Below are 57,261 nucleotides of genomic sequence, written 5' to 3'. Positions count from 1 at the left end.
CGGCGAGGACGGCACCGGTCCGACGGCTTTCGCCGATCCCGAACGGGCTCGCTCGGTGCTGACGGACGCCGGATTCCGCGAGGTCACGGCCACTCGCGTCGAGGCCGATCAGGTCTGGGGGAGCGACGTGGCCGACGCCGCCGGGTTCATCGCCGACTGGGGACCGGTCAAGTATCACCTCGGTCTGGCCGGCGAAGAAGCGGCGAACGGCGCGCGAGAAGCGCTTTCGGCGGCGCTCCAGCCTTTTGACGGGCCTGGCGGTGTTCGGCTGCGTGGCGCCGCGTGGCTGGTCAGGGCGAAATCCTGATGGCACCGAGGAAAGCCGCGGCACTCCGCGACACCGAAGACGGCCGGAGTCTGCGCGAGCATCTGATCGGCACGGCCGCGGACCTGATTTCCGCCAACGGCACCGCGGAACTCACGGTCCGGGCCATCGCGCGGGCGGCCGGGGTCGCCGACGGCGTGCTGTACAACCACTTCACCGACAAGGAGGAGTTGCTGGCCGACGCGCTGGCGGAACACGTGCGGCGGGTCGAAGCCGGGCTCGGCGAGCTGCCCGCGCCCGGTTCGGCCACGGTCGAGGGCAACCTCCGCACCCACTTGGCGTACGGGTTGGCTCTGCACAAGGAGATCCTGCCCGCGTTCGCCGGGCTGCTCGCCCGCCCCGCCGTGCTCGCGCGGTTCGGCGAACTGACCGGGGACGGTGAGACCTGGCGGGATCGCCTCGCCCGATACCTGCGCGAGGAAAAGGAACTCGGCAGGCTGGACGGCGATGTCGACGCGGCCGCGGCGATGCTGGTCGGCGTCTGCCACGAATCGGTGCTCACCGCGCTGCTCCCGCACGGCCCGCGAGTGACGACCTCACCGGCCGTGAAAGCCGTGGTCAAGACGGTGCTGGAGGGTATCGCGGTGCGCTGATTCCCGTGACGGGTTGATCGGCGGGCGTTCTGGGTAACCCGGTTGTGCGACTTCAGCAGGGAGGTCGCGCGCGAGGGGAAGGGTGGCTCCATGATCAACATCGCGGAGCATCCGGTGCCGGGTACCTGGGTGCTCGACCTGCGGGCCACGACGCCACGGGCGTTGCCGGACATGCGCGCCTGGGTGGTCAGATGCCTTCCCGATCTCGGCGAGGGGCATCGCGACGACGTCCTGCTGGCGGCGACGGAGCTCGTCGCCAATGCTTATGTGCACGGGGGTGGCGCACGCCATATCCAGCTGTGGCGCGGCGTGTCGCCGTGCGCCGTGCGCATCGAAGTCGCCGATGTCAGCGTCGAGCAGCCGCGGGCGCGCTGTTCGCAGATCGAGGATCCCCGCGGGCGCGGCCTTCTCGTCGTCGACGGGGTGGCCGTGCAATGGGGTGTCCGGCGCGAGCCGGTGCGCGGCGGGAAGCTCGTCTGGGCGCACATCCGGTGCGACGGCGGTTGTCCGGAAGCACTTCCGCGTATGAAGCGCTCCCGGAACTGACCTGCCTCAGACGGCGCGGCGTGCGGTGAGCAGGCCGAGCGCGGAGATGGCGGCGAATCCGAACAACAGCCACCTCGCCGACATGACCACCGAAGCGCCGCCGAGGTTGACCAACAGGCCGGCGACCGCCGCGCCGAACGCGGTCGACATCGTCAGTACCGTCGCGATCGCGGCCGCCGCCTGGCCGCCCTCGCCGTCCGGCGCGGAGGTCATCGCCGCGACGGACAGATGAGGCATCGCGAGGCCGATTCCCGTGCCGCCGAAGAAGAGCACCGGCAGCCAGGCGAGCACGACAGGCAGCGGCGGTTGTTCGGTCTGCAGGAGTCCCAGCACGGCGAACCCGATGGCGAGACAGGCCGGTCCGGCGAACACCAGCCGTCGTGTCTTACCGGCCGATGCGCTGACGAGCTGGCTCACCGACCAGCCCAAGGAGAGCGCGGCGGCGAAGAATCCCGCCGCCGCGGGCGGGAGCCCGCCCAGCCGCTGCCCGAACAGCGGCAGGAACGTCTCCACCGCGACGCCGGACGCCAGCACCATGATCGTCAGGTAGATCCACCGCGACCGCGAACCACGACGGTAGACCGAGGCGGGCAGCACACTCGCCGCCGAACGGTTCTCCGTCACCAGGAACGCGCTCACGAGTACGAGACCCGCCGCTATGAGGGCGGCCATCGCGAGGGTGTCGGACAGGATCCCCGCCACGCTCACCGCTCCGGCGGCGCCGACGATCAGCGCCAGCGAAACGACCGGGACCGGCGGTGCCTGCGCCGGGCGTTCGCCGCCGCGGAGCGCCCGGGGCACGAAGACCGCCAGCGCGGCCGCCACCACGGCGAGGACCGCGAAGGCGGAGCGCCACGAACCGAACTGCGCCGAGAACCCGCCCAGCGCCGGGCCCACGAAGTTGCCGACTCCGAACATTGCGGAGATCAGCGCACTGCCCCGGCTCCACAACCGAGGCGGCAGCGACGAATGGATCAGGGCGAAGCCCAGTCCGGTCAGCAGACCGGCACCGAGGCCCTGCGTCCCGCGGCCGAGCAGGAGGACCGGCATCGACGGGCTCGCGGCGCACACCACCGAGCCCGCGGCGAAAACGCCGAAACCGACCAGATAGGAACCCTTGCCGCCGAAGCGCGAAAGCGCCTGGCCCACCATCATGGTCGCGACGATCTGGGCGACCAGGAACGCCGTCATGGTCCAGGCGTACAACGACCGTCCGCCGATTTCCTCGATCGCCGTGGGCAGCAGGCTCGCCGCCACGTAGATGGTGATCGCGCCGACGAGCACGCCGCCCGCCAGTACCGACGCGGTGCTCGAATGGCGGCCCAGTTCCCGCCACGACCCGACGTCTTGACCGATGTTCACGCGGTTCTCCTCGCTGTCGAAAGGATTGCGCTTCGCATCCTGTCGGCGCGGGGAGCCCCGGTAATCGGACAAATCAGACGTGAATCACATCACATTTTCGTGCGACCTTCGATGGCGGCGCGGGCGGCCTCGACCGACTTCCGGACGACGACTTCCGTGGAATAGCCCTGTTTCGTGAACACTCCGTCGAGGTAGAACGTGCCGTAGCCATGGGCCTGGGTGAACAGCTGCTCCATCAGCTCCAGCCCGTCCTCCGGCCGGTCGGCGATGGTGAGGCAGAGCATGACGAACTGGTCGGTCAGGCGGCGGGTCTGCTCGTGCAGCGCGGCGTGCTCCGGGCCCTGCAGGCCGTCCGAGTAGATGATGTTCATCCCGGCCCGGCGTTCGATCAGGTACTTCGTGTAGGCGCCCGCGGCCGCGGCGAGCGCGGCGACCGGTTCGCTCTCGGCCTCGATGGCATCGTGCACCCTGTCCGCCAGCTGGCAGGCGACCTTGGCGGCGATCGCGGCCAGCAGGCTTTCCTTGTCCGGGAAGTGCCGATAGGGCGCGCCGGGGCTGACTTTCGCGCGCCTGGCGACCTCGGCGACGGAGAACGCGCCGAGCCCTTGTTCGGCGATCAGGTCGAGGGAGACCCGGACGAGTTCGGCGCGAAGGTCGCCGTGATGGTACTTGCCGCCCATGTCGTGGATCACACCGTCCCGGTCGCGGAATATGTAAGAGCCCTCTTACGCTGGTCGTAAGTGACCTCTTACATGGTCTCACTGTTTCTCGGAGGGTTTCATGACGACGACCACGCACGCCATCGCCGCGCCGTCCCCGGGCGCCGCCCTGTCGCCGACGACGATCGAGCGTCGCGACCTGCGTCCGGACGACGTGCTGATCGACATCGCGTACGCGGGGATCTGCCACAGCGACATCCACCAGGTGAAAGAGGACTGGGGCAGCGCGATCTTCCCGATGGTGCCCGGTCACGAGATCGCCGGCGTCGTCGCCGCGGTCGGCTCCGACGTGACGAAGTACCAGGTCGGTGACCGGGTCGGGGTCGGCTGCATGGTCGATTCCTGTGGCGAGTGCGAGTACTGCCTCGCGGGCACCGAGCAATTCTGCGTGAAGGGCAACATCCAGACCTACAACGGAGTCGGTTTCGACGGCGAGAACACCTACGGCGGTTACAGCCGGCAGATCGTCGTGAAGGACGCTTTCGTCTGCCGTATCCCGGAAGGCATCGGTCTCGACGTCGCCGCCCCGCTGCTGTGCGCGGGCATCACCACCTACTCCCCGCTGAACCGCTGGGGCGCCGGGCCGGGCAAGAAGGTCGCCGTCGTCGGCCTCGGCGGGCTCGGGCACATGGCGGTCAAGATCGCGGTCGCCATGGGTGCCGAGGTCACCGTGCTCAGCCAGAGCCTGAAGAAGCAGGAGGACGGCTTGAAGCTGGGCGCGAAGGATTACTTCGCGACCGGTGACGCGTCGACGTTCAAGGCGCTGCGCGGCCGTTTCGACCTGATCCTGAACACCGTTTCGGCGACGCTGCCCGTCGACTCCTACCTCGGCATGCTGCGCGTCGGCGGCGCGATGGTGAACGTCGGCGCGCCTGGCGAACCGCTGTCCTACAACGCCTTCTCGCTGCTCGGTGGGAACAGGGTGCTCGCCGGCTCGATGATCGGCGGGATCGCCGAGACCCAGGAGATGCTCGACTTCTGCGCCGAGCACGGGATCGGCGCGGAGATCGAGACGATCTCGGCCGACCAGGTGAACGTGGCCTACGACCGGGTCGAGAACAGCGACGTCCGCTACCGGTTCGTCATCGACGCGGCGACCATCGGCGCCTGACGCCAAGCGGGTCGTGAGTGGCGATTCGGGTTCTAACCCGAATCGCCACTCACGACCTGCCGGCGCGTCACATCAGCAGCAGTGGCAGCGTGTTCATCGCGGTGTGCGCGGCGATCGGCGCCCACAGATTGCGGTAGCGCGACCACAGGTAGCCGGTGAACAGGCCGAAGAACCCTTGGAAGGCCACGATCGCGCCGAGGGTGAGCGGTAGAGATCCCTGTCCGTGCGTCGGCAGGTGCAGCCACGCGAACAGCAGCGCCGACAGCAGGATTCCCGGCCACCGCCCGAAAAGAGCCTCCAGGCGGGTCTGCAGCATGCCGCGGAAGAAGACCTCTTCGAGGACGTTCGCGGTGAAGAAGGTCAGTGTCGCGCCGACCGCCAGGTACACCGGGTCCGGGTAGTCCTCCGCGGTGGGAAGCGGCGGCGCGAGCGGGCCGAGGACGTAGAGCCAGCCGAACACGAGCACCGCCGGGATCGGCGCGAGCCATTGCCAGGTCTCCCGGGGCCGCCACGTGAGCCGGAAGGAATCCCGCGCGGGCAGCGCTCGAAGCAGAATCAACGGCAGCGCCAGGAACACCAGCGGTTTGGCGAGTGCCCAGACGTCGCGGACCAGCGCCTGCTGTCCCGCCGCCGAAAGCAGGTACAACGCCAGCGGCCACAGGAAGGCGATGAGCGCCAGTGCCGTCGCCTGTCTGCCCAGTCCGCGCCGGTCGGTGACCTCGGGGAGCAGTTTCGGCGCGTGGAGCGGGATCCCGTGGATCAGCAGGAGCCCGGCCAGCGCGGGGACCAGGGCGCCCGCGAGGGAAAGCTCCTTGGCCGAATCCGCGGACGGTCTGATCGCGTCGTGCCCGGTGGCCAGCAGCAGTGCGGGGGCGGCCACGAACACCGCGAGCCCGCCGAAGAGGATTCCCCGGGCGGCACCCGGGCGGGTGCCGGTCTTTTCTGTCACCGGGCCAGGATCTTCGAAGCGGCGCGAGTCCGCGTCATCACTTCGGAGGACTTCAGCCGACCGCGATGATCTTTTCCAGGCTGCGCAGGCACAAGGTGAGCGCCTCGTGCTTCGGCGTCTTCTCCCGCGTCAGCTCCCAGGCGGTGTAGAGCAGGCTCCAGAGCAGTTGCAGCAGCCATTCCTTCGTCATCGCCGGATCGATCGAGCCCTCGGCGTGCCCGCGTTCGACGAGGCGCAGCAGGCGGCGGTCGTCGTCGCTCTCCTCCGTCCATTCGGGCCGGGTCACCAGGTCCGGCATGGTGAACAGCAGCTGGAAGATGTCGCCGTGTTCGAAGTACTCCTGGCACAGCCTCGCCAGCGCTTCGGGGGCCGGTCCGTCGTCGAGCCGGGCCCGTTCGGTGCTGTGGGAGATCTTGTCGAGGGCGTCGTGGCTGATGGCGTCGATCAGGTCCGATCGCTCCGCGAAGTACCGGTGCACCGTGGTGCGCCCGACGTTCGCCGCCGCCGCGATATCCGCCAGCGTGGCGCTCGGTTGCTTGGTCAACGTCTCGATGGCCGCGTCCAGGATCGCGCGCCGGGTCCTCGCCCGGACACCCGTCTCGGTGACCACACCCTCACTCATGGCCGTACCGTACCTCGCTCCCGATATGGAACTCGGTTGACGATTTTAGAACACGCGTGTTCCATTAAGAACCATGAAGACTCCACGATTGAAGGTGCTGTGGTCGTTCGCGCGGCCGCACAAGGGGGCACTCGCGATCGGCCTGGTACTCGCCCTGCTCGGTTCGGCGACCGGTCTCGCCACGCCCATGGTCACGAAATGGGTGCTGGACTCACTGGGTTCGTCGGCGTCGCTGGCAGGCCCCGTGCTGGCGTTGCTCGGCCTGATGGTGGTCGGCGCGGTGATCTGGCTGGTGCAGTGGATCCTGCTCGGCACGGTCGGCGAGCGGGTGGTGCTGAAGGCCCGGGAATCCATGGTGCGGCGGTTCTTCCGCGCGACGATCCCGGCGATCACGAAGCGGCCGACGGGAGAACTGGTCACCCGCGTCACCTCGGACACGGTGCTGTTGCGCGAGGCGGCGTCGTCCAGCGTGATCGGCCTGATCAACGGCGTGGTGATGCTCGTCGGCACCCTGGTGTTGATGAGCGTGCTCGACCTGGTGCTGCTGGCGACGACGGTGGCGGCCGTGCTCGTGGTGATCGCGTTGTTCACCTGGCTCATGCCCGCCATCGCGAAGGAACAGGAGAAGGCACAGGATCGGGTCGGCAGGCTCGGCGGCGTCCTCGAGGGCGCGTTGCGGGCGATCCGCACGGTGAAGGCCAGCCGGGCCGAAACCCGGCAGGCCGACCGGATCCTGGTCGACGCGGAAGCAGCCACGGCGCACGGCGTCCGCGCGGTGCGGCGGGAAGCCGTCGCCTGGGTGGTGGCCTGGACGGGTATCCAGGCCGCGACCTTGGTGATCCTGGGTCTCGGCGCCTGGCGCGTCGGCGCGGGCCTGCTCGAGGTGTCGAGCCTCATCGCGTTCCTGCTGTACGCGTTCGCGTTGATGGAGCCGATCACCGAACTGAGCCAGAACATGACCGCGCTGCAGGCGGGGATCGCCGCGGCCGGGCGGATCCGGGAGATGGACGCGCTGGAGGTCGAAGAGGACCAGGCGCCCGCCAAGGCGGAGTCCTCGGGTGACCACGACGGCCCGGTGCTGGAACTGCGCGGCGTGACCGCGGGTTACGGCGGCGATCCGGCGCTGCGCGACGTTTCCCTGGCGATCCCGAGACGCGGGCACACCGCGATCGTCGGGCCGTCCGGCGCGGGCAAGACCACGATGCTATCGCTGATCATGCGGTTCGTGCGGCCGCAGTCGGGTGCGCTGCTGCTGGACGGACGCGAGTACGCGGACGTGCGGTCCCGGCTGGCCTACGTCGAGCAGGAGACGCCGATCGTGCCGGGGACGATCCGGGAGAACCTGCTCTTCACCCATCCGGACGCGACCGAGGAGGAGGTGCGGCGGGCGCTCGCCGAAGTCCGGCTGAGCGACAAGATCGCCGCGCTCGAAGACGGCCTGGAAACGCCGCTTTCGTCGACGTCGGTGTCCGGCGGGGAACGCCAGCGGATCGCGCTGGCCAGGGCGATCCTGCGCACGCCGGACGTGGTGCTGCTGGACGAGGCGACCGCGCAGGTCGACGGCCGGACCGAAAGCGCGATCCACGACTGCATCCGGCGGCTGGCCCGCGAGGGTGCCGTGGTCACCGTGGCGCACCGGCTGTCCACCGTGATCGACGCGGACACGATCGTGGTGATGGAGGAGGGCCGCGTCCGGGCGAGCGGAAGCCACGAGCACCTGCTCGCCACCGACACGCTGTACCGGGAACTGGTGGAGGCGCTGAGGATCGCGGGGGAGGCCGCCCCGGTACCCGGCTGATCTCAGGCGGGGACGGCGCGGACGCCCGGCGGCATCTCGCGGTTGACCTCGTCGAGCCGGGTGGCGACGGTCCGGCAGGGTTCGCACCCGGCCAGATGCGCGGCGATCAGATCCGCGCGGCGGCCCGGCACGCCGCCGCGCAGCCACGCGCCCATCCGGCGCCGCGCTTCCCGGCAGCACGGCGTTCCCGTCTCGGGGACCTGCGCCTGCAGGAAGGCCTGGCGCAGTCCTTCGCGGGCCCGCAAGGCGAGGACGGAGGCGCCGTTGGGCGACACGCCCAGCAGCGGCGCCACCACCTTCGGGGAATCGCCCTCGGCTTCGGTCCGCCACAGCACGGTCCGCCAGCGACCGGGCAGCGCGCAGTACGCGGTCCAGGCCAGCCGGGCGTTCGACCGGAGGATGACGAGTTCTTCCGTACCCACGACCCCGGCGGCCTCTTCGACCGCCGGGGTCGTGCCGTACAGCTCGACCCGTTTGTGGTGACGGTTCCACTTGGCGGCGAGATTCCGGATGGTGACCGCGAGATAGGGACGGAGGTTTTCGCGCGGCCCGCCGCCGTCGCGGATGACGCTCAGGACCCGCACGAAGGCTTCGGCCACGAGGTCGTCCCGCTCGGCGGGCTCGGCGACCCAGCCCGCGGCGATCCGGCGGAGCGGCTCGGCGTGCCGCCGGAAAAGAGTCTCGCCGGCGGCGATGTCACCGGCGCGGAAGGCGTCGAGCAGCGTGGCGTCCGCTGTGGTGTCGTCGACGTCATTCCTCATCGCGGTCTCCCGAAGTAACGGGTACGGCAGTGTACCGGTAACCCGGCTCCGGATAAACTCCGGGGGATGACGCCCGAAGCCGACGCGCCCCGGCCGGATGGCCGGGCGGCGCGCTGGGCGGGACAGCGGGAGCGCCGCCGACGGGAATTCGTCGACGCGGCGCTGCGCGCGATCGCCGAGCACGGTCCGGAGGTCTCCACCGAGCAGATCGCCGACGAGGCGGGGGTGGCGAGAACCCGGGTGTACAAGCACTTCGACGACGCCGCCGACCTGCAGCGCGCGATCGCCGACCGCGCCGTCCGCCTCATCACCGCCGAACTGGCCCCGCTGTGGGACCCGAGCGGGACGCCGATGCAGCTGATCACCGTCGCGGTGGGCGCGCACACCGGCTGGCTCGCCGAATACGGGAACCTCTACCGCTATCTCGCCCGGCATTCCCAGGCCGGGCGGCGCGGCGATGCCATCACCGACGTCAAAACGGCGATCGCCATGCAGCTCACCATCCTGTTCAAGCACTACCTCGCCACCTTCGACCTGGACGGCCGGATCGCCGAACCGCTCGCCTTCGGGCTGGTCGGCCTCGTCGACACGAGTGCCGCGCGCTGGCTGGAGAATCCGGGCGGCCTCGAACTACCGGAGCTCGCGAGCCAGCTGGTGCGGTGGATCTGGCGGGTCATCGACGACACGCTCCGGGAACGCGGGGTCGAGCTCGATCCGCATTCGCCGCTGCTCGTGCCGGGCGGCTGAGCGCTCAGGATGTGGGAGCGGGAATGAAAGCCGGCCCGCGGGTGTCGGAGCGATCATGGCCATCCCTTTCGACGATCCCGCCTGGGCTTCGCTGACCGGCCCGCACGCCCGCTTCGCGGAGCGCTCCGGCCAGGTCCTGCGCTACCAGGTCGACGTCGCGCCGTTCTTCGCCCTGCCGCCGGAACCGGACGACGGCGTGTGGGCGGATGTCGCCGCGCTGGCGGGCCCCGGCCAGACGGTCACCGTCCACAACGCGCTGCCCGTCCCCGCCGACTGGGAAGTCCTCGGCAGGATCGCCGGAGTCCGGCTGGTCGACGTCGCGCTCGAAGCCGCCGAAGATCCCGAAGCGGTCGTGCTGGGGCCCGACGACGTTCCGGAAATACTCGACCTCGTCGAGCGCACCAAGCCGGGTCCGTTCCGGAAGCGGACCATCGAATTGGGGACATATCTGGGAATCCGGCGCGACGGCGAGCTGATCGCGATGGCGGGGGAGAGGATGCACCCGCCCGGCTGGACCGAGATCAGCGCCGTCTGCACCGACCCGGCGTATCGCGGCCAGGGACTGGCGACCCGGCTCATCCGCGCGGTGGCGGCGGGGATCCGGGCCCGCGGCGAACACCCGATGATGCACGCGGCGGCGACCAACACGCCGGCCATCCGGCTCTACGAGTCGATCGGCTTCGAAGTGATCCCGCGGCCGGACTTCGTGATGGCCCGGGTGCCCGGCTCCTTGTGAAGACACGCTAACGAGGGATTTCAGAAACTCGCGATGGACTGAACAGCACGGGCGGGCCAGACTTCGCGCCATGAAGGCATTGGTCAAAGCCGACCGAGCACCCGGGCTGGAACTCACCGACGTTCCGGACCCCGCCGTCGGCCCCGGCGACGTCGCCGTCCGCGTGCTGCGCGCCGGGATCTGCGGTACCGATCTGCACATCGACTCCTGGGACGACTGGGCGGCGCGCACCATCGCCGCGCCGCTGGTCATCGGCCACGAGTTCGTCGGTGAGGTGGTCGAGATCGGCCGGTCGGTGACCACGGTCAAGGTGGGCGACCTGGTCAGCGGCGAGGGGCACCTCGTCTGCGGAAGCTGCCGCAACTGCAAGGCCGGACGGCGTCACCTGTGCGCCAGGACCAAGGGCCTAGGCGTGCACACCGATGGCGCCTTCGCGCAGTACGCCGTCCTGCCCGAGATGAACGCCTGGGTGCACCGCACCAAGGTCGACCTCGACATCGCCGCGATCTTCGATCCGCTCGGCAACGCCGTGCACACCGCGCTGTCCTTCCCCGTCATCGGCGAGGACGTGCTGGTCACCGGCGCCGGCCCGATCGGCATCATGGCCGCCGCCATCGCGCGGCACGCGGGCGCGCGCAACGTCGTGGTCACCGACGTCAGCGAGCACCGCCTCGAACTGGCCCGCAAGGTCGGCGTCGACCTCGCGCTGGACGTCTCCTCCGCGACCATCGCCGACGCGCAGGAGCGGCTCGGCATGGCCGAGGGCTTCGACGTCGGCATGGAGATGAGCGGGCGGCCCGAGGCGCTGCGCGACATGATCGCGAACATGTCCCACGGTGGGCGCATCGCGCTGCTGGGCCTCCCCGCTTCCGACGTGTCGGTCGACGTCGCGTCCGTGGTGCTCAAGATGATCCAGCTCAAGGGCATCTACGGGCGCGAGATGTTCGAGACGTGGTACTCGATGTCCGTCCTGCTGCAGGCCGGGCTGGACATCTCGCCGGTGGTCACCCACCGGTTCGGCTACACCGAATACGAGAAGGCGTTCGCGACGGCCAGGGAAGGCCGCTGCGGCAAGGTCATTCTGGACTGGACGGAGAACTGATGTACGGCGCGATGCGCGACGACCTCAAGGCCGGGCTCGCCGAGATCCGGGAAGCCGGGCTGTACAAGGGCGAGCGGGTGATCCAGGGACCGCAACGGGCTTCGGTCAGCGTCGGCGACGGCGACGTCCTCAACTTCTGCGCCAACAACTACCTCGGCCTCGCCGACCACCCCAAGCTGATCAAGGCCGCGCAAGAGGCGCTGGACCGCTGGGGCTTCGGCATGGCGTCGGTGCGGTTCATCTGCGGGACCCAGCAGCCGCACAAGGAACTCGAGGCGAAGCTGTCGGAGTTTCTCGGCACCGAGGACACAATCCTCTACAGCTCCTGTTTCGACGCCAACGCCGGGCTGTTCGAGACGCTGCTGACGGATCAGGACGTCATCATCTCCGACGAGCTCAACCACGCGTCGATCATCGACGGCGTCCGGCTCTGCAAGGCGAAGCGGATGCGCTACCGCAACCGTGACGTCGCCGATCTGGAGGCCAGGCTGAAGGAGGCGTCCGGCGCGCGGTACCGGATGATCGCCACCGACGGCGTGTTCTCGATGGACGGCTACCTCGCGCCGCTCGACGAGATCTGCGAGCTGGCCGAGCGGTACGACGCGCTGGTGATGGTCGACGACTCGCACGCCGTCGGTTTCACCGGTCCGACCGGCCGCGGTACGCCCGAGTTGTTCGGCGTGCAGGACAAGGTCGACGTGCTGACCGGCACCCTCGGCAAGGCGCTGGGCGGCGCGAGCGGCGGCTACACCTCGGGCCGCGCGGAGATCGTCGAGATGCTGCGGCAGCGTTCGCGGCCGTACCTGTTCTCGAACTCGCTGGCGCCGTCGATCACCGCGGCCGCGCTCGCCACGCTGGAACTGCTGGACTCCTCCAGCGACCTGCTGGGCAAGCTGCGCGCCAACACCGAGCTGTTCCGGCGCCGGATGACCGAGGCGGGCTTCGATCTGCTCCCGGGTGAGCACCCCATCATCCCGGTGATGATCGGTGACGCCGCCAAGGCGGGCAAGATGGCGGATCTGCTGCTCGACCAGGGCATCTACGTGATCGGTTTCTCGTACCCGGTGGTGCCGCACGGTAAGGCCCGGATCCGGACGCAGATGTCGGCCGCGCACTCGACCGACGACGTGAACCGGGCCGTCGACGCGTTCGTGACGGCAAGGTCCATGATGGACGAATGATCGATCCGCGACGGCTGCGCGTGCTGCGTGCCCTCGCCGACCACGGCACCGTGACGGCGGCGGGACAGGCTCTGCACCTGACGCCGTCCGCGGTCTCCCAGCAGCTGGCCGCCCTCGAAGCCGAGTGCGGCCAGCAGCTGCTCCGCCGCCGGGGCAGGCGGGTCTCCCTGACCCCGGCGGGTGAATTGATGGTAGTGCACGCCAACGCCGTCGCCGCCGAACTGGAACGGGCGCAGGCCACCCTCGCCGCGCTCGATTCCGGTGTCCAGGGCATGGTGCGGCTGGCGAGTTTCGCCTCCGCGATCACGATGGTCGTCGCGCCGGCGATAGCCTCGCTGCGCGCCGGTTCGCCCGGGGTCACCATGCAGGTGCAGGACGTCGAGGGACACGCGAGCATCCCGCTGCTGCTCGACGGAGAGGTCGACCTGGCGATCACCGAGGAGTACCGGCTCTCGCCACGGACGGATGAAAGCAGGCTCACCCGGTTCCCGTTGTACGTGGAGCCCTTCGACGTCGTGCTGCCCATCACGCACCGGCTCGCCGGAGCGTCCGAAGTGGACATCGACGAACTCGCCGACGACGAGTGGATCGCGCCGAAACCCGGGAATCCCTGCCGCGACGTGCTGATGATCGTGTGCGCCAACCCGGCGATCCGGCACGTCTCCGACGATTTCCACGCGATCACCACCCTGGTCGCCGCCGGCGAGGGCGTGGCGCTGGTGCCGCGCAACGCCTTCACCGCCGTTCCCGGTGCGGTCGCCGTCCCGTTGCGGGGCGAACCGCCGCTGCGCCGGGTGTTCGCCGCCGTCCGGCGGGGAAGCGCGGACCACCCGTTGCTCAAGACCGTGCTCGCCGCGTTGCTGGACGCGGCGCCCGGTCATGCGAATGCGGGCCGGGGGAGTCGCACTTAGGATCATCTTCACCTGCCGTCGAAGGAAAGACAGGGTGCGGATGCTCCAGATCGATGCCCTCACCTGGATCGTCACGATCGGGCTGGTGCTCGGGCTCCTGGCACTCGATCTCATTCTCGCGGCGGTGCGGCCGCACAAGGTCGGCTTCGGCGAGGCGGTGGCCTGGTCGGTCGGCTACATCCTGGTCGCGGTGGCGTTCGGTGTCTGGCTGACATTGGCGCACGGTGGCGACTTCGGGCAGCAGTACTTCGCGGGTTACATCGTGGAGAAGAGCCTGTCGGTCGACAATCTCTTCGTCTTCGTGATCATCATGAGCACCTTCGCGGTGCCCGAGGAGCACCAGCACAAGGTGCTCACGTTCGGCATCGTCGTCGCGCTGATCATGCGCGCGATCTTCATCGCCCTCGGCGCGACACTGCTGTCCTTGTTCTCCTTCATGTTCCTGCTGTTCGGGCTGCTGCTGATCTACACCGGCGTCCAGCTGTTCCGGCATCGGGACGAGGATCCGGACGTCGAGAACAACGTCGTGGTGCGGTCCGCGCGCCGTCTGCTGCCGCTGTCGACCGAGTACGACGGTGGCAAGCTGACCACCCGGGTGGAGGGAAAGCGTGTCGGCACGCCGCTGGTGGTGGTGCTGCTCGCGATCGGCGGGATCGACCTGCTGTTCGCGCTGGACTCGATCCCCGCGGTCTTCGGGGTCACCGACGAGCCATATCTGGTCTTCGCGGCCAACGCGTTCGCCCTGCTGGGCCTGCGGGCGCTGTACTTCCTCGTGAAGGGCCTGCTCGATCGTCTGGTGTACCTGTCGGCCGGGCTCGCGGTGATCCTCGGGTTCATCGGGATCAAGCTGATCCTGCATTGGGCCCACGTGGACATCGACGAGCGTGTTCCGGAGATCTCGACGCCGGTCAGCCTGTCGGTGATCATCGGCATCCTCGTGGTGGTGACGGTGGCGAGCCTGCTCAAGACCCGCAAGGATCCCTCCGCCAAGGCGCATCCGGGTTCGCTGCGCGGCTCCCGTCCCGAAGAGGACTAACGCCAGCCTCGTTCGAGGAGATCGAAGATCCTCTCGACGTCCACTCGCGGATCCTTTCGGCCTCGGGTGAGTGCCGGGATGTCCAAGACGAAGCGGGCGAGCGCACGGCAGGCGATGTCTTCGGAGCCGACGCCGGTCTCCTCGGCGATGGCGGCGCCGAGGGCCGCGGCGTGCCGGGTCCACATGCGCTCGCCGTACTCCTGGAGTGCGGGGGTGCCGCTCACCAGCGCGGTGAACTCGGCGTACTGGGGGTGCGTCGTGATCGGAAGCCAGGTGGCGAGCACGTACTCGCGCAACGCCTCGACGATGCTCTGGCCCTCTTCGCGTTCCCGGACGGCGGCGACCAGGCGTGCCTCTCGATCTGCCGACTCGTCGAAGACCAGCGCTTCCTTGCCGGGGAAGTGCTTGAACAACGTCGTCGTCGAGACGTCGGCCGCCTCGGCGATGTCGCGGATGCTGACCTGGTCGTAGCCGCGCTCCAGGAACAGGCTCAGCGCGGCGTCGGCCAGTGCCTGGCGGGTGGCCGCCTTCTTGCGTTCCCGCCGTCCCGGTGTCTCCATGGGCGCACTCTATCGCATAGGTTGTCGTAGTCACTAAGTTGACTCGTTGCACTTTTTAACTCGTTCTGCTTTTCTGGGCGCATGACGATCAGCATCATCGGAGCGGGCCCGGGTGGCCTGACCTGCGCCCGCATCCTGCAGCAGTACGGCGTTCCCGTGACGGTCTACGACCGTGACCCTCATCCCAGGGCTCGAAACCAGGGCGGCACTCTCGACCTCCACGCGGACGACGGGCAGCTGGCCCTGCGCGAAGCCGGCCTCCTCGACGAGTTCTTCGCGCTCGCCCGCCCGGAAGGTCAGGAGATGCGCAAACTGGATCCCTCCGGGCGGCTTTTGGCGCACCACGTCCCGGCCGAGGGGGAGCTGTTCAAGCCGGAGATCGACCGCGGTCAGCTGCGCGGCCTGCTTCTCGACTCGCTGAAGCCGGACACTGTCCACTGGGGACGGACCCTGGACCGTGTCGAAGCTCCCGGGCTCCTGCGGTTCACGGATGGTGGGACGGTCGAGACGGACCTGATCATCGGCGCCGACGGTGCGTGGTCGCGGGTCCGTCCGGCGGTGTCGGCGGCCGTGCCCGAATACACCGGCATCACCTTCCTGGAGGCATGGTTCGACGATGTCCGGACCGCGCATCCCGAAATCGCCGAACTCGTCGGCCAGGGCAGCGCGGTGGCGGCCGACGGCGAGCGGTGCCTTTTCGCTCAGCGCAACAGTGGCGACCACATCCGGGTCTACATCATCCAGCGGATGCCCGCGGACTGGGCGGGCTCGGTTTCCGAGGTCCGCGCGCGGCTGCTCGACGCGTTCTCCGGCTGGTCGCCGTCGCTGTTGCGGATGATCACCGACAACGACGGGCCGTACGTCGATCGGCCGTTGTTCGCCCTGCCCGTTCCGCATACGTGGGAGCACAAGCCGTGGGTGACCCTGCTCGGCGACGCCGCTCACCTGATGCCGCCGCTGGGTGTCGGCGTCAATCTGGCCATGCTCGATGCTTGTGAACTCGCGTTGGCGCTGGCTGGTTCGGCGACTTTGGGTGAGGCGGTTGGGGTTTATGAGGCGACGATGCTGCCGCGGTCGGCGGAGATCGCGCGGCGGTTGGAGAACGGCGCTGAGGGGTTGCTTGATGTGGATTAGCGCTGTTTCTGTTGTCTCGCAACGATTTCAGAAACTGTCGGTGGTGGGTTGTACGTTCTGGGTGTGGACACACTCAACGCCACTGTGGCGCTCTTGAAGGAAATCACTGCGTCGGAATTTTTGAGGGAGGTTAATGCTTCGCTGGATACGCTGGGGGATGACGATGCTGTGGCTGCTGCTGTTGCGGCGTCGGAAGGGATCGCGCGGTTGGAGGCTGTTCGGTTTCGTGCTTTGGGGCGGTTGAGTCGGTATCGTGATGGTGTCTCCAGTGTGGTGCAGGAGGTCGCGTTGGCTCTGTCCGTTGTGGACGGTCATGCTGCCGGGTTGGTCTCTGCTGCTGAGGCGTTGACGACCCGTCTGCCCCGCACGCTGGGGTTGCTGGATGCCGGCAAGGTGGGTGGTTTCGGGGCGATGAAAGTTGCTGCGGCCACGGCGTGGCTCTCCGATGACGATGCCCGTGCGGTGGATGCGGTTCTGGAGGACCGGTTACCGGACCGGAACTCCGACCAGATCCGGAAGGCGGCCAATCATGCGGCGATGATGGCCGATCGGGACGGGGCGGCTCGGCGGGCCGAACGGAATCGCGGCGGCCGTCGTTTGTCTGTGCGTCACGGTGAGACTGGGGTGGCGTCGATCGAGGTCGAGGACGGTCCTGTGGAGAAGGTGGCTGCCGCGTATACGCGGATCGATCGTGAGGCGCGGGCGCTGCGGGCTGGTGGGGAGACACGCACGTTGGATCAGCTTCGTGCGGATGTCGCTCTTGATCTTTTGCTGGGTGGTCAGGGTGGGAAGAGTGAACGGTCGGAGGTGTTTCTCTACATGGACTTGAACACGTATCTGGGGCTGAACGATGATCCGGCGGAGATGGCGGGGCATGGGCATATTCCGGCGTCGTTGGCGCGGGAGATCGCCGGTGGGTCGAATACGGTGTTGCGGCGGATCGTCACGGATCCGTTGTCGGGGCAGGTTCTGGATCTTGGGCGGGATCGGTATCGGCCGACGGCGGGGTTGGGCGAGTTCGTGCGGGTGCGGGATCGTGAGTGCCGAAGACCTGGGTGTCACCGGGTGGCGCAGGCCTGCGATCTGGATCATTCGGTGCCGTGGCAGTTCGGTGGTCATACCGCGGATACCGAGCTGGTCGATCTGTGCCGTCGTGACCATCGGTTGAAGGACGAGCCCGGGTGGAACTACCGGTTGGATTCTGATGGGACCCTGACGATCACCACGCCTACGGGGCAGAGGTACGACAGCTCGCCTCCGCCGCTGCATGAACCTCGTGCTGAGGAGCCGCCGCCGTTCTGAGCCGTCGTCGGAAAACGGCGAGACAACGTGGCCGTGTGGGCGGACAGTGGCATCGGCGGTGTCATGACAACCGTGTAAGCCGCGGATGGACCAAGATCGGATCGGCGTTGGCGATCCAGGAAGGCCCTTTCTGTGACAGAGAACACATCCCGCCCGGCCGGCTCGTCGTCGGCTGAAATGCTTGCCGGAGCGCTTCCGCCGGAGGTGTTGGACGCGCTGGTCAAAGAAGCGCACGCGAGCGGCGGTTCTTTGGGTGTGCAGGAATTGCTGAATCAGATGACGAAAGCAGTGCTCGAACGCGCGCTGGATACCGAGATGACCCATCATCTGGGATATGAGAAAGGAGATCCTGCCGGGAACGGCAGCGGGAACTCGCGGAACGGCCGGTCGACGAAAACGGTGTCCACGACCAACGGGCCGGTCGAGCTGGCGGTGCCCCGCGATCGGAACGGTTCGTTCGAGCCGGCGATCGTGCCGAAACGAGCGCGTCGCCTGGGGAATATCGACGAGGTGATCCTGTCGCTGTATTCCCGTGGAATGACGACCCGCGATATTGAATCACACCTTCATGAAGTTTATGGCGTGAATGCCTCACGGGAACTGATTTCCAGCGTCACCGAGGTGGTCGCCGACGAGATCGCACTGTGGCAGACGCGTCCGCTGGACGAGGTCTACCCGATTCTCTACGTCGACGGCATCCGCCTGCGGATCAAGGACAAGGGCGTGGTGACCACGAAGGTCGCCCACCTGGCCGTGGGCGTGGACGTCGAAGGTCGCAAGCATGCCCTCGGCTTGTGGATCGCCGACAGCGAAGCCGCGAAGTTCTGGGCCAGGGTCGTAACCGACCTGCGCAACCGGGGCCTGCGGGACATCCTGATCGCCTGCTGCGACGGGCTGACCGGGCTGCCTGACGCGATCCGCGGCGTCTTTCCCGACACCGTGGTCCAAACGTGCGTGGTCCACGTGATCAGAAACGCGATGCGGTTCGTCTCCTACGGTGACCGCAAGAAAGTCGCTGCCGGAATGCGATCCATCTACACCGCACCCACGCTCGAGGCCGCCGAGATCGCGCTCAAGAACTTCGACAAAGAATTCGGCGCCCAATACCCCGCCGCAGTCCAAGTCTGGCAGCACGCATGGAACGAATTCACCCCATTCCTGGACTATCCAGCCGAGCTACGCCGAGTTGTCTACACGACAAACCTGATCGAGAACATCAACTTCCAACTCCAGAAACTCACCAAGAACCGCGGTCACTTCGACAGCGATACCGCCGCCATGAAACTCCTCTACCTCGGACTCCGGAACATCACCAGCCACCGCGGAGGACCATCAGGAACCGGAACCTGGGGATGGAAACAAGCACTCAACACACTCGTAGTCCTCTTCCCCGACCGCCTACCAATCCACTAAAATAACCACACAATCATCCGCGGCTTACACGGAAATCATGACAGGGCCGTGGCATTCACCGGGGACCCGGTTGCCGAGAAACGGCGACGCCTCGCGAGGATAGGCTTCGGGCCCGGACGGCGCCTTCACGTTCGCGATGCCCGCAAGGCAGGGTTACGACAGTTCGCCTCCGCTGCCGGGCTGTGTCGTCGCCGGAAAACGGCCACGGTGCTCACAACATTGCGATTCCGGTAACGGTCCCCGCTTGAGTCGCGCCACGATCGGTGGCGACGTCGGGACCTCACGATCACCACGCGTATAAGACAGCCGTACGACAGCTCGCCTCCGCCGCTGATGAACCGAACCGCCGTGCTGAACTGTTGCCGGAAAGCGGCGAGAACGACGTGGCCGTGTGAGAGCCACAGCGGCATCACCGGGACTAGGTTGCCGAGAATCGGCGACAGCTCGTGAGAGTAGGCGTCCCCGAGGGACCCGATTGAAGGACGAGCCGGAACGGCACCTTCACGATCGCGACGCCCGCAAGGCAGGGCGCCACCGCCACTGCCTGAACGTCGCCGAAAAACGGCGAGAACCACGTGGCCGCGTGAGACTCGACAGCCGGCACCAGGACGCGGTTGCCGAGACACGGCGACGGCTCCGAGCGTAGGCATCCCCGGAAGGACCCAATACCGACAAGGTCGTTCGTGACCATCTGTCGAACGGACGAGCCGGACTGGAACCCTCACGATCGCGCCGACACCATTCCGAGCCATGGCCACAAAACTTTCGCCGGAATTCGGCGAAAGTCGTGCTGCTGCGATGCTCCGCCACGGCCGCGCGTGACTTGCCGAAATCCGGCAAGGGGCGGGACTCAACGCAACCAGCCCTCACCGCGCAACGGAAGCAGGCACCCCACCAACCTCCAAGGAAGAATCCCGCGAAGGCTCCCGCACCACCAAAGTCGCCACGAACGTCAACCCAATGCACCCGGTCACCCACCAGAAGAACGCGCTCTCATGCCCAGCCTGCTTCAAGGCCAGCGCGATCGGTTCCGAAAGCCCGCCGAACACCGCGGTCGCCAGGGCGTGTGGCAGGCCGACGCCGAGCGCGCGGACGTTGGTGGGGAACATCTCCGCCTTGATGATGGCCGACAGGGCGGTGTAGCCGCTGAGGAAGACCATGGCGGTGATCATGAGCAGGAAGGCGATCCACGGATTCCCCGTCCGTCCCACGAGCGTCATGATCGGCACGGTCAGCAGCATGCCGCCGACGGAGAAGCCGAACATGACCGGTCGGCGACCCCAGCGGTCGGAGAGGGCACCGGCGACGGGCTGCATGAAGATGAACAGGAACAGGGCGGCGAAACCGATGAGCGAGGCGGTCGGCTTCGGGATTCCGGCGGTGTTCACCATGTACTTCTGCAGGTAGCTGGTGAAGGTGTAGAACGCCACCGTCCCGCCGATGGCGAGGCCGAGGACGGCGAGGACCTGGCGGCGGTGCTCGCGCAGCAAGACCCGCAAGCCGCCAGGCGGCGAACCGGCGGCCGAAGAGCGTTGGAAGTGTTCCGATTCCACCATGCTGCGGCGGAGGTACATCACCACGAGCCCCGCGATCGCGCCGAGGACGAACGGGATCCGCCAGCCCCACGCGTACATCTGCGCTTCGGTGAGCAGCGACTGCATCACGATCATCACCAGCAGGGCCGAGAGCTGCCCGACGGTGATCGAGACGTACTGGAAGCTCGAGTAGAACCCCCGTCGCCGCGGAGTGGCGATCTCGGACAGATAGGTCGCGCTCGAACCGAACTCGCCGCCCACCGAGAGACCTTGCGCGAGCCTGGCGACCACCAGGATCACGGGCGCGAGGATGCCGATCGACGAGTAGCCGGGCGTGAGTGCGATGGCCAGCGAGCCGAAGCTCATCAGCGTCACGGAAAGGGTCAGCGCGGCCCGCCGGCCGAACCGGTCCGCGTAGAGGCCAAGGAGCCAGCCGCCGAGCGGGCGCATCAGGAACCCGACCGCGAACACGACGGCCGTCGAAAGCAGCTGCGCCGTCAGGTTCCCCTCGGGGAAGAAGCTGGCCGCGAAGTAGATGCTGAACGAGGCGTAGACGAACCAGTCGTACCACTCGACCAGGTTTCCGAGGCAGCCGCGGACCACGTTCGCGACGACGCCGGGTGTCTTGTGCGGCAAGGGAAGCTCCTTCGCTCCGGGAATGCCGACCATCATGAGCGGTGATCCCTGCGGTTGAGAAATAGAAATCCGCGATGGGCTCATACCCGGTCGGCATGGTCTACCCGAGGAAGTCGCTCACCAGGTCGCTCGATTCGGGACGGCACTCGTCGAAGTAGGCGTGCCGCGCGCCGGCGAACAGATGCATCCGCGCGTCGGGAATCCGGTCCGTCAGCAGTGGCGCGTTCGCCACAGGCGCGAGCAGGTCGTCGTCGCCGTGCAGGACCAGGGTGGGCGCGCTGATCTTCGGAAGCACGTCCCAGGCGTCGTGGGTGTTGCTCGCGACGAGATGCCCGCGCACCGCGTGCGGCGGCATGCCGTGCGCGCCCAGCACGCGGTACGGACCGGGATTGGCCGCGCGCCAGGCGGGCGTGTACATCAAGTCCTCCAGCGTTTCCCGTGCCTCGACGGAGGAACGTCGCGCCAGGGCCAGCCGCACGTCGTTCGAGCGCTCGACCCCGTGCTTGCCGCCCGGCGTGGTGCAGCCGAGAACCAGCCGCCGCACCCGATCGGGATACCGCGCGGCGACCCACTGAGCGACGCGCCCGCCCATCGAAGTGCCGTAGACATCGGCCTCGCCGACCCCGAGTTCGTCGAGCACGGCGATCACGTCTTCCGCGAAACCCGTTGTGGAGTAAGCGGAATCGGGTGCGTCGCTGGCGCCGGTGCCGCGATAGTCCATGGTGATCGTGCTCGGGAAGTCCCCGCGCATGCGGTCCCACCACGTGTGGTCGTTCGCCTGCCCGGCCAGCAGTACGAGCGGCCGGCCCGTGCCGTGCCACTGATAGGCCAGCCGGGTGCCGTCCGCGGCGACGGCGTGGCCGGTGCGGGGGAGCGTACTCATTCTTCTCCTGTTCGGTCTTCCCAGAGCCGCGCCGAGGGCCACTCGCCCTCGTGCACGGTCCGGTGGATCTGCCGGACCAGCGCCCGGGCGACGGCATCGACGGCGGGCGTGACGCGCCCTGTCCTCGGTGTGCCGAGGACGACGGTCCGCCAGACCTCCGGTTCGCACACCGGAGCCGCGCTCAGGGTGCCGTCGGCGACGTCCGCCGCGATGCCGATGCCGGGCAGGATCGTCCAGCCGTGGCCGCCGAGCACGAGGCGCTTCTGCAGGGTCATGGCGTTGGTCTGCACGGTGACCTCCGCCTCGGCGCCCGCTTCACGGGCCGCGCCGTCGATGAGGGTGCGCAGCGCGTGCCCTTCGGACGGCATGACCAGGGGATGCGCGGCGACCTCGGCGAACGGGACGGGCCGCGCGGGATCGAGCCCGGCCGAAGGGGGAGCGACCGCCCAGAGCCGTTCGCGGACCAGCGGACGTACGTTGAGCGACGGTGTACTGGTCAGGTTGTAGAGCAGGCTCAGGTCGACGTCACCGTCGTCGATCCACCGCTGAAGATGCCCGGAGTACGCGGTGAGCAGCCGCAATTCGATACCCGGATGCTCGCGCAGCACGTCCGTCGTCAGCGGCGCGGCGAGCCGTTCGGCGGCGCTCTCCAGCAGGCCGACCGTGACGATCCCGGTGACCACTCCGGGTTTCGGGGCCAGCTCGGCCCGGGCCCGGTCGAGTTCGGTGAGTGCCCGGCGCGCCCGTTCGACGAGCGTCGCGCCGGCCTCGGTCGGGCGCATCCCGTGGCGGGTCCGCTCGAACAACGGCACCCCGAGCTCCTGCTCCAGGGTGCGGATCTGCCGGGTGACCGCGGGCTGGACCAGGTGCAGCAGCTCGGCCGCGCGGGTCACGCTGCCGACCTCGGCGACCGTCACCAACGCCTTGAGCTGCTTGAAGTCCACCGTCGTCCCTTCACATCGCGGACCGGTATGCGGCTATCATGATTCGGTATTTCACATACCGTCTCATCATCGCCCATGATAATCACATGACCGACGAAGAGACCGAGATCGTCGCCCTCGTGGCCGAGTTCGTGGATCGCGAGGTCCGGCCCGTCGCGCGGGAGCTCGACCACACGAACACCTATCCCGGCGAACTCATCGACCGGATGAAGGCGATGGGCGTGTTCGGGCTGGCCGTGCCCGAGCCCTGGGGCGAGGCCCACGTCTCGGCCCAGTGCTACGCGTCGGTGACGGAGGAGCTCGCGCGTGGCTGGATGAGCCTCGCCGGCGCGATGGGCGGGCACACCGTCGTCGCGAAACTCCTTGCCACGTATGGCACACAGGAGCAGAAGGACACGTACCTGCCGAAGCTGGCGACGGGCGAGATCCGCGCGACGATGGCGCTCACCGAACCCGGCGGCGGCTCGGACCTGCAGGCACTCCGCACCACCGCACGCCGCGAAGGCGACGAGTACGTGATCAACGGCAGCAAGACGTGGATCACCAACGCGCGCCGGTCCCAGCTGGTCGCACTGCTGTGCAAGACCGACCCCGCCGCCGAACCCGCCCACAAGGGAATCTCGGTCCTATTGGTGGAGAAAGGGCCGGGTTTCGAGGTCTCGCGGGACCTGCCCAAGCTCGGCTACAAGGGCGTCGAGAGCTGCGAACTCTCCTTCGACGGCTTCCGCGCGCCGGTCACCGCCCTGCTCGGTGGCGTGGAGGGGCGCGGCTTCGCCCAGATGATGCGGGGCCTGGAGATCGGCCGGATCCAGGTCGCCGCCCGTGCCCTCGGCGTCGGCCGGGCCGCGCTGGAGGATTCCCTGCGCTACGCCCAGGAACGCGAGAGCTTCGGCAAACCGATCTGGCAGCACCAGTCGGTCGGCAACCATCTCGCGGACATGGCGACCAAACTCGAGGCCGCGCGCCAGCTGGTGCACCACGCGGCGCGCCGCTACGACTCGGGCGAACGCGCGGACCTCGAAGCCGGGATGGCGAAACTGTTCGCCTCCGAGGCCGCGATGGAGATCGCGCTCGACGCGGTCCGCATCCACGGCGGCTACGGCTATTCGACGGAGTACGACGTCGAGCGGTACTTCCGCGACGCGCCACTGATGATCGTCGGCGAGGGCACCAACGAGATCCAGCGCGGCGTGATCGCGCGCCAGCTGATCGAACGGCACCGCATCCCGTCCTGAACACCGAGGAAGGCTCCATGCGCCAACCACTCGAGGGAATCACCGTCGTCGCGCTGGAACAGGCCGTCGCCGCGCCCTTCGCCTCACGCCAGCTCGCCGACCTCGGCGCCCGCGTGATCAAGATCGAACGCCGCGGCGTCGGCGACTTCGCCCGCGACTACGACCGGACCGTGCACGGGCAGTCGAGTTACTTCGTCTGGCTCAACCGGGGCAAGGAAAGCATCGAGCTGGACATCAAGGATCCGGCGGACCGGGCGCTGGCCGGCGCGATGATCGGCCAGTCCGACGTGTTCCTGCAGAACCTGGCCCCCGGCGCGGCGGAACGGCTCGGCCTCGACGCCGCCACGCTGCGCGCGGAACGTCCGGATCTCATCCACTGTTCGATCTCGGGCTACGGTCCGGAAGGTCCATATCGGACGAAGAAGGCCTACGATCTGCTGGTGCAGTGCGAAACCGGGCTCGTGATGTCCACCGGAACGCCGGACACCCCGGCCAAGGCGGGGATCTCGATCGCCGACATCGCCACCGGGATGTACGCCTACAGCGGCATCCTCACCGCGCTGTACGAGCGCGAGCGCACCGGCGACGGGGCGAGCCTGCACGTCGCGATGCTCGACTCGCTTGGTGAATGGATGAGCCAGCCCGCCTACTTCTCCCGCTACGGTCAGGAACCGCCGAGGCGCACGGCGGCGGCGCATCCGTCGATCTCGCCGTACGGGCCGTATCGCACCGGTGACGACCAGGTCTTCCTGAGTGTCCAAAGTGAACGGGAATGGGTCGTGCTCTGCCGGGACGTCCTGGCGCGCCCCGGACTCGCCGAAGATCCGCGTTTCCGGACCAACGACGACCGCGTTCGCAACGACGGCGAGCTCACCGCGATCCTGGAAGAGAGCTTCACCGGCTCGACCGCGGACGAGGTCGCAGATCTTCTGGAGCGGGCCGGGATCGCCAACGCCCGGTTGCGGACGCCCGAGCAGTTCACCCGGCATCCGCAGCTGACCGCGCGGAACCGGTGGCGCGCGGTGGAAACCCCGGCGGGCCCGCTGGAGGCGCTGCTCCCACCGGTCGAGGTCGACGGCCGCGAGCCGGCCATGGGGCCGGTGCCCGCGCTGGGGGCGCAAAACGAATCGATCCGGGCCGAGTTCGGCGCCCGGCAGGAGGTGCGAACGTGAGGGAAATCCTGCAGCCGGGCCCCGCGGAGGCGCTGGCCTCGCTGCTCGACGTCGACCTGCCGGATCTGGACCGCGACGGCCTGCCGCCGCTGTGGCACTGGTTCTACCTGCTGGACCGGCCCGCGCAGGCCGATCTGGGGCCGGACGGGCATCCGATGCGCGGCAAGGTCCCGGAGCCCGGGCGCCGCCGGATGTGGGCGGGCGGTCGCGTGCGGACGCTCGGCCTGCTGCGGTGCGGTCTGCCCGCCGAACGGCATACGGAAGTGCTTTCCACGCGGGAGAAGCAGGGCCGAACCGGACGGCTGACCTTCGTCGTGACCGGCCACAGGATCGTCCAAGACGGCGCGGTCGTGGTCGAAGAGGAGCAGGACATCGTCTACCGCGACGCCGCTTCGGGTCAGGTCGAAGCGGCCGTCGAGGAGCCGGAAGTGCCGGTGGCCGAGGACGAATGGGCGATCGACGTCTCGCCGACGCTGCTGTTCCGCTTCTCGGCGCTGACCTACAACGCCCACCGCATCCATTACGACCGGGACTACGCCCGCGATGTCGAGGGCTATCCGGGGCTGCTCACCCACGGCCCCCTGCAGGCGCTCGCGATGGCCGAAGCCGCCCGGCGGCGGGGGAGCGCCGGACGGCTGGCCTTCGACTACCGCCTCGTCTCGCCCCTGTTCGACCATCAGGGCATGATCGTCCGGGCAGACGAGAGCGGCACCGCCGTGCGTGATCGGCACGGACGGCGAACGGCGATCGGGACGATGCGGAGCCTCGGCCGATGAACGAAACCAGCGCGAAGACCTTCCTGTTCGTCCCCGGTCACCGGCCGGACCGCTTCGCCAAGGCCGCGGCCAGCGGCGCCGATGTCGTCATCCTCGATCTGGAGGACGCCGTCGCGCCCGAGCGGAAGGACGCCGCCCGCGAACACGTCCGGGCGTGGCTGGAAGAAGGCCATCGGGCGGTCGTCCGGATCAACGCCGCCGGAACCGCCTGGTACCACGAGGATGTCGCGAGCGTCGGCCGCGCGCTCGCGGTGATGCTGCCCAAGGCCGAGGATCCCGCCGAGATCGATTCCCTCGCCGGACGGCTGCCGGGGGTCCCGATCGTGCCGCTGGTGGAGACGGCGGCCGGGATCGCGAACGCGGTGGCGGTCTGCGGTGCGGACGCCGTGGTGCGGCCCGCTTTCGGCAGTGTCGATCTGGCCGCGCAACTCGGCGTCGATCACCGGTCGCACGAGGCGTTGCGGTACGCGCGGTCCGCGCTCGTCGTCGCCGCGGCGGCCGCGGGCCGGGCGGCCCCGATCGACGGCGTCACCACGGCGCTCGACGACGAAGCCGCGCTCGTCGCCGACCTCGAACACGCCAAAACCCTCGGTTTCACCGGGAAACTCTGCGTGCACCCGCGCCAGGTCGCGGTCGCCGATCGTGAGCTGGCCCCGTCGGCGAGCGAAATCGAGTGGGCGAGGGGAGTGGCTGCGCTCGCGGGCGACGGGTCGGTGGCCGCGGCGGGCGGCCAGATGATCGACAAACCGGTCGAAGCGCGGGCCAAAGCGATTCTCGAGCGCGCGGGTGAGCCATTCCGACCAGCCGGATGACACCGACGGGCCCTGGTGGGGCCCATCGGACGGCGGTAGCGTTCCGGGCGGACTTTTCGTTACGGGTGAACGGAAAGGAAGCGTGGTCGGCGTGCACGAGCCGAAGGTGACGGAATTCGCGACCACCGATCCGGAACAGGCGTGTGCCCTGCTCGCCGAGGCGTACCGCGACAATCGCCTGCGGGTCCGCGGCAGCGTCGAAAGCTACCGTTTCGAGCACAACCGGTGCGATCTCGGGGACATGCATTTCGACTCCCTGCACAACACGCTGACCACGGAGGTCGTCGTCCAGCCGCTGGGCAGGATGGTGCTGTTGCGGGTGCTGGACGGCGAGCAGGAGCTCGACGACGGGGTCAGCGACCGCAGGCTCGGCCCGGGAGACGTGTTCGTCGGCCCGCATCCCGGCCATGAGTACCGGACGGAGCTGCACGGCACGCGGCTGCAGATCACCGGGATCGACCTCTCGCTGTTCGGCGGAATCGACCCGGAACCCGTGGTGGAGCGGTTGTGCTACGAGCCGGTGTGCCCGGAGAAGGCTCGGCGATGGAGCCGGACGGTCGACTACATGACCGCCTTGTTCACCGATCCGGACGTGGAGAACGGCCCGCTGGTACTCGGCGCGGCGGGCAGGCTGATGGCCGCCATGGCACTGGACACCTTCACCACGGGCAGGGGTGAAGAGCGCCCGAGCGACCGTCGCGACGCCGTCCCGGACACGGTGCGCCGCGCGGTCGCCTTCCTGGAGGCGAATCCGGACCTCGACCTCGGGGTCGCCGACATCGCCCGCGCCTGCCGGGTCTCGGTGCGGGCCCTGCAACTGGCGTTCCGGCGGCATCTGGACACCACGCCCATGGCCTACCTGCGCCGGGTCCGGCTCGACCTGGCCAGGGCGGACCTCCGCGCCGCCGCACCCGGTGACGGCACGACGGTGACGAGTGTCGCGGCGAAGTGGGGCTTCCTGGACGGCAGCCGGTTCAGCGCGCAGTACCGCGCGGCCTTCGGCGAACCGCCCAGCCACACCCTGCGGAATCACTGAGGGTTCGTTTTCGTCGGTGCCGGTATGCGTTTCGGGCGCTAGACCCGGCGGTCCGGACCCTGTTCCATGAGCGAGGCACCAGTACCGCCCAGACCCCGCTTACTGGTGTGTCGCGATCCCGTCGTACATCACCCGGCGGACCGCCCGGCTCATCGCGGCCTGCCGCTCCGGTGACGGATCGCGCAGTTCGGACAGGATCGACGCGAGGATCATCCCGTTGATCGCGCGGGCGGTGGAGTCCACGTCCAGGTCCTCGTGCAGATACCCGAGCCGGACGCCGTGGTGCAGATAGCCCGCGGTCAGCTCGGCGGCGGTCTCGTAGAAGTCCAGCACCCGTTCCCGCATCTCGGCGTCGATACCCGCCGCTTCGAGCAGGAGGAACCGGGCCATCCGCGGGTCGCCGCCGAAGATCCGGGCGAGCGCGTCGCCGATCCGCGCGCTCTGCTTGCGGTACTCGGCAAGGCTGTTGACCGCGTCCGGCGCGTTGTCCGCGGCCAGCGCGCCGACCACCTTCTCGACCAGGTCCGTGATGACGTGGTCGACGATGTCCCGCTTGTTCTGGAAGTACCGGTAGAAGGTGCCGTGCCCGATGCCCAGCCGGGCGGCGATGTCGGCGATCCCGGTCGCGTGGTAGCCCCGCTCGGCGAAGCAGTCGAACGCGGCCTCCACGATCTCGCGCCGTAGTTCCTGCTTCTTCCGTGCGGCCCTGCTGACCGGGATCTCCGTCGTCATTCCGCCAGCTTATTGCCTGACGGGTTCAAATGACATACCGTTCCGGAAATGACACGTCATTCCGCGAGAGCGCTGGTGCTCGGCTGCGGCGGCACCTTGGGGTTCGCCTGGACGGCCGCCGTCCTCGACGCGCTGCACGCCAAGGCCGGCTGGGACCCTCGGAAGGCGGACATCCTGGTCGGCACGTCGGCGGGGGCCGAAGCGGCGGCCATGCTCGGGGCGGGCATCCCGGCGAAGGCGATCCTCGACGCGGTGGCGGGCGTGCCCGGTGGCGACGCCGTCGTCGCCGCGCACGTCCGCCGCGTTCCGGACAGGCTTCCGCCGGTGCCGTCCCCGCGCTGGCCCGCGGCCGGTTTGATCCGGGCCGCGCTGCGCCGTGACGTCGACACGCTCGCCGGTCTCGCGGGTCTCCTGCCCCGGGGAAGGGGCGACGCGACCTGGCTTCGCGAACTCGGGGACGCGCTGGCGCCCGGCGGCTGGGTGCCGCATCCCGCGACCTGGCTGATGACCGCGGACCTGACCGGGAAGCGGGTCGCGCTCGGCTCCCCGGACGCGCCACCCGCCCGCCTCGGCGAGGCGATCGCCGCGTCGTGGGCGATCCCCGGCTGGTTCCCACCGTCCGTTGTGGACGGACGGCCGTTGCTCGACGGCGGCACGGTCTCCCCGACCTCGGCCGATCTCCTGCTCGGCCACGACGTCGGCGAGGTCGTGCTGATCGCGCCGATGAGCAGCGAGGGCGGCGCACCGGCCCGCGGTGCGGCCCGGCTGGAACGGCTGCTGCGGACGGCGATGACCAGGCGGGTCGACGACGAGGTGCGACGGCTGCGCGCGGCCGGTGTCCGAGTGGTGCGGATCGAGCCGGGGCCCGCCGATCTCGCCGCCATGGGCGCGAACTTCATGGACGGACGGCGTCGGGAGCACGTGCTCGCCACGGCGTCGAGGACGGCGCCCGCCCTGGTCGCCGAAGCCTTCGAACGAGAAGGAGTACGCGCATGACCAAGTACCCGCCTCTTGACCTCGACGGGGCACACGTGGCGATCACCGGCGCGGGGCAGGGCATCGGCCGCGCGACCGCGGAACGCATGGCCGTCCTCGGCGCGCGCGTGTCCATCGGCGACTTGGACCTCGAAGCCGCGAAACGGACCGCCGCCGACATCGGCGGTACCGCGCATCATCTGGACGTCGCCGATCCGGCGTCGTTCGCCGCGTTCCTCGGCGAGGCCGAACAGGCGAACGGGCCGCTCGCGGTGCTCGTCAACAACGCCGGGATCATGCCGAACGGCGGCTTCCTCGATCTTTCCGACGCGCTGAACCGGGCGACCATGGAGGTCAACGTCTTCGGCGTCGTCCACGGTATGCGGCTGGCGCTGCCCGGCATGCTGGAACGCGGGCGCGGGCACATCGTCAACGTCGCTTCGCTGGCCGGGAAGTTCCCGGTGAAAGGGCTGGCGATCTACAACGCCAGCAAGTTCGCCGTCGTCGGGCTGACCGCGGCGACCCGCCTGGAGTACGCGCCGCACGGAGTGAGCGTCTCGGCCGTGCTGCCGTCGGCGGTCGACACCGCGCTCGCCTCGGGCCTCGACATGCGCCCGATCCCGAAGGTGAAACCGGGCCGGATCGCCGACGCCGTGGTGGGTTCCGTCCGCACTCGTGCCGCTGAGATCGCCGTGCCCGGCTACGTCGGCGCGCTCGCGACCCTCGCGGCCGTGACCCCCGAACCGGCGCTCAACGCGTTCCGCCGTCTGGTGCGGGACGACCGGGCCCTTCGCCCCGATTCACCCGAGCGGGACGGCTACCGCGCCCGCCTCGACCAGGACACCCACCGGGAGGAAAACGCATGACCACGCAGTACGACGCCGTCGTCGTGGGAGCCGGGTTCGGCGGGATGGGCGCGGCGATCCAGCTCAACCGGCTCGGCTACGACAACCTGCTCATCCTCGAACGCGAATCCGACCTCGGCGGCACCTGGCATGTGAACCGCTATCCCGGGCTGGCCGTCGACATCCCGTCGGCCACCTACTCGTACTCGTTCGAACCGAATCCGCACTGGTCGCGGCTCTTCGCGCCGGGCGCGGAACTCAAGCGGTACGCCGAGCACGTCGCGGACAAGTACCGGCTGCGGCGCTACATGCGGTTCGGCTCGGTGGTCACCGGCGCGGTCTGGGACGAGGCGGACGCGCACTGGAAGGTCTCGCTCGCCGGCGGCGACCCGGTCACCGCGAAGTACCTCCTCACCGCCACGGGATTCCTTTCCCAGCCGAAGAAACCCGATATCGCCGGGATCGACACCTTCGGCGGCAAGGTCATCCACACCACCGCTTGGGACGACGAGTACGACCTCGCGGGCAAGCGGGTCGCGGTGATCGGCACCGGCGCGACCGCGGTCCAGCTGATCCCCGAGATCGCGAAGGTCGCGCGGGAACTCACCGTCTATCAGCGGACGCCGATCTGGGTGAGCCCCAAACTGGACTTCCCGGTGCCCAAGGCGGTCCGGCGCGCGTTCGCCGCGCTGCCGTTCACCCAGCGAGCCGCCCGGCTGACCGGGACCGCGCTGCTGGAGCTGATGATGGTCTCCGGTGTGCTGCACTACAAGCAGCTGCCGATGGCGAACCGGCTCGGCAAGCTGTGGTGCCAGGCGCATCTGCGCCGTCAGGTGCGGGATCCGGGGCTGCGCGCGGAACTGACGCCGCGCTATTCGTTCGGCTGCAAGCGCCCGACGTTCTCCAACGAGTACTACCCGGCCTTCACCAAGGATCACGTGCATCTGGAAACGACGTCCATCGCGAAGATCGACAAGGCCGGCATCGAGACCGCGGACGGGCGGCGGCGGGACATCGACGTCCTGGTGCTGGCGACCGGATTCGACCTGTGGGAGGCGAACTTCCCGGCGATCGAGATCATCGGGCGCGATGGCCGGGATCTCGGGAAGTGGTGGCGGGAGAACCGCTTCCAGGCCTACGAGGGCGTCGCGATCCCGAAGTTCCCCAACTTCATTTCGCTCAACAGCCCGTATTCCTACTCGGGACTGTCCTATTTCACCACCATCGAGACGCAGATGCGGCATATGGATCGGCTCTTCGGCGCGATGCGGCGGCGTGGCGCGACGGAGTTCGAGGTGACGCAGGAGGCCAACGACGCGTTCCTCGACCGGATGACCGAGCGCCTCGGCGATTCGATCTTCACGCTCGGGAACTGCGCCCCGGCGAACAGCTACTACTTCAACCCGCACGGGGAGGCGACGCTGCTGCGGCCGTCCTCCACGCTGAACGCGATCAAGGAGGCGCAGAGCTTTCCGATCGAGGACTACACATTCGCCTAGCGGCGGGCTGAAAGCGTCCTTCACCGCATTGCATGAGGTGAAGGGCGCTTTCCCTGCATCGCATGCGGTGAAAGCGTCCTTCAGCCCCCGCCAGGGTGCCGGGACCCCGCGCGGTCCCGGCACCCTTGGCACCTACTGCTTGCGGAGCCGCAGCGTGACGGCCGCGCCCGCGGCGGCGAGGAAGACCGCGCCGAGCGCGTAGGGCCACCACGGCACGTCGGTGTCGCCCACCGGGGCGGCACCGTAACCGCCGGCGGCACCGGTGCGGTCGTAGGCCGAGCCGGGCAGCTTGTCGCCGTAGCGGCTCTGCAGAGCTTCGCGGTAGGCGGCGAGCGACATCTTCTCGCCGGTCTTCGCCACCGACGAGCCGTCGAGGACGGTCACGGTGTCCCCGTCGACGGCGTACCAGGCGCCCGCCTGAGGTTCGCTCAGGAGGTAGCCCTTGCCGACCTGCGCCGCGAGGCGCTTCTCGACGTCACCCGAGGCGACGTTGTAGACCGACCAGCCCGAGCCCTCGCGCTGCGACCACACGGTCGCGGCGTCGCCGTTGCCCAGCGTCGCCGGGGTGGCGACATAGGCGAGTTCGGCCGGGACGGTGGAGGTGCCGGCGATGAAGGCGGCGGTCGGCTGGTAGACCGCCACCGGTGTGCGCGGATCGGCCTTGGCGGTCTTGGCCGCGAGGGCCGTGTCCGCCTTGGCCGCGCCGGGGAACTGCGCCTTGGCGAGCCGCTGGGTGGTCGCGTCACTGGTGACCACTGTGGACACCGCGGCGAGGTCGGCGGCGGTGGGCGCGCCGCTGGGGGCGTCGGCCGCGGAGGACTGGCCGCCGAGCGCCAGCGACAGGCCGAGGGCGAGGATCGTGGCGCCGAGGAAGGTTCGCTTCATGGTTTCAGTCCTTGATCCCGTAGACGGTGTGGGTCCAGGTGAACGAGTTGTTGGACCGGTAGGCGCTGTAGCTCATCTGGTTGTAGCGGGGGCTGGAACCCCACGGGTCGCCGTAATACACCGTCGTGGCGCCGTTGGTGTTGTCGTAGCCGTAGAGCACGTGCATGTGACCGCCGCCGTTGCGCCAGCCGATCCGGGTGCCGATCGGCTGCCGCGCGTCGACCTGGCTCTTGATGGAGGCGAAGGTCAGCGTCTGGCCCGAGGAGCTGTAGGTGCCGACGTTGCTGAACCCGAGCCAGCGGAACACGCGCTGCTGATCGCTCAGGTAACCCTGGTTGTTCGCGCAGTCCGTACCGGACTCGTTGTGCGCGATCTGGCAGAACTTCGTCTGGGTGAGCGAGTGGCCCCACCAGGCGGCGATCGTGTTGCCGCTGGCGTCCCAGCACCAGTTGCTCTTCTCCTGTGCCTGCATGTTGATCGGGATCGTGGTGGCCGCCGTGATGGCGGGTGCCGCGGCGGCGGGCGCCTGCAGGGCGACCAGCGCGGCGACACCGGCGCAGGCCGTGGCCAGCCCGCGCCTGAACGAGGTCTTCACCGTCGGAACACTCCTAACTGGATGGTCGAACGCGAAGCAAGCGCGGCGGCCACCCGTAAAGGGACAGGTGGGGACTTCGGCTACCCGAATGGGTGGTGGACCGGCGCATGCAGGGGAGGTGCGCTGTGATGAAGTGACAGAGGGGCACTGCGAACAGTCTGAGATTCACCCTCCGGTGGTCTCATGGCAAGGTTCGCGGCAATACCTAAGGGTCCGTATTGCCGATGCGGGAGTCGGTGTCACCGCAGGTCGTCGTCGCCCGATCGAGTTAACAGTGCGGTGAAGTCGTGACTCTGGTGGTGTGGACCAGCGGAAAGCGCGCGGCTCGTGGTCACTGTTCGTGTTCCCGCCTTTCGGCGGGTGTCCGCTCGGTATGGTCCCGAGCATGCCGACGATCGGTACGGCACCGGTGTTCGTGGCCCGCGACACCGAATTGGCCGAACTGGTGCGCGTCGCCTCGCGCCCGCCGTCGGTCGCCGTCGTCGAGGGCGAACCGGGGGTGGGCCGGAGCCGGCTGCTCGAAGAACTGGCCGCCCATCCCGCGCTCGCCTCGCGCGTGGTGTGGTCCGCCCGGTGCGGTTCTTTCTCGCGGCCTTGCCGTCTGGCGCCGTTGGTCGACGCGCTGCTGGAGAAGAGCGCCGTGGCCGCCGCCCACGCGGCGGGCTTCTCCCCGGTGACCGGTGTCCTGCGGCGGCTCGTCCCGGAATGGTCGCCGTGGCTGCCGCCGTTCCCGGAGAACGCGGACGCGGAGACCGTCCGGCAGCAGGAGTTCCGAGCCGTGCGGGAGGTGTTGACGGGCTGCGGTCCGGCGGTGCTGGTGCTCGACGACGTCCACTGCGCGGACGACGACACGTGGGAATTCCTGCGCGGGCTCGCGGCTTCCCCGGCGGCGGCGCTGAGCGTGGTGGTCAGCGCGGCGATCTGCGGGCCGCGACGATTCCCGCCACTGCGCGAGACCGCCGCGCATCTCTCGCTCACGGCGTTCACCGACGTCCAGGTGCGGACGTTGCTGGACGCCTCCTTCGGCCGCTGCGCGCCGGATTTCGCCGAAGCGGCGCACCGGCGGACGTCCGGGATCGCCGTCGATCTGACGGCGCTGGTCCAGAGCGTCGGCGACACGGCCGAAGCGCTTTCGGCGGACAGACTGGCGTCGGCGACGGTGCCGCCGATCGTGCGCAGCCGGGTTTCCGGGCTGATGGAGGCGATCGGATCCGCCGCCAGGGACGTCGTCCGCGCGGCCGCGGTGCTGGGATCGCCCGCCGGTGAGCCGGATCTGGGCGCGGTCGCGGCGTCCGCGGGGATCGACGGCGCGATCACCGAAGCCGTGGAAGCGGGACTGCTGCGGGATCTCGGCCGCGGCCGCTATGTCTCGGGGAGCCCGCTGATCGCCGAAGCGGTCTACGCCTTGCTTCCCGGGCCTCAGCGGTGCGCGATGCACGGACGCGCCGCGGCCCGGCTCGCCGCGAGCGCCGAACCCTTCGCGTCGCTCATCGCCCGTCACGCGCGGCTGGCGGGTGACATCGCCGCGTGGACACAGTGGACCGGGGTCGCGGTCGACAACGCCATCGAAGACGGCCGGACCGAGGAAGCGAGCCGTCTGCTCGAAGCGGCCCTGCGGGACGCGGATCTGCCGCGCACCGCGCGCGAATCGTTCGCCGTCCGGCTCGGCAGGGAACTGCCGCGCAGTATCGCGCACGCCGGAACGGTCCGGCTGCTGCGGGAGATCCTGCGCGAATGGCCGCTGAGCAAGGCCGCGCGCGGCGAGATCCGGGTCCACCTCGGACAGGTGCTGATCAACCAGGTGGGCAAGGTCGAAGCGGGCAGGCTCGAAATCGAACTGGGCGCGGCCGACCTCGGCAGGCGGCAGGCGCTGCTCGCCAGGGGGCTGGTCACCTTGGCGCTGCCGCATATCGGGACGGTCCCGGTCGAGGAGAACTTCCGCTGGCTCGACGAGGCCGAGCAGGCGAGCAAGGGGGAGCACGACGCCGGGCTGCTCGCCGCGATCACCGCCAACCGGCTTTCGGCGCGGATGCAGATCGCCGATCCGGAGGCCTGGCACGAGATCGCCGACCTGCCGCGGGCGCCGGAGTCGGCCGAGGTCTGCCGTCAGGTCGCCCGCACCTACATCAACCTGGCCGACGCGGTGGCGTGGAACGGGCACTACCCGGTGGCGCGGGCCTACCTCGCGACCGCGCGGCGGCTGATCCGTGACGACCACCAGCCCTATCTCGACGCGCTCGCCGACGGTACGGAGCTGCGGTTGGACCTCGCGATGGGGGAGTGGGCGAGCGTCGCGGAGAAGTCGCGCGCGATGCTGACGCGGGTCGACAAGGACGGTTCGCTGGCGGCCGAGCCGTTGCTGGTGCTCGGCTGGTACGAGTACGGACAGCACCGGCCGACGGCGGCCCTGCGCAGTTTCGACGCCGCGTTCGCGCTGTCCGCGGGCAGTGTCCCGGTGCAGGCATCGGCGTACGCGGGCCGGGTGGCCGTCCATCAGGCGGGCAAGGATCTGCAGGCCGCCCGGCGCCTGGCCGAATTCGGCCTGGAAACCGTGCGCCGCAAGAACAACTGGGTCTGGGCGGCCGAGCTGATGCCGTTCGCCGTGCGCACCATGCTCGGGCTGGGACAGCACGTCGAGGCGCGGGAGCTGCTCGCGGAGTTCCGGCAGGGTATCGACGGGAAGGACGCCCCGGTCGCCAACGCGTCGGCGTTGTTGTGCCGGGGCATGCTCACACAGGCGCGTGGCGAGACACTGGCCGCCGGTGAACTGCTGGTGGGCGCCGCGCAGGCCTACAGTGCACTGCCGCTCCCGTATTTCGCGGCCTATGCCGACGAACTCGCCGCCGGGTGCTTCTCCGAAGCCGGGGTGCGGGAGCGTGCCGTCGCTTCCTTCACCACCGCGGAGACGACGTACGCGCGTCTCGGCGCCGCCGTGGACGCGCTCCGCTGCCGTCGTTCGTTGCGCCGCTGCGATCCGGAGATGCCCCGGCGCGGCCGCAAGGGCTACGGCGAAGCGTTGTCCCCGAGGGAACTCGAAGTCGCCCGGCTCGCCGCCCAGAACCTGACGAACCGGGAGATCGGGGAGCGGCTGTTCCTCTCGCCGAGGACGGTCGAGATCCACGTCGGGCGAGCGCTGCGCAAATTGGGATTGCCCTCGCGCACCGTCCTGACCGCTGATCTGCTCAGCGACATTCCCTAAGGGCACGTATTCGTCGATTCGCTGGGTACGACGAGAGAAACCGCAGGTCAGCGGTGGTTTCTTTAAATAGTGGAGCGAGCCCCGTAGTCCACTATTGTTCCGCTTCCGCCGTCGATCGACAGTTGTCGGGCAGTCGCGATTTCCCGGAAAGGAAGCACCGTGAGCAGAAAACGGATCTTCGGCGTGGTCGCCCTGACCATGGCCGCGCTGGCACCGGCGGCGGGTCTCGCCGGCGCGGAACCGGCCGACCCCCTTCGCGCCATCTCCCCGACCGACGCCGCGCCCTTGCCGACCGGTGGCGTCCACGGCCAGAGCATCGGCGGCTCGCCCGCGTCGGTCAAGGACTACCCGTATGCCATCGCCGCCCTGCGGGAAGGCGGTTCGAGGCCGAGGGGGCAGAGCTGCTCCGGCTCCGTCATCGCCCCGCGGAAGGTCCTGGTCGCGGCTCACTGCAAGGAGCTGGCCGGCGAGAAGAGTGTCCTTTATGGACTCGACGATCTGAAGAGCGCGGGCGGCACGCAGCTGAAGGCCGTCGACTACAAGGTCCACCCCAAGTTCACCCAGCCCTGGTACGGCTACGACGTCGCGGTGATCACCGTCGACGGTGACATCCCGGTGCCGCCCGGCGGCTACGCGAAGGTCGCCACCTCCGCCGACACCGGACTGGAGGCGCCCGGCAAGGACGGGTTCAGCCTCGGTTACGGCAAGAAGGACATCAACGACACCACGCAGGACGTCACGCTGCACAAGCTGACCCTGCCGATCGTGAACGCGAGCCAGTGCACCGGCGTGGAGAACGGCGTCGACCCGAAGACGATGATCTGCGCCGGCTACTCCGACGGCCGCAAGACCGTCCTGCCGGGCGACAGCGGCGGACCGTTCGTCGTCAACGGCAAGGTCGTCGGCGTCACCTCCTGGAGCCGCAGCGATTTCCGCTGGTACAGCGTCTACAGCAGGCTCAACAACGACATGGGGGACTGGGTCGCCCAGCAGATCGGCGGCGAGCAGCCGGGTGACGTCTTCACGCTCGCGGCTTCGCCCTCGTCGGTGAAGGTGTCGCCGGGCAAGTACGTGTCGGCGAGTGTCACGAGCAAACCGGGCAAGAACGGCGCCGAGAGCATCACGCTCTCCGCGTCCGGATTGCCCGAAGGGGCCAAGGCCACGTTCCAGCCCGCCACGATCAAGGCGGGCGAGGTCGCCAAGCTGACCATCGAGACCGCCGCCGGGACCCCGGAAAAGGCCTACCAGGTCACGATTTCCGGGAAGGGGACCACCGATACGGCCACCGCGGGGCTCTCGCTCACGGTCGGCGCGGGCGAACCTCCCGTCGGCGACCTGAAGGTGACGGTGAACCCGTCGTCCGGAACCGGCCGCGCGGGTTCACTCGTGAGCGCCACCGTCACCGCGACCGGCGGCACGGGTTCGATCACGTTGTCCGCCAGTGGTTCCGGGCTGCCGGTCAACCCGTTCTTCTCACCGCAGACCGTTTCCAGTGGTGGCAGTTCGACCATGCAGGTCTTCGCGCCGTTCCAGCCGGGCACGTATCCGGTCACGGTGACCGCCAAGGACGGCGGCGGCAAGACCGCGACCACCACGTACACCCTCACCGTCCAGTGACCTTCGCCGAAACAGAGGTGACTTCCCATGCGTGACAAGACGAAAACGCTGCTGGCGCTCGGTCTGCTGAGCCCGCTGCTCGCGCTCGGCGCCGGATCGGCCGTCGCCGCCGAAGCCGAAGGCACGGTGATCCCCGCCAAGGAGCACTACGGCGACCAGTACATCGTCGTCCTCCACGACGTCGCGGCGGCCGGACAGACGGCGTCCGCCGAACTGGCCAAGCGCTACGGCGGCGAGGTCCGTTCGGTGTGGACGGCGGCTCTCCGCGGGTTCTCGGCCAAGAGCATGACCGCGGCCGAGGCGCGCAAACTGGCCGCGGATCCGTCGGTCAAGGCGGTGTACGAAGACGGCACCGCGCGCGGTACCGGCACCCAGCAGAACCCGACCTGGGGGCTGGACCGGGTCGACCAGAAGAGCCTTCCACTCGACAAGGCCTACACCTATCCGAACGACGGCGCGGGCGTCACCGCGTACGACCTCGACAGCGGCATCAACCCGTCGAACCCGGAATATGAGGGCCGCGCGAGCCTCGGCAAGGACTTCATGGGCGGGGACGGCTCCGACTGCCACGGGCACGGCAGCCACACCGCGGGCACGATCGGCAGCAAGACCTACGGCGTCGCGAAGAAGGTCAAGATCGTCGGGCTGAAGGTGCTGGGGTGCAACAACTCCGGGCCGGACTCGGGCATCATCGACGCCGTCGACTGGGTGACGGCCAACGCGAAGAAGCCCGCCGTGGCGAACATGAGCCTGACGATGGACGCCCCCGGGGTCGGGGACGACGCGGTGAAGCGGTCGATCGCGTCGGGCGTCGTGTACGGGGTGGCGGCGGGCAACGCCTCCACCGACGCGTGCAACACGAGCCCGGCCAGGGTGCCCGAGGCGATCACGGTCAACGCCTCGGACTCCGCCGACAACCGGTCCTCGTTCTCCAACTACGGAAGCTGCACCGACATCTTCGCGCCCGGCACGAACATCACGTCGCTGAGCCCGAGCAGCGGCGGCTCCGCGGGGATGAGCGGGACTTCGATGGCGACGCCGCACGTCGTCGGCGCGGCCGCGCTCTATCTCTCGGCCAACCCCGGCGCCACTCCGCAGCAGGTGCGGGACGCGCTGGTGAACGGCGCGACCGCGGGTGTCATCAAGAACGCGGGCAGCGGTTCGCCGAACAAGCTGCTGAACGTGTCGTTCATCGGCAGCGGCGGCCCCGGCCCGAACTGCGGGGCGAAGTCGAACACCACGCCGGTGTCCATTCCGGACGCCGGGGCGGCCGTGACCAGTTCCGTGACCCAGGAGGGCTGTGACGGCAAGGCTTCCGCGTCCTTGTCGGTCAAGGTGGACGTTTCGCACACCTACAGCGCCGACCTCGTGCTCGACCTGATCGGGCCGAGCGGCAAGGCCTACCGCCTGAAGGATTCGGGCGGTGTCGGCTCGGCCGAGGGGGTGCACCAGACCTTCACCGTCGACGCCTCCGCCGAAACGGCCAACGGCACCTGGAAGCTGAGCGCCCAGGACGTCTACCGGTTCGACACCGGCAGCATCGACGGGTTCACCGTCACGTTCTGAAGTCACTGAGACTCGCCGGCAGGGGCGGGGAGGGAAACACCGGCGGGGCCGCTTCGGCGGTCCCGCCGGTGTTCGTTCGCAGGGGTGGGCGCGTTGCGAAAGCCACTTTCGCAACCTTCAACGTTGCGAAAGTGGCTTTCGCAACGCGCCGCGCCGCCCAGCGAGGCAGGCGGGCAGGCCCTTGGCAGCTTCCGGCCACCGGAAACGCTGCACCTTGACACGAAGGTAAGCCCACCCTTAGTTTCCCCCTATAACTTTCCCAGGGGGGCGAGATGCCGAACATCGGTGGCCGCCCGGCCATGGTCGCGGTGGACGACATCGTGCGGGCCGGTCGCGAGCTCGGGATGCGCAGGCTCAGCGTCAAGGCGGTCGCGGTCCGGCTGGGGGTGACCGCGACCGCCCTCTACAGCCACGTCGAGAGCCGGTGGGGGCTGGAGCGGCTGGTCGGGGAGAGCATCCTGGCCGAGCTGCGGCTCCAGGACGATCCACGTCACGACCTCGAACGGCATCTGCTGTCCTTCGCGCTGCAGATGCGGGCCTTCATGCTGGAGCACCCCGGCCTCGCCGGGTATCTGCAACTGCTGTTCCCGCGCGGCGACGGCGGTCAGCGGCTGCTGAACATCGAGGTCGACGCGCTCGCCCGCCGGGGTTACGAGCCCGGCGCGGCGATCGTGCTCAGCGGCGCGGTCGCGTCGATGACCATCGCGATGACCGCCTCCGAGGAGAACAGTGCGGCCGCCGAGGAGGCCGACGGCGACGGGCTGGACCGGGAGCGGCAGGCGGTCCGCGACCGGTTGTCCCGTGACGACCGGCTCGCCGAGCCGTCCGCCGCGTTGCCGCAGGTGCCGCGGCCCGAGTACGTACGGCTGCTGCTGACCGCGTCGATCCGCGGGTTGATCGGGTCGTGTCCGCCGGGCAGGCCGGTCGCCGAGATGGTGGCCGATCTGGCGGCCACGGGGGAGGGGTTGTGATGGCGCGCGGATTCCAAGGCTTCGTGCGCGTCCGGTTCGTCTCGCCGACGTTGTTCGAGGATGTCGTCGTGGAGTGGCAGCTCGACGCCACCGGCTGGAGGATCACCGCGGGATGACCCACACCCAAGGCGAGCCGGAATGGGTCGTCACCCGCGACGGCAGACGGCTCCACGCGATGGTGCATCCGGGACCGGAGGGGTTCACCGGGCCGACGGTCGTGTTCGAAGCGGGCGCGGCCGCCACCCGGTCGTCCTGGGCGGCGGTCCAGCCGGAGGTCGGCCGCCACATACGCGCGATCGCCTACGACCGCTCCGGGCTCGGCCGCAGCGCCCCCGACCCGGGCGGCCGCACGCTGCACCGGATGGCCGACGACCTCAACGACGTCCTCGACCATTTCGGCCCGGGGCCGTACATCCTCGCCGGGCACAGCGCGGGCGGGCCCATCGTGCGGCAGGCCGCCGCCCGCCGTCCGGAACGGATCGCCGGGCTGGTGCTGGTCGACCCGACCGACGAAGCGGCTGAAGTGCTCTTCGGCCGGGCCTTCCGCACCGGCGAACGCCTCATGCTCGGGGTCAGCGGTGTGCTCGCGCGGCTGGGCCTGCTCAAGGTCGTCTTCCGCGGTCTGCTGCGGGACATCCCGGACGACGTCCGCCGCGACCTCGAACGGGAGGCGTTCACCGTCGGGACGACGCGGACCCACCGGGAGCAGGCCCGCACCTTCCTCGACGAACTGGCCCTCTGGCGGCATGATCCGCCGATGCTCGGGGACATCCCGCTCACGGTCGTGTCCGGCGGCCTCGGGGGCGGGATGAGGGCGCGCGCGAACGCGTCCCACGTCCACCGGGTGACCCTTTCGCCCGCCGGCAGGCACGTGATCGCGGAGCGGTCCGGGCACTACGTCCCGAAGACCGAGCCCGAGGTGATCGTCCGCGAGATCCTCAGGATGACGTGAGCGCCCGCCGCAAGTCTTCGTAGGTCGGGGCGAGCGTCCGGAGGGTCGCGGCGGCCCGTGCGTCGTCCTCGACGACGAGGTCGTACTGCAGGGAACCGATCAGCCGCGCCTGCGTGGTGAGGACGGCGGCCGCGGCTTCGTGGCCGACCAGGCGCAGGCAAGTCGCGGCGTCGTTCGTCCGCCGGGCGCCGAGGCGCACCACGAAATGGACGAGCAGCCCGCGCAGTTCCGGATCGCAGCCGGCTTCGATCCGGGCGGCGAGCGCGAATGCGGCGTCGCCGTTGCCCACCGTGCCGGGCGGGAGTCCGGTGTCCTCTTCGCCGCCGAGCCGCCTGATCGCGCGGGGGAGCGCCGCGACGATCGCGGCTTCTTCCGAGACGACGGTGTGCCGCACGAAATTCGTCCGCATCGTGTGCGGTTTGCCGTAGGCGACGGTTTCGGCGAGCCAGGCGGCGGCGAAATCCTTCCGCGGGATCCGCGCGTACGGATATCCCTGCGGGTCGTGGGCGGTGACGGATTCGTCGTCCGCGCCGAGCGCGACCAGGAAATGGTCGGCGCCGATCGGGCCGGTCATTCCCGGCTGGTGGCGCAGGTGCCCCATCTCCACCGGTCCGATCAGGACGGGCCCGTCGGAAAGGCTCTCGGCGAGCCGGGCGAACGCGGCGTCCGGATCCGGCTCGCTCGTCGTTTCCGCGCTCCAGCCGAGGGCGTCGAGCGCCTCGCCGATACCGAGATCGGGATCCCAGCCGAAGGCGTCGAAAAACGGCAGCGTCCCGCCGACCAGCTGCATGCCGAAGGGGCTGCCGGTCACGGTTTCGAGCACGTCGGGGCCGGGAGCCTCCGGGCCGAGCAGCATCGCGAGCGAATGGGTATAGCAATAAGGGCCGGAGCCGCGATAAGGAATTTCGATCACGCGTTCGACAATGCCGGATTTCCCGCCGGAACGCCACCCTCGCCTTTGTCCGTTGTGGACGGTGTTTCATCACCCGTCCGGGGGTTTCGGGGCCACTCAACGGGTTTTATCCAGGGGACACCGCTGCTCCCGCTTGCCGACGACGATCTTGCCGACTCAGGATGACCGTCGATCGGGCTCGCTGACCCCGCCGTCCTGACCTGGGCCGACGGGAGCGAGGGGTGAGGCGGAGGCGGCATGGCGGAACGTCGTGGGCGGAATCGGTGGCGCCGGGGCGTGGCATTGCTCTCGGTGGTCGTCGTGGCCCTGCTGATGGGCGCCCCGCTGCCCGCGAACGCCCAGATCCAGCCGCGCGGAGCGGGCACCGAACGGCCGATCGGGCCGGAGCCGGTGTACTCCGGGCTGGCGCACGGCGGCATCACGATGGCCGCCAACTCCGTCGTGCAGTGCGGCGTCGGCGTCGTCTGCAACGAGTCCGCGAGCAACGCGAGCCCGGTGTCGTGGATCAAGACCGACCCGGCCGCGCCGGGCAACACCGCGTCCGCCGCGAACCTGAACGTCCCCGCCGGCGCCAAGGTGCTCAACGCCCGGCTGTACTGGCAGTTCAACCCGGTCGCCAGCAGCGGGACCTCCGGCGACGGGAGCCGGGGCAACCAGGTCTCCATCAAGGCCCCGGGCTCCGGCGCGTATCAGCGCATCACCGCCGAAAGCTATGACTGGTTCCCCGCGACCACCACGGGCGGGGTCCCGACGCTGTACGCCTACGGTGGCGCGGCCGACGTCACGTCGCTCGTGACGAACGCCGGTGCCGGGTCGTACACGGTCGCCGACATCCAGGCCTGCCAGGGCCAGTCGATCAGCCGGACGAACCTCGGCTGCTGGGGTGGCTGGTCGCTGGTGGTGGCCTACGAACTGCCCAGTGAGCCGTTGCGGTACCTGCAGGTCTGGGACGGGATGCAGGTGGTCGCGGGCGGCAGCACACCGAGTTCGGCGACCATCGCGCTGAGCGGGATCAAGGCCCCGACCTCGCGTCAGCCCAACGTCGAACTCGGCATCGTCGCGGGCGACGGCGACGCGCCCATCACCGGCGACTACCTCCAGGTCGGCCCGGACGCCTCCAGCCTGCAGACGATCGCCATGCCCGCGCCCGGCGGGGTGGCGACCAACAACGCCTTCAGCAGCCGCATCGACCAGGTCACGGCCACCGGCTCGGGCACGAACGTCACGTCGCGGACTCCCAATCCGGTGAACAACGTCGGGTACGACGCCCGCAGCATCGACATCACCGGCAAGGTCCCCGCGGGGACCACCGCGCTCCAGGTGAAGATCGGCACCGTCGGCGACGCGCTGTACCCGCAGACGATCTGGCTCGTCACCGACGCGCTCGAACCGGATCTGCAGATCACCAAGGCCAACGACCCGGTCGGCAACACCGACGACAACCCGCCGGGCTACGTCACCAAGGGCGGCGAGATCACCTACACCTTCGACGTCGCCAACCGGCACGCCGACGGCTCCACCACCGACCTCGACACCGCGACGAACGTCGTGCTCACCGACACCCTGCCCGACGGCGTCACGTTCGTGGCCGGGTCCAATCCGGACTGTTCGGCGGCCGGGCAGGTGGTCACGTGCAACCTCCGGAATCTGAGGCCGGGGCAGTCACAGAAGGTCGCGTTCAAGGTCAAGGTCGGACTCGACGTGCCGGACGGCACCAAACTCGACAACACCGGCAAGCTGACCTTCCGCGGCGAGGACACCGGACGACCGCAGGAACGCACGTCGAACACGGTGCGGAACACGGTCGCCTCGCCCGGGTATCAGCTGACGAAGACCGTCGACCTCGCGGAGGCGATCCCCGGCGACACCCTGACGTATCAGGTGACGCTGCGGAACACCGGCGTGATCCCCGTTCCCGCGCTCACGGTGCGCGACACGCTGCCGCCGGGAACGACCTACGTGTCGTCCACTCCCTCGAAGGGCACCACGTCCGGAACCGGGCCGATCGACTGGGCCGTGAGCGGTCTCGCGGTCGGCGAGATCGCCACGCTGACCGTGCGCGTGAAGGTCGAGGAAGCCGCCATCGGCAAGGAACTCGTGAACCGCGCGAACGTGCCGACCGGACCGCCGCCGATCGTCCCGCCGGACAACCGCTGCCCGGACGATCCCACGGCCGCGTGCGCGAAGACCAAGGTGCCGTCGCCGTCGTACACGGTGACGAAGACCGCGGACAAGGAGTCCGCCGACCCCGGCGACACCGTGCGCTACAAGGTCGTCGTCGCCAACACCGGCAAGGTGACCGCGGCGGACCTCAAGGTCGTGGACGATCTGACCGGGGTGCTCGACGACGCGGTCTATCAGAACGACGCCACCGCGTCGCCCGGCTCGGTGTCCTACGTGGAACCGAAGCTGACCTGGACCGGCACGCTCGCCGCGGGACAGAGCGCGGAGTTCACCTACTCGGTCAAGGTGAAGAACCCGAACACCGGTGACAACCGGCTCAAGAACGTGGTGACGTCGGAGACGCCGGGTGGGAACTGTCCGCCGGGTTCGACGGATCCGAAGTGCGGTACGACGACGCCGGTCTCGGGGCTGTTGATCGAGAAGTCGGTCGACAAGCAGTCGGCGAATCCGGGCGATGTCGTGAAGTACACGGTCACCGTGAAGAACACCGGGCAGACGAAGCTGACCGGTGCGACGTTCACCGACGACCTGACGCAGGTGCTCGACGACGCCGTTTACCAGAACGATGGTGCGGCGACGATCGGTGGCGTCACGTACGCGGCACCGAAGTTGACGTGGACGGGCGATCTCGAAGTCGGTGCCACGTCCACGGTGACGTACACGGTGAAGGTCAAGAATCCCAACACGGGCGACAACGTGTTGAGGAATGCGGTGTCGTCGGAGACGCCGGGTGGGAACTGTCCGCCGGGCTCGACGGATCCGAAGTGTGGGACCACGACGCCGGTGTCGGGGTTGCTGATCGAGAAGTCGGTCGACAAGCAGTCGGCGAATCCGGGCGACGTGGTGAAGTACACGGTCACCGTGAAGAACACCGGGCAGACGAAGCTGACCGGTGCGACGTTCACCGATGACCTGACGCAGGTGTTGGACGACGCGGACTATCAGAATGATGGTGCGGCGACGATCGGTCGTGTCACGTATGCGGCGCCGAAGTTGACGTGGACCGGCGATCTGGAGATCGGTGCCACGTCCACGGTGACGTACACGGTGAAGGTGAAGAGCCCGAACACCGGTGACAAGAAACTGTCCAATGTGGTCACTTCGGAGACGCCGGGTGGGAACTGCCCGCCGGGGTCCACGGATCCGAAGTGCGGGACCACCACGCCGGTTTCAGGGTTGCTGATCGAGAAGTCGGTCGACAAGCAGTCGGCGAATCCGGGCGATGTCGTGAAGTACACGGTCACTGTGAAGAACACGGGCCAGACGAAGCTGACCGGTGCGACGTTCACCGATGACCTGACGCAGGTGTTGGACGACGCGGACTATCAGAATGATGGTGCGGCGACGATCGGTGGTGTCACGTATGCGGCGCCGAAGTTGACGTGGACCGGCGATCTGGAGATCGGTGCCACGTCCACGGTGACGTACTCGGTCAAGGTGAAGAGTCCGAACACGGGCGACAACCTGCTGAAGAACGCGGTGTCGTCCGAGACGCCGGGTGGGAACTGCCCGCCGGGGTCGACGGATCCGAAGTGCGGCACGACCACACCGGTTTCCGGTTTGCAGATCGAGAAGTCCGTGGACAAGCAGTCGGCGAATCCCGGCGACGTGGTGCAGTACACGGTCACCGTGCGGAACACGGGCCAGACGAAGCTGACCGGTGCCACCTTCACCGATGACCTGACACAGGTTCTCGACGATGCCGACTACCAGAATGACGGTGCGGCGACGATCGGTGGCGTCACGTATGCGGCGCCGAAGCTGACGTGGACGGGCGACCTTGAAATCGGCGCCACGTCGACCGTCACGTACTCGGTCAAGGTCAAGAACCCTGCTCCGGGCGACAAGAAGCTCATCAACACGGTCACGTCGGAGACGCCGGGTGGCAACTGCCCGCCGGGCTCGACGGATCCGAAGTGCGGCACCACGACACCGGTTTCCGGCTTGAAGATCGAGAAGTCGGTCGACAAGCAGTCCGCGAATCCCGGCGATGTCGTGAAGTACACGGTGACCGTCACCAACACCGGTCAGACGAAGATCGCCGGTGCGACGTTCACCGATGACCTGACGCAGGTGCTCGACGATGCCGACTACCAGAACGATGGTGCGGCGACGATCGGTGGCGTCACCTACGCGGCGCCGAAGCTGACGTGGACGGGCGATCTCGAAGTCGGTGCGACCGCTACGGTGACCTACACGGTCAAGGTGAAGAACCCGAACACCGGTGACAACCGGCTCAAGAACGTCGTGACCTCGGAGACGCCGGGCGGGAACTGCCCGCCGGGCTCGACCGATCCGGACTGTGGCACGGAGACCCCGGTTTCTGGCCTGGAGATCAAGAAGACGGTCGACAAGAAGTCTGCGAACCCCGGTGACGTCGTGAAGTACACGGTCACGGTGCGGAACACCGGCCAGACGAAGCTGACCGGTGCCACCTTCACCGACGACCTCACCCAGGTGCTCGACGACGCCGTTTACCGCAACGACGGCGCGGCGACCATCGGCGGCGTCACCTATGCGACGCCGAAGCTGACCTGGACCGGCGATCTCGAAATCGGTGCCACCGCCACGGTGACCTACTCGGTCCAGGTGAAGAACCCTGGCGACGGCGACAAGAAACTGTCCAATGTGGTCACTTCGGAGACTCCGGGCAACAACTGCCCGCCGGGTTCGACCGATCCGGACTGCGGCACGACGACGCCGGTGTCCGGGCTGCTCATCAAGAAGACCGCCGACAAGAAGTCGGTCGACCCCGGTGACACGGTGAAGTACACGATCACCGTCACCAACACCGGGCAGACCGAACAGGCCGGCGCCACCTTCACCGACGACATGACCGAGGTCCTGGACGACGCCGACTATCAGAACGACGGTGCGGCGACGATCGGTGGCGTGACCTACGCGGCGCCGAAGCTGACGTGGACCGGCTCGCTGGGCATCGGGCAGACCTCGACCATCACCTACACGGTCAAGATCAAGAACCCGAACCCCGGTGACAAGAAACTGTCCAATGTGGTCACCTCGGACACGCCGGGCAACAACTGCCCGCCGGATTCGACCGATCCGAACTGTGTCGCGGACGTGCCGTCCCGCGAACTGACGGTCAAGAAGACGTCGGACAAGCAGACCGCGAACCCGGGCGACGTCGTCACCTACACCGTGACCGTCACCAACACCGGCAAGGTCCCGCTGGTCGGCGAGGACGCCGCACGGGTCACGGACGACCTGTCCGAGGTGCTGGACGACGCCGACTATGCCGACGACGCCACGGCGGCCCCGGTCGCCGGGACGTTCTCCTTCGCCGCGCCGAACCTGGTGTGGGTGGGCGATCTCCCGGTCGGGGCGACGACCACGCTGAAGTATTCGGTGAAGGTGAAGAACCCGGTGACGGGGGATCACGAACTGCGGAACACCGTCAGCACCAACACTCCGGGCACCTGCCCGCCACAGTCCGACGACCCGGCGTGTTCCACCGTCACCCCGGTGCCCGGGATCTCGCTGGAGAAGAAGGCGGACAAGGCCACGGCGAACCCGGGTGACGTCGTGAAGTACACGGTGACCGTGCGCAACACGGGCAAGACGAAGCTGACCGGTGCGACGTTCACCGACGACCTCACCGAGGTCCTCGACGACGCCGTGTTCCAGAAGGACGGTGCGGCGACGATCGGTTCGGTGACCTACGAGGAACCGAAGCTGACGTGGACCGGCGACCTGGAGATCGGGCAGACGTCGACGGTGACGTACAGCGTCAAGGTCACCAAGACCGACGGCGACGGCAAGCTCACCAACGTGATCACGTCCGACACCCCGGGCGGCAACTGCCCGCCGGGCAGCAAGGATCCGAAGTGCGGTACGACGACACCGCTTTCCAGCTTGAAGATCAAGAAGACGGTCGACAAGACGGAGGCGAAGCCGGGCGAGGTCGTCACGTACACCGTCACGGTGGAGAACACCGGGCAGGCCGTGGTGGACGACGCGACGTTCACCGACGACCTGAGCCAGGTGCTGGACGACGCGACGTTCGACGGCACCGCGAAGGCGAGCATGGGCACGGTCACCTACTCCACGCCGAAGCTCACCTGGAAGGGCGAGCTGAAGCCGGGGGAGAAGGCGACTGTCACCTACGCAGTCACCGTGCGGAAGCCGGCGACCGGTGACCACCGCCTCCGCAACGTCATCACGTCGGACACGCCCGGCGGCAACTGCCCGCCGGGTTCGGCGAACCCCGACTGCGGCACCGACACCACAGTGCCGCCGACACCTCCGACGCCGCAGCCGCCGGAGAAGCCGAACCCGCAGCCGCCGACCACCCCGCGTCCGCCCGGTCTGGCCGTGACCGGCTCACCGGTGAAGACGATGACGGTGCTGGCGTTCGGGATGCTGGCCATCGGCGCGCTGCTGCTCCTCGCCGGACGGAGGCGCCGGGAGTCCTGACCGGACAGACGCGGCGTGCGCGAAGGCGTAACTCGCGTGATCAGGCGCGTAACTCGCGTGATTGGAGGCCGCACTCGGTGTTCCGCCTCTGATCACGCGAGTTACGCCTTCCATCACGTGAGTTACGCGCCTGATCACCGTCCTAAACGGCGCGCGGCACCGCGATCAGGGCTTCGACCTCGACGACGAGCTCGGGCCGGGCAAGGGCCGCCACGACGATCAGCGATTGGGCGGGCCAGTCCGCTTCCGGGTACCAGCGGGTGAAGGTCTCGCGCATCGCCGTGCGGAACCCGGCGAGGTGTTCGGTGCCGGACAGCATGCTGAACACCTTGACCAGGTGCTCGGGTCCGGCACCCGACGCTTCGAGCAGCCGCTCGAGGTTGCCGAGCAACGCGCGGGTCTGGGACTCGGCGTCCGGTCCGGCGAGTTCGCCGTCGGGCAGCACGCCGATCTGACCGGACACGACCACGAGTTCGTGATCGGCGGGCACGCGGACCAGATGGCTGTACGGGCCGATCGGCGCCGCGACGGTCTCCGGATTCCAGCGCTGGATCATCAGTCCTCTTCTTTCGTCCACTCGGGAAAATCGTCTCCAACGTACCGATGATTCCGGGCCGCGTCGGGAGTCTCACCTTCGACGAACGACGACTGGAAGGGTTCCGGATGACGGATTCAGGAACGAAGACCGAGCTTTGGCCGCTGGTCCACGCCGAGCGGGCGGCGCTGGCGGACGACCTCGCGGGGCTCACCGAGGAGCGATGGGAGACGCCGTCGCTGTGTGCCGGGCTGACGGTGCGCGAGGTGCTCGCGCACGTCACCGCGGGGGCGAGCCTCACGCCGTTGAGGTGGATGGCCGGGGTGATCCGCTGCCGGTGGGACTTCGACAAGCAGGTCGCCATGCGGCTCGCCGAGCAGATGGGGGATGACGGCGCCGAGACGCTGGAGCGTTTCCGCCGCGTGGTCACCAGCACGACGAAACCGCCGTTGCCCAAGATCGCGATGCTGGGTGAGGCGATCGTGCACGCCGAGGACATCCGCCGTCCGCTGGGCCTTCGCCGCGACTACCCGATCCCCGTCCTCACCGAACTGGCCGGGTACTACGGAGGCTCGGACATGGTGGTGACGGCGAAGGGGCGCATCGGCGGGTTGCGGCTGCAAGCCACCGACGGCCCCTTCGCCGCCGGATCCGGGCCGCTCGTCTCGGGCACGACCTTGGCGCTGATCATGGCCATGACCGGACGGGCGGCCTATCTCGCCGAACTCGACGGCGACGGGGTCGCGATCCTGCGGGAACGCGCCCCTGCTCAGACCTGAGACTCGAGCGGCAGGCCCGCGCCGGCCCAGTCCTCGATGCCTTCCCGGTACTTGCGGACGTCGGTGTAGCCCAGCGCGGTGAGCCGGTCGGCGACCTGGCCGCTGTTGGGGCAGGCGGGGTTCGAGCAGTAGGTGACGATGGCGGCGCCGCGATCGGGCAGCACGGTCGCGGCGTGCGCGTCGACGTCGGCGAGCACGAGGGGAACGGCGCCGGGCAGATGCTGCTTGGCGTAGTACTCGCCACCCAGCGCGTCGACCACCGTCACGGTCTTCGCGTCGATCGCGGCCTTCAGCTCGTCACGGGTGATGAGTGCGGTCATGTCGCTACCTCCAGTTAATCGGACTATAGTCCGCATGTGCCTCACGACCATAACGGACCGCAGTCCGCTTTTGCAACGTCGTTGGAACTCCTGCGCACGCCGCCGCCCAAGGAGCGTGCCGACGCCGCCCGCAACCGGGCCGCGATCCTGGACGCGGCGGCGGCACTGTTCGCCGAGCACGGGGTGGATGCGGTGTCGATGGATCAGGTCGCGGCGGCCGCGGGGGTGGGCAAGGGGACGCTCTTCCGCCGCTTCGGTGACAAGGCCGGGCTGGCCGTCGCGCTGCTGGACGCGCGCGAACGCCTGCTCCAGGAAGGAATCCTGCACGGGCCGCCGCCACTGGGCCCGGGCGCTCCGCCGGCCGAGAGGCTCGTGGCCTTCGCCGACGCGTATGTCGGCTATGTGCTCGAACACCTGCCACTGGTGCGGATGTCGGAGACCGCCGCGCCGGGTGCGCGCTACCGCATCGGGGCGTACCGGTTCTGGCACCGGCATGTCGCGATCCTGCTCGACGGCACCCCCGACCCGGAGCACGCCGCGCACGCCCTGCTGGCCCCGCTGGCGGCCGAGCATCTGACCGCCCTGCTGCCGGAACTGGGGGAGGACCGCGTCCGCGCCGGGATCACGCGCCTGTGGCGGGCGGCCGGATCCCAGTAGGGTGTCGGCGAGAACCCGGGAGTGTGTCGATGACGGTGGAAAGCAGGACGACGGCCGCGCAGGCCGTGCCGGTGCTGCTCGCCGCCGTGCTGACCGCGCTCGGCCTGTTTTTCGCGCTCCACTCGGGCGGTTCCGCTTCGGCGGACGAGCCGCGCGGGGCGAACGCGACGGTCGACTCCTCGGTCTCCAAGGCCGTCGCGCCGGTGCGCGCCGCGGGCAGGCTCGCCGCCGAACCCGCGCTCCTGGGTGTGCATGGTCACGGTGATCTGCCTCTCTTCGGCACCGTCCCGCACGGGCCCGCGTCGACGACGCTGCTCCGCCTCAGCGAACTCCACGACGAAGCCACTCCCGCCTCGCGCACGGCGAACCGCCTCGCGCCGGGCGATCGCGCTCCTCCTTTCCCGGTAGCCGTCTGACGCTCACGGGCGCGTATCCGCGTGCCCGAACCGGGAAATCACCAAGGAGAACTTCGTGCCGCGCGAAACCGCGCGACGAGGCATGACCGGGCGAGCCGTCGTCTCGCTGGTCGTCCTCGCCGCGACCCTGTACCTGTTGCTGACCACCGCCCCGAGACTGGGGCTCGATCTGCGTGGTGGCACGCAGATCGTGCTGGAGACCAAGGATTCGCCCACCGTCACCGCCGACGCGGAGACCACCGACCGGACACTCGAGGTGCTGCGCCGCCGCGTCGACGCGCTGGGAGTCGCCGAGCCGATGCTGGCCCGCTCGGGGGACAACCGGATCATCGTCGAACTACCCGGCGTCCGGGATCCGCGCGAGGCCGTCGAAGTGATCGGCCGTACCGCGCAGCTGTCCTTCCATCCCGTACTCGCCTCCGGCGCCGCGGACTCCCGTGTCCTCAACGACGAGAGCGGGCAGCCGATCGCCCTGGGGCCCGCCGCGCTGACCGGCGAAGGCGTAGACGAGGCGCGCTCGTCGATCGATTCGCAGGGCGGCGGCTGGCTCGTTTCGGTCGACTTCAAAGGAGATTCCGGTCGTGCGTGGGAGCGTCTGACCGGCCAGGCCGCCTGCTCGCCGCCGGGTGATCCCGCCCGCCGGGTGGCGATCGCGCTCGACGACAAGGTGATTTCGTCGCCGCAAGTGAGCCCTCAGGTCGCCTGCGGCGTCGGGATCGTCGGTGGGAGTACGCAGATCACCGGGAGGTTCTCGCCCGCCGAGGCCAAGGATCTGGCGTTGCTGATCAACGCCGGCGCGCTGCCGACCCCGGTCGAGATCATGGAGCAGCGCACCGTCGGGCCCACCCTCGGTGCCGCCGCCATCGACGCCAGCGCCCGCGCCGCCGTGATCGGACTGGCGCTGACCGCGCTGTTCCTGCTCGCGGTGTACCGCCTGGCCGGGCTGATCGCCGTGGGCGCGCTGGTGGCGTACGCGGCCGTGTCCTATGCCGCGCTGCTCGCCGTCGGCGCGACGCTGACCTTGCCGGGGCTCGCCGGGTTCGTGCTGGCGATCGGCATGGCCGTCGACGCCACGGTGCTCGTCTTCGAACGGGCGAGAGAGGAACATTCCGTCAAGCGGGGCGGCTCACTGCCACGCTCGGTCAGCCGCGGGTTCAGCGGCGCGTTGTCGGCGATCGTCGATTCGAACGTGACCACCCTGCTCGCCGCGGGCCTGTTGTTCTGGCTGGCGTCCGGTCCGGTGCGCGGTTTCGGGGTGACGCTGTCGATCGGCGTCGTCGTCGCGTTGTTCATCTCGCTCGTGCTCACGCGTTTGCTGCTGCACCTCACGATGCGGGGTGTGGTCGCGCGCAGATCGCGGCTGTCCGGGCTCACCCACGAAGGCCGGGTCCGGCAGTGGGTGAACCGCCGCGATCCCGCATTCCTCGGGAAACCGAAACGCTGGCTGATGGTGGCGGGCGCGGTCGTGATCGCCGCGATCGCGGGGCTGTTCGTGGCCGGGCCGAATCTCGGCGTCGAGTTCACCGGCGGCCGGGTCGTCGAATACAGCACTTCGGCGCCCGCCGACGTCGAGCGGGTCCGTGACGCGGTGTCCGACGCCGGATTCCCCCGCGCCGTCGTGCAGATGTCCGGCGAGAAGGACATCTCGGTCCGCACCGAGCCGATCGACGAGGACGCCACCGAACGGATCCGGGCCGCCGTCGCCGGGGTCGCGGGCGACACCACCGAGATCCGCGACGAGAAGATCGGCCCGAGCCTCGGCGCCGAACTGCGTACCAAGGCGGTGATCGCGCTCGGCCTCGCGGTGCTGGCGCAGCTGATCTACCTGGCGGTGCGGTTCGACTGGCGGCTGGGTCTGGCCACGGTGGCCGCACTCGCCCAGGACGTCCTGATCATCCTCGGGATCTTCGCCTGGCTGGGCAAGTCGATGGACGGCGTCTTCCTCGCCGCGCTGCTGACGGTGATCGGCTATTCGGTCAACGACTCGGTGGTGGTCTTCGACCGGGTCCGGGAAGTGCGGGGACAACGCCGCAAGGAGCCGTTCCCGCGCGTCGTCGGCACGGCGGTGCTGCAGACGTTGCCACGGACGATCAACACCGGCATCGGGGTGCTGTTCGTCCTCGGGGCGTTGCTGGTCCTCGGGGACGGCTCGCTGGCCGACTTCGCCCTCGCGCTCCTGCTCGGTCTCGTCGCGGGGACGGTGTCCACAGTGGCCACCGCGGGGCCCGTCGCGATCCTGCTCGACAAGCGGTGGCCCGGGGCGGGCCGTCCCGTCCGGAAGGCGAATCCGACACGGCAGCGGGACGACAACGGCGCGGTGGTGTGATCGACGTTCCTTTGTGGACCGCCGCGCTCCACCCAGCCTCTATGCTCGTTCACGGTGGCAGGGGAGTCCACCGGGAACGAGGGGCGGGGTAGATGATCCAGAGCGTGCTCGTCGGCGCGGTCGTCGTGCTGGCCTGGACGATGACCGCGGCACGGCTGGAACGCTGGCAGATCACCGCGCCGATGGCGATGGTCGCGGCCGGGCTGGCGATCGGGTTCACCACCCGCAACGATCTCGGCAACGGGCTCAACACCGAGATCGCGCTCAACGCGGCGGAACTGATCCTCGCGCTGCTGCTGTTCGTGGACGCCACCGCGGTCAAGGGCGGTTATCTCGGCCACGACGCGAAAACGGCGGTGCGGCTGCTGCTGATCGCGTTGCCGCTGACGATCCTGATCGTCATGGGCGTCGGCCTGCTGACGTTGCCGGGACTCGGCTGGGCGGCGGTCCTGCTGATCGCCTGCATCATCGCCCCGACGGATTTCGCGCCGGCGACGTCGGTGGTGCATGACGTCCGGGTGCCCGAACGCGTGCGGCATCTGCTGAACGTCGAGAGCGGCTACAACGACGGCGTCGTCGCGCCGGTCTTCATCTTCGCGCTGACCCTCGCGGGGAGCCATCACCAGGCGAACACGCCCGGCGAGGCGCTGCAGGCCGCGATCCCGGCGGCGTTGCTGGCCGTGCTGGCGGGCTCCGTCATCGGGGCGGTGGCGGCGGTGGCGATGAACGTGACGGCCAAACACGGCTGGTCGACCCGGCATTCCGCGCGGGTCGCGGCCGTCGCGCTGCCGCTGCTGACCTACACCGCCGCCGTCGCGATCGGCGGCAACGGGTTCGTCGCCGCGTTCATCTGCGGGATCGCGTACAAGACCGCCCGGCATCCCGGCGAGGAGGAGCTCGGGCTCGCCGAGGACGTCAGTTCGCTGTGCGGGCTGCTGATGTGGTTCGTCTTCGGCAGCACCGCGGTGCTGGTGCTGTCGTTCGGGCTCACGTGGGGCATCGTGCTCGTCAGCCTCGTCGCGCTGACCGTCGCCCGGCTGATCCCGGTGCTGCTCACCTTGCTGCGCACGGATTTCCGCTGGAAGGACCGGATGACCATCGGCCTGCTGGCCCCGCGCGGCGCGGCGTCGATCGTGTTCGGGCTGCTGGCCTTCAACTCGCTCGACGGCGAGGCGGCCGACGTCGCGCTGAGCGTGATGTCGGTGACCGTGCTGGCGAGCGTCGCCGCGCACGGCGTGGGGGCTTCGGCGTTCCTGAACCGCAAGTCGAAGAGGACCGTGGGCTGAAGGCTCCCTTCACCGCATCAGATGCGGTGAAGGGAGCCTTCAGCCCACTTACGATCGTCCGGCCGGCGTTTCCGAACCGTTATCGGGTCACTTGCCCGCAGCCTCCACGTCGTCCACGGCCAGCTCGGCCAGCGCGCGCAACCGTTCTTCGAGTTTGCCGTAGTTGTTGTTCACCGGGGTGTTGCGGGCTGGTCCGCGGCGGACAGCGGCCAAGGCGTGCCGTCCTCCCACAGCCGCTCGGCCTCGTCGGCGAAGTGCCGGTACCAGGGCGCGTCCTTCGGTTCCACTGTGAACACCGGCGAGGCTTCACCGGTGGGCCGGTATTCGTAGTGCTGCACGCAGATCAGTCCCCGTTTGGTGGAGACGTCGAGACAGTTGAAGCCCGCGGAGGAGATCCGCGACGACACCCGGACCTCCAGCCTGCCGCTCGTCCTGCTCTTCAAGGATGTCAGTTCGTCCAAGGTCGCGAGGATCCGTTGCCGCAGCCGTCCTTGTCCGAGACTTGGGGAAATCCGGCGATCTGCGACTTCGACGAGCGCTTCGTCGGTCGGGTCCAGGACGAGTACCCGGATCCGTCCGCCCACTTCCAGGATCGACCGGATATCGCTGCGCATGCCCTGCACGGTCCTGGTCATCGAATGACCGATGAGCAGGATGTCGAAGGCCGCCGCGCGCCGGGAGATGAGATCCGCGGGGAACTCCGGCTCGAAGAGCGCCGCGGGGCCGCCGCGATTCGAATCCCGGACCTGTTCGGTCAGCCGCCGCGAGCGGATCTGGGAGAAGGCGAGCAGGGCCAGCAGCGCCGTCACCACGGAAGAAAGCGTTTTGACGTCCGAGATCCCGGTCGCGCCCAGGACGGTGAACGCCAGGGCGACGGTGCCCAGTACGTACAGATCCAGGTTGTCGTCGGTGATCACGCGCGCCAGCGACCGCCGGATCCGTCCACGCTCGTCCGCCACTGAACCCCCTCGTCGTCGGTTGCGTGGAGACAGTATCGGCCGGACGCCCCGGCGTGTCCGGGATTGCTGACATCGATGGCATCACGCGAACCAACCGATACGAAGCCATTTGGCTCAACCATTTGTCTGGTCCAGTCCAGTTATGTCTACTAACGTAGAGGGATGGAGCTGGAACTGCGCCACCTGCGCATCATGTGCGCGATCGCCGAACTCGGGAGTATCACCAAGGCGGCGAACACGCTCGGAATGGCCCAGCCTGCACTGACAGCACAACTGAAGCGCATCGAACGGACCCTCGGCGGGAAGCTGTTCCTGCGCGATCACACGGGCACCCGGCCGACCGCGCTCGGCCTCCTCGTCCTCGACCGGGCCAAGATGGTGCTCCCCGCCGTGTCGTCGCTGCACGACGAGGCGGCACGGCTGGCCCAGCACGCGGGCACCGGCGAGCCGGTGACCTTGCGGCTCGGCTCGGCGACGGGGCCGATGCTCGGGGCGCTCCTGCAGCGCCTCGGCACCACCCATCCCGACATCCACGTCGCCACGCATACGTCGTGGTCGGCCAACAAACTCGCGGACATGACCGCCGAAGGCGCGCTGGACTTCGCCTTCGTCGGCGTCTGCGGTGACGCGGCCCCACCGCCGGAGCCCGGTCTCCGCTGGCGGACGCTCGCGCATCATC

51 protein-coding genes (2 of these 51 only partly in view) are annotated in these 57,261 nt (G+C 69.0%); 34 read left to right on the top strand and 17 right to left on the bottom strand.

Annotated features, from left to right (window positions below):
• The 3 genes from AORI_RS65690 to AORI_RS65680 all read left to right on the top strand — a co-directional run.
• Window positions 1–307: the final stretch of a class I SAM-dependent methyltransferase gene (locus AORI_RS65690; RefSeq protein ID WP_016335274.1), read on the top strand. It extends 527 nt beyond the left edge of the window; only the last 307 of its 834 coding nucleotides appear in the window; the start codon falls outside the window, past its left edge; its stop codon occupies window positions 305–307.
• Entirely contained in the window at window positions 307–918 is a 612-nt protein-coding gene (locus AORI_RS65685) for a TetR/AcrR family transcriptional regulator (protein ID WP_016335273.1), read from the top strand. The genes AORI_RS65690 and AORI_RS65685 overlap by 1 nt, the downstream gene beginning before the upstream one ends.
• A 90-nt stretch (window positions 919–1,008) precedes the next feature.
• Window positions 1,009–1,464, top strand: a complete 456-nt coding sequence (locus AORI_RS65680; protein ID WP_016335272.1) for an ATP-binding protein — start codon at window positions 1,009–1,011, stop codon at window positions 1,462–1,464.
• Between the two features lie 6 nt (window positions 1,465–1,470).
• On the opposite strand, the gene AORI_RS65675 is transcribed toward AORI_RS65680, so the two are convergent.
• A complete protein-coding gene (locus tag AORI_RS65675) occupies window positions 1,471–2,826 on the bottom strand; it encodes an MFS transporter (protein WP_016335271.1) in 1,356 nt (451 codons plus the stop codon).
• A gap of 89 nt (window positions 2,827–2,915) precedes the next feature.
• Window positions 2,916–3,518 (bottom strand): TetR/AcrR family transcriptional regulator, encoded by a 603-nt coding sequence (locus AORI_RS65670; RefSeq protein ID WP_016335270.1) that lies wholly within the window; start codon window positions 3,516–3,518, stop codon window positions 2,916–2,918.
• 88 nt (window positions 3,519–3,606) lie between these two features.
• On the opposite strand from AORI_RS65670, the gene AORI_RS65665 reads away from it, so the two are divergent.
• A complete protein-coding gene (locus tag AORI_RS65665; protein WP_016335269.1) occupies window positions 3,607–4,656 on the top strand; it encodes an NAD(P)-dependent alcohol dehydrogenase in 1,050 nt (349 codons plus the stop codon).
• 67 nt (window positions 4,657–4,723) lie between these two features.
• Here AORI_RS65665 and AORI_RS65660 read toward each other — a convergent pair whose 3' ends face one another.
• Window positions 4,724–5,605 (bottom strand): CPBP family intramembrane glutamic endopeptidase, encoded by an 882-nt coding sequence (locus tag AORI_RS65660; protein ID WP_016335268.1) that lies wholly within the window; start codon window positions 5,603–5,605, stop codon window positions 4,724–4,726.
• A 52-nt stretch (window positions 5,606–5,657) separates the two neighbouring features.
• A complete protein-coding gene (locus AORI_RS65655) occupies window positions 5,658–6,227 on the bottom strand; it encodes a TetR/AcrR family transcriptional regulator (protein WP_016335267.1) in 570 nt (189 codons plus the stop codon).
• 73 nt (window positions 6,228–6,300) lie between these two features.
• Between AORI_RS65655 and AORI_RS65650 the strand changes: the two genes are divergently transcribed.
• Entirely contained in the window at window positions 6,301–8,025 is a 1,725-nt protein-coding gene (locus tag AORI_RS65650; protein ID WP_228688176.1) for an ABC transporter ATP-binding protein, read from the top strand.
• Between the two features lie 2 nt (window positions 8,026–8,027).
• Here the strand turns inward: AORI_RS65650 and AORI_RS65645 are convergent, their stop codons facing one another.
• Window positions 8,028–8,786, bottom strand: coding sequence for a sigma-70 family RNA polymerase sigma factor (locus AORI_RS65645; RefSeq protein ID WP_016335265.1), 759 nt, complete (start codon window positions 8,784–8,786; stop codon window positions 8,028–8,030).
• A gap of 66 nt (window positions 8,787–8,852) precedes the next feature.
• On the opposite strand from AORI_RS65645, the gene AORI_RS65640 reads away from it, so the two are divergent.
• From AORI_RS65640 to AORI_RS65615, 6 genes are all read left to right on the top strand, one after another.
• A complete protein-coding gene (locus AORI_RS65640; RefSeq protein WP_016335264.1) occupies window positions 8,853–9,533 on the top strand; it encodes a TetR/AcrR family transcriptional regulator in 681 nt (226 codons plus the stop codon).
• A gap of 55 nt (window positions 9,534–9,588) precedes the next feature.
• Window positions 9,589–10,269, top strand: coding sequence for a GNAT family N-acetyltransferase (locus tag AORI_RS65635; protein WP_016335263.1), 681 nt, complete (start codon window positions 9,589–9,591; stop codon window positions 10,267–10,269).
• 70 nt (window positions 10,270–10,339) lie between these two features.
• Complete coding sequence (gene tdh, locus AORI_RS65630; RefSeq protein ID WP_016335262.1) at window positions 10,340–11,371, top strand: L-threonine 3-dehydrogenase; 1,032 nt, start codon at window positions 10,340–10,342, stop codon at window positions 11,369–11,371.
• Complete coding sequence (locus tag AORI_RS65625; protein WP_016335261.1) at window positions 11,371–12,552, top strand: glycine C-acetyltransferase; 1,182 nt, start codon at window positions 11,371–11,373, stop codon at window positions 12,550–12,552. Before tdh ends, AORI_RS65625 begins: the two co-directional genes overlap by 1 nt.
• A complete protein-coding gene (locus AORI_RS65620; protein WP_016335260.1) occupies window positions 12,549–13,463 on the top strand; it encodes a LysR family transcriptional regulator in 915 nt (304 codons plus the stop codon). Before AORI_RS65625 ends, AORI_RS65620 begins: the two co-directional genes overlap by 4 nt.
• A 40-nt stretch (window positions 13,464–13,503) precedes the next feature.
• Window positions 13,504–14,499, top strand: a complete 996-nt coding sequence (locus AORI_RS65615) for a TerC/Alx family metal homeostasis membrane protein (protein ID WP_043848959.1) — start codon at window positions 13,504–13,506, stop codon at window positions 14,497–14,499.
• Here the strand turns inward: AORI_RS65615 and AORI_RS65610 are convergent.
• On the bottom strand, window positions 14,496–15,059 hold the full coding sequence (locus AORI_RS65610) for a TetR/AcrR family transcriptional regulator (RefSeq protein WP_016335258.1): 564 nt from the start codon (window positions 15,057–15,059) through the stop codon (window positions 14,496–14,498). The genes AORI_RS65615 and AORI_RS65610 overlap by 4 nt on opposite strands.
• Before the next feature lie 81 nt (window positions 15,060–15,140).
• Here AORI_RS65610 and AORI_RS65605 point away from each other — a divergent pair, with 81 nt between their 5' ends.
• The 3 genes from AORI_RS65605 (at window position 15,141) to AORI_RS65595 (ending at window position 18,908) form a co-directional block, all read left to right on the top strand.
• Window positions 15,141–16,193 (top strand): FAD-dependent oxidoreductase, encoded by a 1,053-nt coding sequence (locus tag AORI_RS65605; protein WP_016335257.1) that lies wholly within the window; start codon window positions 15,141–15,143, stop codon window positions 16,191–16,193.
• An 84-nt stretch (window positions 16,194–16,277) separates the two neighbouring features.
• On the top strand, window positions 16,278–17,495 hold the full coding sequence (locus tag AORI_RS65600; RefSeq protein WP_043848206.1) for an HNH endonuclease signature motif containing protein: 1,218 nt from the start codon (window positions 16,278–16,280) through the stop codon (window positions 17,493–17,495).
• A gap of 177 nt (window positions 17,496–17,672) precedes the next feature.
• Complete coding sequence (locus tag AORI_RS65595; protein ID WP_043848205.1) at window positions 17,673–18,908, top strand: IS256 family transposase; 1,236 nt, start codon at window positions 17,673–17,675, stop codon at window positions 18,906–18,908.
• Between the two features lie 866 nt (window positions 18,909–19,774).
• On the opposite strand, the gene AORI_RS65590 is transcribed toward AORI_RS65595, so the two are convergent.
• The 3 genes from AORI_RS65590 to AORI_RS65580 form a co-directional block, all read right to left on the bottom strand.
• Window positions 19,775–21,115, bottom strand: coding sequence for an MFS transporter (locus AORI_RS65590; RefSeq protein ID WP_016335254.1), 1,341 nt, complete (start codon window positions 21,113–21,115; stop codon window positions 19,775–19,777).
• 64 nt (window positions 21,116–21,179) lie between these two features.
• Window positions 21,180–21,962 carry an alpha/beta fold hydrolase gene (locus AORI_RS65585; protein ID WP_016335253.1) on the bottom strand — a complete coding sequence of 261 codons (783 nt, stop codon included), beginning with the start codon at window positions 21,960–21,962 and terminating at the stop codon, window positions 21,180–21,182.
• Complete coding sequence (locus AORI_RS65580; RefSeq protein ID WP_016335252.1) at window positions 21,959–22,906, bottom strand: LysR family transcriptional regulator; 948 nt, start codon at window positions 22,904–22,906, stop codon at window positions 21,959–21,961. Before AORI_RS65580 ends, AORI_RS65585 begins: the two co-directional genes overlap by 4 nt.
• 86 nt (window positions 22,907–22,992) lie before the next feature.
• Here AORI_RS65580 and AORI_RS65575 point away from each other — a divergent pair, with 86 nt between their 5' ends.
• The 5 genes from AORI_RS65575 (at window position 22,993) to AORI_RS65555 (ending at window position 27,937) form a co-directional block, all read left to right on the top strand.
• Complete coding sequence (locus tag AORI_RS65575; RefSeq protein WP_016335251.1) at window positions 22,993–24,141, top strand: acyl-CoA dehydrogenase family protein; 1,149 nt, start codon at window positions 22,993–22,995, stop codon at window positions 24,139–24,141.
• 17 nt (window positions 24,142–24,158) lie between these two features.
• On the top strand, window positions 24,159–25,313 hold the full coding sequence (locus tag AORI_RS65570) for a CaiB/BaiF CoA transferase family protein (protein WP_016335250.1): 1,155 nt from the start codon (window positions 24,159–24,161) through the stop codon (window positions 25,311–25,313).
• Window positions 25,310–26,089 carry an HTD2 family dehydratase gene (locus AORI_RS65565; RefSeq protein WP_016335249.1) on the top strand — a complete coding sequence of 260 codons (780 nt, stop codon included), beginning with the start codon at window positions 25,310–25,312 and terminating at the stop codon, window positions 26,087–26,089. The genes AORI_RS65570 and AORI_RS65565 overlap by 4 nt, the downstream gene beginning before the upstream one ends.
• A complete protein-coding gene (locus AORI_RS65560) occupies window positions 26,086–26,901 on the top strand; it encodes an HpcH/HpaI aldolase/citrate lyase family protein (protein ID WP_016335248.1) in 816 nt (271 codons plus the stop codon). The genes AORI_RS65565 and AORI_RS65560 overlap by 4 nt, the downstream gene beginning before the upstream one ends.
• Window positions 26,902–26,992: 91 nt before the next feature.
• Complete coding sequence (locus AORI_RS65555; protein WP_043848958.1) at window positions 26,993–27,937, top strand: helix-turn-helix transcriptional regulator; 945 nt, start codon at window positions 26,993–26,995, stop codon at window positions 27,935–27,937.
• A gap of 99 nt (window positions 27,938–28,036) precedes the next feature.
• Here AORI_RS65555 and AORI_RS65550 read toward each other — a convergent pair whose 3' ends face one another.
• Window positions 28,037–28,669, bottom strand: coding sequence for a TetR/AcrR family transcriptional regulator (locus tag AORI_RS65550; protein ID WP_016335246.1), 633 nt, complete (start codon window positions 28,667–28,669; stop codon window positions 28,037–28,039).
• Between the two features lie 48 nt (window positions 28,670–28,717).
• Here AORI_RS65550 and AORI_RS65545 point away from each other — a divergent pair, with 48 nt between their 5' ends.
• Genes AORI_RS65545 through AORI_RS65535 form a run of 3 tightly spaced genes read left to right on the top strand, consistent with a single transcriptional unit; the run spans window position 28,718 to window position 31,988 of the window.
• Window positions 28,718–29,665: a patatin-like phospholipase family protein gene (locus AORI_RS65545; RefSeq protein ID WP_016335245.1), complete on the top strand. Its 948-nt coding sequence runs from the start codon at window positions 28,718–28,720 to the stop codon at window positions 29,663–29,665.
• On the top strand, window positions 29,662–30,510 hold the full coding sequence (locus tag AORI_RS65540) for an SDR family oxidoreductase (protein WP_016335244.1): 849 nt from the start codon (window positions 29,662–29,664) through the stop codon (window positions 30,508–30,510). The genes AORI_RS65545 and AORI_RS65540 overlap by 4 nt, the downstream gene beginning before the upstream one ends.
• Window positions 30,507–31,988: a flavin-containing monooxygenase gene (locus AORI_RS65535; RefSeq protein WP_016335243.1), complete on the top strand. Its 1,482-nt coding sequence runs from the start codon at window positions 30,507–30,509 to the stop codon at window positions 31,986–31,988. The genes AORI_RS65540 and AORI_RS65535 overlap by 4 nt, the downstream gene beginning before the upstream one ends.
• Window positions 31,989–32,120: 132 nt before the next feature.
• Here the strand turns inward: AORI_RS65535 and AORI_RS65530 are convergent, their stop codons facing one another.
• Complete coding sequence (locus AORI_RS65530; RefSeq protein WP_016335242.1) at window positions 32,121–32,873, bottom strand: hypothetical protein; 753 nt, start codon at window positions 32,871–32,873, stop codon at window positions 32,121–32,123.
• Window positions 32,874–32,877: 4 nt separating this feature from the next.
• On the bottom strand, window positions 32,878–33,468 hold the full coding sequence (locus AORI_RS65525) for a papain-like cysteine protease family protein (protein WP_016335241.1): 591 nt from the start codon (window positions 33,466–33,468) through the stop codon (window positions 32,878–32,880).
• Window positions 33,469–33,853: 385 nt separating this feature from the next.
• Between AORI_RS65525 and AORI_RS65520 the strand changes: the two genes are divergently transcribed.
• The 5 genes from AORI_RS65520 (at window position 33,854) to AORI_RS65500 (ending at window position 41,773) form a co-directional block, all read left to right on the top strand.
• The gene (locus tag AORI_RS65520; RefSeq protein WP_228688175.1) at window positions 33,854–36,667 is read left to right on the top strand and encodes an AAA family ATPase; all 2,814 of its coding nucleotides are present in this window, start codon (window positions 33,854–33,856) and stop codon (window positions 36,665–36,667) included.
• A 159-nt stretch (window positions 36,668–36,826) separates the two neighbouring features.
• A complete protein-coding gene (locus AORI_RS65515) occupies window positions 36,827–38,284 on the top strand; it encodes a S1 family serine peptidase (protein WP_016335239.1) in 1,458 nt (485 codons plus the stop codon).
• 27 nt (window positions 38,285–38,311) lie between these two features.
• Complete coding sequence (locus AORI_RS65510; RefSeq protein WP_016335238.1) at window positions 38,312–39,850, top strand: S8 family serine peptidase; 1,539 nt, start codon at window positions 38,312–38,314, stop codon at window positions 39,848–39,850.
• Between the two features lie 272 nt (window positions 39,851–40,122).
• Window positions 40,123–40,821 (top strand): TetR/AcrR family transcriptional regulator, encoded by a 699-nt coding sequence (locus tag AORI_RS65505; protein ID WP_016335237.1) that lies wholly within the window; start codon window positions 40,123–40,125, stop codon window positions 40,819–40,821.
• 112 nt (window positions 40,822–40,933) lie between these two features.
• On the top strand, window positions 40,934–41,773 hold the full coding sequence (locus tag AORI_RS65500; RefSeq protein WP_016335236.1) for an alpha/beta fold hydrolase: 840 nt from the start codon (window positions 40,934–40,936) through the stop codon (window positions 41,771–41,773).
• Here AORI_RS65500 and AORI_RS65495 read toward each other — a convergent pair.
• Complete coding sequence (locus AORI_RS65495) at window positions 41,760–42,686, bottom strand: hypothetical protein (protein WP_043848203.1); 927 nt, start codon at window positions 42,684–42,686, stop codon at window positions 41,760–41,762. The two genes, AORI_RS65500 and AORI_RS65495, sit on opposite strands and share 14 nt — an antisense overlap.
• Before the next feature lie 237 nt (window positions 42,687–42,923).
• Here AORI_RS65495 and AORI_RS65490 point away from each other — a divergent pair, with 237 nt between their 5' ends.
• Window positions 42,924–49,304 (top strand): DUF7927 domain-containing protein, encoded by a 6,381-nt coding sequence (locus tag AORI_RS65490; RefSeq protein WP_046199824.1) that lies wholly within the window; start codon window positions 42,924–42,926, stop codon window positions 49,302–49,304.
• A 142-nt stretch (window positions 49,305–49,446) separates the two neighbouring features.
• On the opposite strand, the gene AORI_RS65485 is transcribed toward AORI_RS65490, so the two are convergent.
• Window positions 49,447–49,860, bottom strand: coding sequence for a RidA family protein (locus AORI_RS65485; RefSeq protein WP_016335233.1), 414 nt, complete (start codon window positions 49,858–49,860; stop codon window positions 49,447–49,449).
• Between the two features lie 107 nt (window positions 49,861–49,967).
• Here AORI_RS65485 and AORI_RS65480 point away from each other — a divergent pair, with 107 nt between their 5' ends.
• Entirely contained in the window at window positions 49,968–50,618 is a 651-nt protein-coding gene (locus tag AORI_RS65480; protein ID WP_043848957.1) for a maleylpyruvate isomerase family mycothiol-dependent enzyme, read from the top strand.
• Here AORI_RS65480 and AORI_RS65475 read toward each other — a convergent pair.
• Window positions 50,609–50,938: a rhodanese-like domain-containing protein gene (locus AORI_RS65475; RefSeq protein WP_016335231.1), complete on the bottom strand. Its 330-nt coding sequence runs from the start codon at window positions 50,936–50,938 to the stop codon at window positions 50,609–50,611. The two genes, AORI_RS65480 and AORI_RS65475, sit on opposite strands and share 10 nt — an antisense overlap.
• An 81-nt stretch (window positions 50,939–51,019) precedes the next feature.
• Between AORI_RS65475 and AORI_RS65470 the strand changes: the two genes are divergently transcribed.
• From AORI_RS65470 to AORI_RS65455, 4 genes are all read left to right on the top strand, one after another.
• Window positions 51,020–51,595 (top strand): TetR/AcrR family transcriptional regulator, encoded by a 576-nt coding sequence (locus tag AORI_RS65470; RefSeq protein WP_016335230.1) that lies wholly within the window; start codon window positions 51,020–51,022, stop codon window positions 51,593–51,595.
• Between the two features lie 29 nt (window positions 51,596–51,624).
• Window positions 51,625–52,011, top strand: a complete 387-nt coding sequence (locus AORI_RS65465; protein WP_228688174.1) for a hypothetical protein — start codon at window positions 51,625–51,627, stop codon at window positions 52,009–52,011.
• Window positions 52,012–52,066: 55 nt separating this feature from the next.
• Window positions 52,067–54,337 carry a protein translocase subunit SecD gene (secD, locus tag AORI_RS65460; RefSeq protein WP_016335228.1) on the top strand — a complete coding sequence of 757 codons (2,271 nt, stop codon included), beginning with the start codon at window positions 52,067–52,069 and terminating at the stop codon, window positions 54,335–54,337.
• Between the two features lie 92 nt (window positions 54,338–54,429).
• Entirely contained in the window at window positions 54,430–55,623 is a 1,194-nt protein-coding gene (locus tag AORI_RS65455; protein ID WP_016335227.1) for a cation:proton antiporter, read from the top strand.
• An 87-nt stretch (window positions 55,624–55,710) separates the two neighbouring features.
• On the opposite strand, the gene AORI_RS84610 is transcribed toward AORI_RS65455, so the two are convergent.
• Together AORI_RS84610 and AORI_RS65450 are read right to left on the bottom strand one after the other, a co-directional pair.
• Window positions 55,711–55,836, bottom strand: a complete 126-nt coding sequence (locus AORI_RS84610; RefSeq protein ID WP_267283960.1) for a hypothetical protein — start codon at window positions 55,834–55,836, stop codon at window positions 55,711–55,713.
• Window positions 55,794–56,582 (bottom strand): hypothetical protein, encoded by a 789-nt coding sequence (locus AORI_RS65450; protein WP_016335226.1) that lies wholly within the window; start codon window positions 56,580–56,582, stop codon window positions 55,794–55,796. The genes AORI_RS84610 and AORI_RS65450 overlap by 43 nt, the downstream gene beginning before the upstream one ends.
• A gap of 162 nt (window positions 56,583–56,744) precedes the next feature.
• Between AORI_RS65450 and AORI_RS65445 the strand changes: the two genes are divergently transcribed.
• Window positions 56,745–57,261, top strand: partial view of a LysR family transcriptional regulator gene (locus AORI_RS65445; protein ID WP_016335225.1) — the 5' portion only. It continues 467 nt past the right edge of the window; only the first 517 of its 984 coding nucleotides appear in the window; the start codon lies at window positions 56,745–56,747; the stop codon falls past the right edge of the window.

The sequence above is a fragment of the Amycolatopsis keratiniphila genome, assembly GCF_000400635.2.
GTDB lineage: Bacteria > Actinomycetota > Actinomycetes > Mycobacteriales > Pseudonocardiaceae > Amycolatopsis > Amycolatopsis keratiniphila.
This window is presented reverse-complemented; position numbering and strand designations above follow the sequence as displayed.

Excerpts from the sequence above, each read along its gene's own strand:
- AORI_RS65685 (WP_016335273.1), top strand. The coding sequence starts at position 307 with ATGGCACCGAGGAAAGCCGCGGCACTCCGCGACACCGAAGACGGCCGG.
- AORI_RS65605 (WP_016335257.1), top strand. The coding sequence starts at position 15,141 with ATGACGATCAGCATCATCGGAGCGGGCCCGGGTGGCCTGACCTGCGCC.
- AORI_RS65540 (WP_016335244.1), top strand. The coding sequence starts at position 29,662 with ATGACCAAGTACCCGCCTCTTGACCTCGACGGGGCACACGTGGCGATC.
- AORI_RS65480 (WP_043848957.1), top strand. The coding sequence starts at position 49,968 with ATGACGGATTCAGGAACGAAGACCGAGCTTTGGCCGCTGGTCCACGCC.
- AORI_RS65560 (WP_016335248.1), top strand. The coding sequence starts at position 26,086 with ATGAACGAAACCAGCGCGAAGACCTTCCTGTTCGTCCCCGGTCACCGG.
- AORI_RS65475 (WP_016335231.1), bottom strand. The coding sequence starts at position 50,938 with ATGACCGCACTCATCACCCGTGACGAGCTGAAGGCCGCGATCGACGCG.
- AORI_RS65575 (WP_016335251.1), top strand. The coding sequence starts at position 22,993 with ATGACCGACGAAGAGACCGAGATCGTCGCCCTCGTGGCCGAGTTCGTG.
- AORI_RS65620 (WP_016335260.1), top strand. The coding sequence starts at position 12,549 with ATGATCGATCCGCGACGGCTGCGCGTGCTGCGTGCCCTCGCCGACCAC.
- AORI_RS65490 (WP_046199824.1), top strand. The coding sequence starts at position 42,924 with ATGGCGGAACGTCGTGGGCGGAATCGGTGGCGCCGGGGCGTGGCATTG.
- AORI_RS65530 (WP_016335242.1), bottom strand. The coding sequence starts at position 32,873 with ATGAAGCGAACCTTCCTCGGCGCCACGATCCTCGCCCTCGGCCTGTCG.
- AORI_RS65465 (WP_228688174.1), top strand. The coding sequence starts at position 51,625 with ATGACGGTGGAAAGCAGGACGACGGCCGCGCAGGCCGTGCCGGTGCTG.
- AORI_RS65645 (WP_016335265.1), bottom strand. The coding sequence starts at position 8,786 with ATGAGGAATGACGTCGACGACACCACAGCGGACGCCACGCTGCTCGAC.
- tdh (WP_016335262.1), top strand. The coding sequence starts at position 10,340 with ATGAAGGCATTGGTCAAAGCCGACCGAGCACCCGGGCTGGAACTCACC.
- AORI_RS65585 (WP_016335253.1), bottom strand. The coding sequence starts at position 21,962 with ATGAGTACGCTCCCCCGCACCGGCCACGCCGTCGCCGCGGACGGCACC.
- AORI_RS65635 (WP_016335263.1), top strand. The coding sequence starts at position 9,589 with ATGGCCATCCCTTTCGACGATCCCGCCTGGGCTTCGCTGACCGGCCCG.
- AORI_RS65665 (WP_016335269.1), top strand. The coding sequence starts at position 3,607 with ATGACGACGACCACGCACGCCATCGCCGCGCCGTCCCCGGGCGCCGCC.
- AORI_RS65640 (WP_016335264.1), top strand. The coding sequence starts at position 8,853 with ATGACGCCCGAAGCCGACGCGCCCCGGCCGGATGGCCGGGCGGCGCGC.
- AORI_RS65545 (WP_016335245.1), top strand. The coding sequence starts at position 28,718 with ATGACACGTCATTCCGCGAGAGCGCTGGTGCTCGGCTGCGGCGGCACC.
- AORI_RS65590 (WP_016335254.1), bottom strand. The coding sequence starts at position 21,115 with ATGATGGTCGGCATTCCCGGAGCGAAGGAGCTTCCCTTGCCGCACAAG.
- AORI_RS65650 (WP_228688176.1), top strand. The coding sequence starts at position 6,301 with ATGAAGACTCCACGATTGAAGGTGCTGTGGTCGTTCGCGCGGCCGCAC.
- AORI_RS65625 (WP_016335261.1), top strand. The coding sequence starts at position 11,371 with ATGTACGGCGCGATGCGCGACGACCTCAAGGCCGGGCTCGCCGAGATC.
- AORI_RS65535 (WP_016335243.1), top strand. The coding sequence starts at position 30,507 with ATGACCACGCAGTACGACGCCGTCGTCGTGGGAGCCGGGTTCGGCGGG.
- AORI_RS65595 (WP_043848205.1), top strand. The coding sequence starts at position 17,673 with ATGCTTGCCGGAGCGCTTCCGCCGGAGGTGTTGGACGCGCTGGTCAAA.
- AORI_RS65655 (WP_016335267.1), bottom strand. The coding sequence starts at position 6,227 with ATGAGTGAGGGTGTGGTCACCGAGACGGGTGTCCGGGCGAGGACCCGG.
- AORI_RS65610 (WP_016335258.1), bottom strand. The coding sequence starts at position 15,059 with ATGGAGACACCGGGACGGCGGGAACGCAAGAAGGCGGCCACCCGCCAG.
- AORI_RS65500 (WP_016335236.1), top strand. The coding sequence starts at position 40,934 with ATGACCCACACCCAAGGCGAGCCGGAATGGGTCGTCACCCGCGACGGC.
- AORI_RS65455 (WP_016335227.1), top strand. The coding sequence starts at position 54,430 with ATGATCCAGAGCGTGCTCGTCGGCGCGGTCGTCGTGCTGGCCTGGACG.
- AORI_RS65485 (WP_016335233.1), bottom strand. The coding sequence starts at position 49,860 with ATGATCCAGCGCTGGAATCCGGAGACCGTCGCGGCGCCGATCGGCCCG.
- AORI_RS65615 (WP_043848959.1), top strand. The coding sequence starts at position 13,504 with ATGCTCCAGATCGATGCCCTCACCTGGATCGTCACGATCGGGCTGGTG.
- AORI_RS65510 (WP_016335238.1), top strand. The coding sequence starts at position 38,312 with ATGCGTGACAAGACGAAAACGCTGCTGGCGCTCGGTCTGCTGAGCCCG.
- AORI_RS65570 (WP_016335250.1), top strand. The coding sequence starts at position 24,159 with ATGCGCCAACCACTCGAGGGAATCACCGTCGTCGCGCTGGAACAGGCC.
- AORI_RS65520 (WP_228688175.1), top strand. The coding sequence starts at position 33,854 with ATGCCGACGATCGGTACGGCACCGGTGTTCGTGGCCCGCGACACCGAA.
- AORI_RS65505 (WP_016335237.1), top strand. The coding sequence starts at position 40,123 with ATGCCGAACATCGGTGGCCGCCCGGCCATGGTCGCGGTGGACGACATC.
- AORI_RS65550 (WP_016335246.1), bottom strand. The coding sequence starts at position 28,669 with ATGACGACGGAGATCCCGGTCAGCAGGGCCGCACGGAAGAAGCAGGAA.
- AORI_RS65680 (WP_016335272.1), top strand. The coding sequence starts at position 1,009 with ATGATCAACATCGCGGAGCATCCGGTGCCGGGTACCTGGGTGCTCGAC.